This is a genomic window from Chryseobacterium sp. MYb328, from assembly GCF_037572595.1.
Taxonomy (GTDB): domain Bacteria; phylum Bacteroidota; class Bacteroidia; order Flavobacteriales; family Weeksellaceae; genus Chryseobacterium; species Chryseobacterium pennae.
This window is the reverse complement of record NZ_JBBGZQ010000001.1, coordinates 1-57,671: the sequence shown is the minus strand read 5'-3', so window position 1 is coordinate 57,671 and position 57,671 is coordinate 1. Positions and strand designations below refer to the sequence as shown.

General features: G+C 36.7%; 56 protein-coding genes and 1 riboswitch. Of the genes, 17 read left to right on the top strand and 39 right to left on the bottom strand.

All coding sequences use genetic code 11. The features are described from left to right. Positions 1-58: 58 nt before the first annotated feature. From WH267_RS00280 to WH267_RS00270, 3 genes are all read right to left on the bottom strand, one after another. Positions 59-1,501 (bottom strand): aminoacyl-histidine dipeptidase, encoded by a 1,443-nt coding sequence (locus WH267_RS00280; protein ID WP_123321353.1) that lies wholly within the window; start codon positions 1,499-1,501, stop codon positions 59-61. A 122-nt stretch (positions 1,502-1,623) separates the two neighbouring features. Next, the gene (locus WH267_RS00275; protein ID WP_115972808.1) at positions 1,624-2,115 is read right to left on the bottom strand and encodes a hypothetical protein; all 492 of its coding nucleotides are present in this window, start codon (positions 2,113-2,115) and stop codon (positions 1,624-1,626) included. A gap of 20 nt (positions 2,116-2,135) precedes the next feature. Beyond that, positions 2,136-2,741 carry a hypothetical protein gene (locus WH267_RS00270; RefSeq protein WP_115972807.1) on the bottom strand — a complete coding sequence of 202 codons (606 nt, stop codon included), beginning with the start codon at positions 2,739-2,741 and terminating at the stop codon, positions 2,136-2,138. Between the two features lie 372 nt (positions 2,742-3,113). Here WH267_RS00270 and recR point away from each other — a divergent pair, with 372 nt between their 5' ends. Next, a complete protein-coding gene (gene recR, locus WH267_RS00265) occupies positions 3,114-3,725 on the top strand; it encodes a recombination mediator RecR (RefSeq protein ID WP_115972806.1) in 612 nt (203 codons plus the stop codon). Next, positions 3,721-4,560, top strand: a complete 840-nt coding sequence (locus WH267_RS00260; RefSeq protein ID WP_340005221.1) for a glycosyltransferase family 2 protein — start codon at positions 3,721-3,723, stop codon at positions 4,558-4,560. Before recR ends, WH267_RS00260 begins: the two co-directional genes overlap by 5 nt. A 228-nt stretch (positions 4,561-4,788) precedes the next feature. Here WH267_RS00260 and secG read toward each other — a convergent pair whose 3' ends face one another. From secG to WH267_RS00245, 3 genes are all read right to left on the bottom strand, one after another. After that, positions 4,789-5,142 (bottom strand): preprotein translocase subunit SecG, encoded by a 354-nt coding sequence (secG, locus tag WH267_RS00255; protein WP_115972805.1) that lies wholly within the window; start codon positions 5,140-5,142, stop codon positions 4,789-4,791. Positions 5,143-5,416: 274 nt separating this feature from the next. Further along, on the bottom strand, positions 5,417-7,447 hold the full coding sequence (locus WH267_RS00250; protein ID WP_340004645.1) for a M16 family metallopeptidase: 2,031 nt from the start codon (positions 7,445-7,447) through the stop codon (positions 5,417-5,419). A 7-nt stretch (positions 7,448-7,454) separates the two neighbouring features. After that, positions 7,455-8,768 (bottom strand): M16 family metallopeptidase, encoded by a 1,314-nt coding sequence (locus tag WH267_RS00245; RefSeq protein ID WP_340004643.1) that lies wholly within the window; start codon positions 8,766-8,768, stop codon positions 7,455-7,457. Positions 8,769-8,987: 219 nt separating this feature from the next. Here WH267_RS00245 and WH267_RS00240 point away from each other — a divergent pair, with 219 nt between their 5' ends. Both WH267_RS00240 and WH267_RS00235 read left to right on the top strand, forming a co-directional pair. Beyond that, positions 8,988-11,321, top strand: coding sequence for an ATP-dependent helicase (locus WH267_RS00240; protein ID WP_123321350.1), 2,334 nt, complete (start codon positions 8,988-8,990; stop codon positions 11,319-11,321). Positions 11,322-11,567: 246 nt separating this feature from the next. Further along, a complete protein-coding gene (locus tag WH267_RS00235; RefSeq protein ID WP_340004639.1) occupies positions 11,568-14,342 on the top strand; it encodes a TonB-dependent receptor plug domain-containing protein in 2,775 nt (924 codons plus the stop codon). A gap of 139 nt (positions 14,343-14,481) precedes the next feature. On the opposite strand, the gene tenA is transcribed toward WH267_RS00235, so the two are convergent. The 9 genes from tenA to WH267_RS00190 form a co-directional block, all read right to left on the bottom strand. Continuing rightward, positions 14,482-15,132, bottom strand: coding sequence for a thiaminase II (tenA, locus tag WH267_RS00230; RefSeq protein ID WP_340004637.1), 651 nt, complete (start codon positions 15,130-15,132; stop codon positions 14,482-14,484). After that, on the bottom strand, positions 15,119-15,952 hold the full coding sequence (gene thiD / locus WH267_RS00225; protein ID WP_115972799.1) for a bifunctional hydroxymethylpyrimidine kinase/phosphomethylpyrimidine kinase: 834 nt from the start codon (positions 15,950-15,952) through the stop codon (positions 15,119-15,121). The genes tenA and thiD overlap by 14 nt, the downstream gene beginning before the upstream one ends. Next, entirely contained in the window at positions 15,949-16,584 is a 636-nt protein-coding gene (gene thiE / locus WH267_RS00220) for a thiamine phosphate synthase (protein WP_340004634.1), read from the bottom strand. Before thiE ends, thiD begins: the two co-directional genes overlap by 4 nt. After that, positions 16,581-17,378, bottom strand: a complete 798-nt coding sequence (gene thiM / locus WH267_RS00215; RefSeq protein WP_340004632.1) for a hydroxyethylthiazole kinase — start codon at positions 17,376-17,378, stop codon at positions 16,581-16,583. The genes thiE and thiM overlap by 4 nt, the downstream gene beginning before the upstream one ends. Before the next feature lie 61 nt (positions 17,379-17,439). Further along, a riboswitch (TPP riboswitch) is annotated at positions 17,440-17,532 on the bottom strand. Between the two features lie 59 nt (positions 17,533-17,591). After that, positions 17,592-19,433 (bottom strand): carbon starvation CstA family protein, encoded by a 1,842-nt coding sequence (locus WH267_RS00210; RefSeq protein ID WP_340004630.1) that lies wholly within the window; start codon positions 19,431-19,433, stop codon positions 17,592-17,594. 193 nt (positions 19,434-19,626) lie between these two features. After that, on the bottom strand, positions 19,627-20,664 hold the full coding sequence (locus WH267_RS00205) for an alpha/beta hydrolase (protein ID WP_340004628.1): 1,038 nt from the start codon (positions 20,662-20,664) through the stop codon (positions 19,627-19,629). 22 nt (positions 20,665-20,686) lie between these two features. Next, a complete protein-coding gene (locus WH267_RS00200) occupies positions 20,687-21,070 on the bottom strand; it encodes a DUF3037 domain-containing protein (RefSeq protein ID WP_115972796.1) in 384 nt (127 codons plus the stop codon). Further along, positions 21,057-21,830 (bottom strand): HipA family kinase, encoded by a 774-nt coding sequence (locus WH267_RS00195; protein WP_123321344.1) that lies wholly within the window; start codon positions 21,828-21,830, stop codon positions 21,057-21,059. Before WH267_RS00195 ends, WH267_RS00200 begins: the two co-directional genes overlap by 14 nt. Positions 21,831-21,845: 15 nt before the next feature. Further along, on the bottom strand, positions 21,846-23,099 hold the full coding sequence (locus tag WH267_RS00190) for a PKD domain-containing protein (RefSeq protein WP_340004625.1): 1,254 nt from the start codon (positions 23,097-23,099) through the stop codon (positions 21,846-21,848). A 61-nt stretch (positions 23,100-23,160) separates the two neighbouring features. On the opposite strand from WH267_RS00190, the gene WH267_RS00185 reads away from it, so the two are divergent. Together WH267_RS00185 and WH267_RS00180 are read left to right on the top strand one after the other, a co-directional pair. Then, positions 23,161-24,003, top strand: coding sequence for an alpha/beta hydrolase family protein (locus WH267_RS00185; RefSeq protein WP_340004624.1), 843 nt, complete (start codon positions 23,161-23,163; stop codon positions 24,001-24,003). Positions 24,004-24,186: 183 nt separating this feature from the next. Next, positions 24,187-24,702, top strand: a complete 516-nt coding sequence (locus WH267_RS00180) for a hypothetical protein (protein WP_340004622.1) — start codon at positions 24,187-24,189, stop codon at positions 24,700-24,702. Positions 24,703-24,900: 198 nt separating this feature from the next. On the opposite strand, the gene WH267_RS00175 is transcribed toward WH267_RS00180, so the two are convergent. The 9 genes from WH267_RS00175 to WH267_RS00135 all read right to left on the bottom strand — a co-directional run bounded on the left by WH267_RS00175 (position 24,901) and on the right by WH267_RS00135 (position 34,720). Next, positions 24,901-25,722, bottom strand: a complete 822-nt coding sequence (locus WH267_RS00175; RefSeq protein ID WP_340004620.1) for a flavin reductase family protein — start codon at positions 25,720-25,722, stop codon at positions 24,901-24,903. A 77-nt stretch (positions 25,723-25,799) separates the two neighbouring features. Then, positions 25,800-26,207 (bottom strand): GxxExxY protein, encoded by a 408-nt coding sequence (locus tag WH267_RS00170; RefSeq protein WP_340004618.1) that lies wholly within the window; start codon positions 26,205-26,207, stop codon positions 25,800-25,802. 32 nt (positions 26,208-26,239) lie between these two features. Next, positions 26,240-27,487 (bottom strand): fumarylacetoacetase, encoded by a 1,248-nt coding sequence (fahA, locus tag WH267_RS00165; RefSeq protein WP_340004616.1) that lies wholly within the window; start codon positions 27,485-27,487, stop codon positions 26,240-26,242. Between the two features lie 56 nt (positions 27,488-27,543). Then, positions 27,544-28,005 carry a hypothetical protein gene (locus WH267_RS00160; protein WP_115972789.1) on the bottom strand — a complete coding sequence of 154 codons (462 nt, stop codon included), beginning with the start codon at positions 28,003-28,005 and terminating at the stop codon, positions 27,544-27,546. A gap of 73 nt (positions 28,006-28,078) precedes the next feature. Continuing rightward, positions 28,079-29,209, bottom strand: coding sequence for a 4-hydroxyphenylpyruvate dioxygenase (gene hppD / locus WH267_RS00155; RefSeq protein WP_115972788.1), 1,131 nt, complete (start codon positions 29,207-29,209; stop codon positions 28,079-28,081). A gap of 235 nt (positions 29,210-29,444) precedes the next feature. Beyond that, positions 29,445-30,239: a hypothetical protein gene (locus WH267_RS00150; RefSeq protein WP_115972787.1), complete on the bottom strand. Its 795-nt coding sequence runs from the start codon at positions 30,237-30,239 to the stop codon at positions 29,445-29,447. A gap of 138 nt (positions 30,240-30,377) precedes the next feature. Further along, positions 30,378-31,652, bottom strand: coding sequence for an acetyl-CoA hydrolase/transferase family protein (locus tag WH267_RS00145; protein WP_340004614.1), 1,275 nt, complete (start codon positions 31,650-31,652; stop codon positions 30,378-30,380). Between the two features lie 220 nt (positions 31,653-31,872). Continuing rightward, a complete protein-coding gene (locus WH267_RS00140; RefSeq protein WP_115972785.1) occupies positions 31,873-33,384 on the bottom strand; it encodes a succinate CoA transferase in 1,512 nt (503 codons plus the stop codon). Positions 33,385-33,568: 184 nt separating this feature from the next. Next, positions 33,569-34,720, bottom strand: coding sequence for a homogentisate 1,2-dioxygenase (locus tag WH267_RS00135; protein WP_340004609.1), 1,152 nt, complete (start codon positions 34,718-34,720; stop codon positions 33,569-33,571). Between the two features lie 122 nt (positions 34,721-34,842). Between WH267_RS00135 and WH267_RS00130 the strand changes: the two genes are divergently transcribed. Together WH267_RS00130 and WH267_RS00125 are read left to right on the top strand one after the other, a co-directional pair. After that, positions 34,843-36,912, top strand: coding sequence for a TonB-dependent receptor plug domain-containing protein (locus tag WH267_RS00130; RefSeq protein ID WP_340004607.1), 2,070 nt, complete (start codon positions 34,843-34,845; stop codon positions 36,910-36,912). 50 nt (positions 36,913-36,962) lie between these two features. Further along, positions 36,963-37,370, top strand: coding sequence for a thioredoxin family protein (locus WH267_RS00125; protein WP_340004605.1), 408 nt, complete (start codon positions 36,963-36,965; stop codon positions 37,368-37,370). 356 nt (positions 37,371-37,726) lie between these two features. Here WH267_RS00125 and WH267_RS00120 read toward each other — a convergent pair whose 3' ends face one another. Together WH267_RS00120 and WH267_RS00115 are read right to left on the bottom strand one after the other, a co-directional pair. Further along, positions 37,727-38,203 carry a cupin domain-containing protein gene (locus WH267_RS00120; protein ID WP_340004603.1) on the bottom strand — a complete coding sequence of 159 codons (477 nt, stop codon included), beginning with the start codon at positions 38,201-38,203 and terminating at the stop codon, positions 37,727-37,729. A 3-nt stretch (positions 38,204-38,206) separates the two neighbouring features. Next, positions 38,207-39,199: an NADP-dependent oxidoreductase gene (locus tag WH267_RS00115; protein ID WP_340004602.1), complete on the bottom strand. Its 993-nt coding sequence runs from the start codon at positions 39,197-39,199 to the stop codon at positions 38,207-38,209. Positions 39,200-39,290: 91 nt separating this feature from the next. Between WH267_RS00115 and WH267_RS00110 the strand changes: the two genes are divergently transcribed. After that, positions 39,291-39,680: a winged helix-turn-helix transcriptional regulator gene (locus WH267_RS00110; RefSeq protein ID WP_340004601.1), complete on the top strand. Its 390-nt coding sequence runs from the start codon at positions 39,291-39,293 to the stop codon at positions 39,678-39,680. Positions 39,681-39,750: 70 nt separating this feature from the next. Here WH267_RS00110 and WH267_RS00105 read toward each other — a convergent pair whose 3' ends face one another. The 4 genes from WH267_RS00105 to WH267_RS00090 form a co-directional block, all read right to left on the bottom strand. After that, positions 39,751-40,605, bottom strand: coding sequence for a glycine betaine ABC transporter substrate-binding protein (locus tag WH267_RS00105; protein ID WP_340004599.1), 855 nt, complete (start codon positions 40,603-40,605; stop codon positions 39,751-39,753). 1 nt (position 40,606) lies between these two features. Beyond that, the gene (locus WH267_RS00100) at positions 40,607-41,434 is read right to left on the bottom strand and encodes an ABC transporter permease (protein WP_340004597.1); all 828 of its coding nucleotides are present in this window, start codon (positions 41,432-41,434) and stop codon (positions 40,607-40,609) included. A 1-nt stretch (position 41,435) separates the two neighbouring features. Further along, the gene (locus tag WH267_RS00095) at positions 41,436-42,686 is read right to left on the bottom strand and encodes a quaternary amine ABC transporter ATP-binding protein (RefSeq protein WP_340004595.1); all 1,251 of its coding nucleotides are present in this window, start codon (positions 42,684-42,686) and stop codon (positions 41,436-41,438) included. 545 nt (positions 42,687-43,231) lie between these two features. Further along, complete coding sequence (locus WH267_RS00090) at positions 43,232-43,597, bottom strand: DUF1304 domain-containing protein (RefSeq protein ID WP_115973893.1); 366 nt, start codon at positions 43,595-43,597, stop codon at positions 43,232-43,234. A 65-nt stretch (positions 43,598-43,662) separates the two neighbouring features. On the opposite strand from WH267_RS00090, the gene WH267_RS00085 reads away from it, so the two are divergent. The 3 genes from WH267_RS00085 (at position 43,663) to WH267_RS00075 (ending at position 45,179) form a co-directional block, all read left to right on the top strand. Continuing rightward, entirely contained in the window at positions 43,663-44,235 is a 573-nt protein-coding gene (locus WH267_RS00085; RefSeq protein WP_340004594.1) for a Crp/Fnr family transcriptional regulator, read from the top strand. Positions 44,236-44,298: 63 nt separating this feature from the next. Next, complete coding sequence (locus WH267_RS00080) at positions 44,299-44,730, top strand: DoxX family protein (RefSeq protein ID WP_165852327.1); 432 nt, start codon at positions 44,299-44,301, stop codon at positions 44,728-44,730. 5 nt (positions 44,731-44,735) lie between these two features. Further along, entirely contained in the window at positions 44,736-45,179 is a 444-nt protein-coding gene (locus WH267_RS00075) for a carboxymuconolactone decarboxylase family protein (protein WP_340004592.1), read from the top strand. A gap of 265 nt (positions 45,180-45,444) precedes the next feature. Here WH267_RS00075 and WH267_RS00070 read toward each other — a convergent pair whose 3' ends face one another. The 6 genes from WH267_RS00070 to WH267_RS00045 all read right to left on the bottom strand — a co-directional run bounded on the left by WH267_RS00070 (position 45,445) and on the right by WH267_RS00045 (position 50,314). Then, the gene (locus WH267_RS00070) at positions 45,445-46,413 is read right to left on the bottom strand and encodes a cyclase family protein (protein ID WP_340004590.1); all 969 of its coding nucleotides are present in this window, start codon (positions 46,411-46,413) and stop codon (positions 45,445-45,447) included. Between the two features lie 361 nt (positions 46,414-46,774). Then, entirely contained in the window at positions 46,775-47,758 is a 984-nt protein-coding gene (locus WH267_RS00065; RefSeq protein WP_340004588.1) for an aldo/keto reductase, read from the bottom strand. A gap of 9 nt (positions 47,759-47,767) precedes the next feature. Then, complete coding sequence (locus tag WH267_RS00060; RefSeq protein WP_340004587.1) at positions 47,768-48,523, bottom strand: type 1 glutamine amidotransferase domain-containing protein; 756 nt, start codon at positions 48,521-48,523, stop codon at positions 47,768-47,770. 2 nt (positions 48,524-48,525) lie between these two features. Beyond that, the gene (locus WH267_RS00055; protein ID WP_123321327.1) at positions 48,526-48,813 is read right to left on the bottom strand and encodes a putative quinol monooxygenase; all 288 of its coding nucleotides are present in this window, start codon (positions 48,811-48,813) and stop codon (positions 48,526-48,528) included. A 2-nt stretch (positions 48,814-48,815) separates the two neighbouring features. Further along, positions 48,816-49,700: an NAD-dependent epimerase/dehydratase family protein gene (locus WH267_RS00050; protein ID WP_340004586.1), complete on the bottom strand. Its 885-nt coding sequence runs from the start codon at positions 49,698-49,700 to the stop codon at positions 48,816-48,818. After that, positions 49,697-50,314, bottom strand: a complete 618-nt coding sequence (locus tag WH267_RS00045; RefSeq protein ID WP_340004584.1) for an NAD(P)H-dependent oxidoreductase — start codon at positions 50,312-50,314, stop codon at positions 49,697-49,699. Before WH267_RS00045 ends, WH267_RS00050 begins: the two co-directional genes overlap by 4 nt. A gap of 287 nt (positions 50,315-50,601) precedes the next feature. Between WH267_RS00045 and WH267_RS00040 the strand changes: the two genes are divergently transcribed. Further along, positions 50,602-51,348, top strand: a complete 747-nt coding sequence (locus tag WH267_RS00040; RefSeq protein WP_340004582.1) for a metallophosphoesterase family protein — start codon at positions 50,602-50,604, stop codon at positions 51,346-51,348. A 40-nt stretch (positions 51,349-51,388) separates the two neighbouring features. Beyond that, the gene (locus WH267_RS00035) at positions 51,389-52,288 is read left to right on the top strand and encodes a LysR family transcriptional regulator (RefSeq protein WP_340004580.1); all 900 of its coding nucleotides are present in this window, start codon (positions 51,389-51,391) and stop codon (positions 52,286-52,288) included. Here WH267_RS00035 and WH267_RS00030 read toward each other — a convergent pair. Further along, positions 52,262-52,741: a GNAT family N-acetyltransferase gene (locus tag WH267_RS00030; RefSeq protein ID WP_340004579.1), complete on the bottom strand. Its 480-nt coding sequence runs from the start codon at positions 52,739-52,741 to the stop codon at positions 52,262-52,264. The two genes, WH267_RS00035 and WH267_RS00030, sit on opposite strands and share 27 nt — an antisense overlap. Before the next feature lie 538 nt (positions 52,742-53,279). On the opposite strand from WH267_RS00030, the gene WH267_RS00025 reads away from it, so the two are divergent. The 3 genes from WH267_RS00025 (at position 53,280) to WH267_RS00015 (ending at position 55,876) form a co-directional block, all read left to right on the top strand. After that, entirely contained in the window at positions 53,280-54,155 is an 876-nt protein-coding gene (locus WH267_RS00025) for an aldo/keto reductase (protein ID WP_340004577.1), read from the top strand. A gap of 173 nt (positions 54,156-54,328) precedes the next feature. Further along, positions 54,329-55,390, top strand: coding sequence for an NAD(P)H-dependent flavin oxidoreductase (locus WH267_RS00020; RefSeq protein ID WP_340004575.1), 1,062 nt, complete (start codon positions 54,329-54,331; stop codon positions 55,388-55,390). A 48-nt stretch (positions 55,391-55,438) separates the two neighbouring features. Next, the gene (locus WH267_RS00015; RefSeq protein ID WP_123321320.1) at positions 55,439-55,876 is read left to right on the top strand and encodes a lipocalin family protein; all 438 of its coding nucleotides are present in this window, start codon (positions 55,439-55,441) and stop codon (positions 55,874-55,876) included. A 53-nt stretch (positions 55,877-55,929) separates the two neighbouring features. Here WH267_RS00015 and WH267_RS00010 read toward each other — a convergent pair whose 3' ends face one another. Both WH267_RS00010 and WH267_RS00005 read right to left on the bottom strand, forming a co-directional pair. Continuing rightward, complete coding sequence (locus WH267_RS00010; RefSeq protein ID WP_340004573.1) at positions 55,930-56,721, bottom strand: C-type lectin domain-containing protein; 792 nt, start codon at positions 56,719-56,721, stop codon at positions 55,930-55,932. A 12-nt stretch (positions 56,722-56,733) separates the two neighbouring features. Further along, positions 56,734-57,525, bottom strand: coding sequence for a C-type lectin domain-containing protein (locus WH267_RS00005; RefSeq protein ID WP_340004571.1), 792 nt, complete (start codon positions 57,523-57,525; stop codon positions 56,734-56,736). Positions 57,526-57,671 lie beyond the last annotated feature (146 nt).

Here is a 57,671-nt window from a genome sequence, read left to right as displayed (position 1 = left end):
AATTAAAAATATCCAAAGTCAAGAGACTTTGGATATTCAATATAGTTATTTTACTATTCTATTTCTGAGGAATATTCGCTAAAATATCTTTCAAGAAGCTCCAGAATTTCTGAGCAGATGGAATGTTTGCTTTCTCATCAGGAGAGTGTGCTCCTCTGATCGTAGGTCCGAAACTTACCATTTCCATTTCAGGATAATTAGCTCCAATGATACCGCATTCTAAACCTGCATGGCAAGCTACAACATGAGGCTTCTCATTGAACTTCTCTGTATAGATCTTTTCCATGATCTGTACGATTTCAGATCCTGGTCTTGGTTTCCATCCTGGATATGAGCCGCTGAATACAACATTCATTCCAGCTAATTCTGCTACAGATTTCAATTGTTCTGCTGTAGAATATTTAGAAGAGTCTACTGAAGATCTGGTAAGGTTAAGAATCTTTAATTCTCCACCTTTCAATTCAACTCTTGCTACGTTATTGGAAGCTTCTACAAGATCAGCTACATCCGGGCTCATTCTGTATACTCCGTTATGAAGAGCTTTTAAAGTAAGAATCACTTTTTTAGAATCACCTTCTGAAATCGCTTTGTCTGAAGAAGTAGAATTTTCAATATTGATCTGAAGAGCTGGTTCTACAGACGCAAATTCCTCTAAAATTTCTGTTTTAAGAACTGTAACTTCCTGGATGAACTCCTGAGCATTTCTTACGGAGATCATAGCAACTCCTTCTCTTGGAATGGCATTTCTTAATCCACCACCATCAATAGAGATCAGTTCAATATTTTGATTTTCTATTCCTTTGTAAAGAAGTCTTCCAAGGATAATGTTTGCGTTTCCGAAACCTTTATGGATATCCATTCCTGAGTGACCTCCCTGTAATCCTTTTACTTCAATTCTTACAGTCTGTCCTTTCGGAGCTTCTGTTGCATAGTTTTGAGTGATAGTAACATCAACACCTCCGGCACAGCCGATGTCAATTTCATCGTCTTCTTCCGTATCAAGGTTTAATAGGATCTCTCCGGTAAGCTGTCCTGGTTTTAAACCGATAGCACCTGTCATTCCTGTTTCCTCATCAATAGTGAATAAAGCTTCCAATGCAGGGTGAGGAATATCTGAACTTTCAAGGATAGACATAATGGTAGCCACTCCTAAACCGTTATCAGCTCCTAAAGTGGTTCCTTTTGCCTTTACCCAATCTCCGTCAATTTCCATTTTGATTCCTTCTGTTTCAAAATCGAAATTAACATCATTGTTTTTCTGGCAAACCATATCCAAATGTGACTGAAGTACAATAGATTTACGGTCTTCCATTCCTGCAGTAGCAGGCTTTTTAATAATTACATTCCCTACTTCATCTACAGTAGTTTCCAATCCTAAGTTTTCACCAAATCCCTTGATAAAAGCAATTACTTTTTCTTCTTTTTTTGATGGTCTTGGAACAGCATTTAATTTGGAGAAGTTTTTCCAGATTATCTGCGGTTCTATATTAGATAATTCCATTGAAATTTATTTTTCTCAAATTTACAAAATAAAAAATGCTTCCGTAGAATACAGAAGCATTTTTATGAGTTATAAAAGAATGAATAAGCAAATTTGAGAATGAACTTATTCACCTTTTGCTATTAACAGCCACATTCTCCGTAGATCGGTGTTGTAATAACACTGCCATCTGGTTTTTCAATGGTTAGGGTACCTTCAAAGAGTAAGGCTTCTTCACCTTTTATCTTTTTACCTTTTACAGAGATTTTGTAATCATTATTTTCTATTTCTTTGGTCAATTCCTCATCCACTTCCATATCACTTGAAGAGATAAGGTTCATGGCGAGTCTTTTACCATCAAGGTTCATATAAGCAGTTTTTCCGGCATCATCAGCGTAAATATATTTTTCAGCTTCAAAATCAGCCTTGTTTCTTGCAAAATAGCATGAGCATTCTTTGATTTCTTCAGGAAATGAGATATTTTCAATCTGAATTTTCCCGGAAGGAATACTTGCAGTGGCAGAATCTTTAACCATGTTTGAAGAATCGGCTGTAGTACTTGCAGAAACTGTTTCTTTGTCCTTTTTACAGGCAACTAAAAGAAATGCAGAAAGTAAAATGATTAGGTATTTCATGTGTTTGTGGTTTTAAAATGTTAGCCTCTTGCTCTTTCAAGAAGGGTCATCATTAATAATGAAAGAATCACCAAACTTTCTTCCTCATCATCAATATCGATTAATCTGTCTAATTGGAATCTTCTTCCAAAGAATGAAGGCATTTTTTTAAGTTTGAAGTATGCTTTTCCGTCAATACCGGTAACAGTATAAGATGGGTTAAGGAAGTATCCTGTAAACATTCCAATGATAGGAAGTTCTCCTACAAAGCTGTCCCAGAATCTTACCCATGCGTTGTCTTCCTGTACTTTGAATTTGGGCTGGTCGTTAGCATCCAGGATATCATAGCTTGATTTCCAAAGAGAACGCATCCCTTTTCTTGCTAATCTACCGTAGTTTTTGTTGTCAACAATATCATTTAACGAATAAGACGCGTTGAAGTCAATCCATTTATTGGCTCTGATTCTGAAAAGTTCTTTTGATTTGCTTTCATCATTGAAAACAATAACGTCTTCTTTCAGTTTGAACATTTTCTGACGTACGTAAGCTACGTAATTCCCATTTTTGTCAGTAATGTTGAAGTCACTGGCTAGTGTCGAAATTTTAAACTTGAAATCCAGTGGATAATTTAGGTTGTTAAGTACCATGTGTTAGTTTATTTTTTTCATATTTAATTAAGCCGCAAATATAACTGTTTTTTTAGAGTTATGGAGTATGGGGATAGAATAGGGAATTAAAATATCGAAATGAGACATTGTGGAAATTGGGAAGAGGAGATGTAAAAATGATGATAATAGATGATAGACGAATAGAATAGATGGAAACCGTAAAAACAACAGGAATTATCTTGGGTTTTACATATCAATAGAGAATTTTGCCTTGCGGGTGAATAGTGGGTGATCATGGGTTACTAAGATTGACAAGCGTAGCGAATTGATATTGAACACTCCTTTTCAATACATCAAAAACTCCTCTTTAGGATAGATAATTTTCCTCAAATAATCCTTATTTTTGTAGCTATGGATTACCCAAGTAAAGTATTGGCAAAGGCAGTTGATGAAATTTCAGGTTTGCCTGGAATCGGAAGAAAAACGGCTTTAAGATTAGCATTACATTTATTAAAGCAGCCCAGCTCCAGAGCGGTGAGCCTTGGGAATTCCCTGATTAATCTTGTCAATGAAATAAAATACTGTAAAGAATGTCATAATTTTTCTGATTTTGACATCTGTGAGATCTGCAGTAATGAAAAAAGAAGCGGTGAGCTAATTTGTATTGTTGAAGATGTACGGGATGTTATTGCTATTGAAAATACAGGTAAATATGGAGGGAAATACCTTATTTTGGGTGGGAAAATCTCCCCGATGGAAGGAGTAGGCCCAAGCCAGCTGAATATTCCAAGTATTGAAAGAAAGCTGAATGAGGGGAATGTAAAGGAATTTATCTTTGCGCTGAGTGCTACCATGGAAGGGGATACTACTGCCTATTATATTTATAAAAAGTTTAAAAATTTCAATGTGAACTTTTCAAGTATTGCTAGAGGGATTTCAGTAGGAGATGAACTGGAATATGCAGATGAAATTTCACTTGGAAGATCTATTATCAACCGATTACCTTATAACGAAAAGGATTAATATGAAGCTGTCTATTATTATTGTTAATTACAATGTTACCCAATTACTCAGAAACTGCCTTTTATCTATTCAGAAATATGTAAAAGAGGTAGAGTATGAGGTAATGGTGATAGACAATGCTTCCACAGACAGGTCCTGGCAGGATCTTATTCCTGAATTTCCTGAAGTGCACTTTATCTCTTCAAAAATTAACGGTGGTTTTTCAAAAGCAAACAATGAGGCAATACAGGCGGCAAAAGGAGAATATTTACTGCTTTTAAACCCTGATACTGAGTTGGAAGATTTTTATATAAAGGATCTTTTAGATTTTTCAGATACGCAGCAGGCTTTCGGGTGTCTTGGAATCCGGATGCATGATGCCGAAGGAAATTTCCTGCCGGAGAGCAAACGATCAGTACCGGATATGTTCAATTCCTTTGAAAAATTATTTACCAGTTTTAAGAAGAATAATTCCAAATCCTATTACAGGAATGATATAGCAGAAACGGCTGTGGCTGAAGTGGAAGTTATTACAGGAGCCTTTTTATTGGTAAAAAGAGAGGTTTACGAAAAGGTAGGCGGATTGGATGAGGCTTATTTTATGTATGGTGAAGATATTGATCTCTGCTACACTTTATTGAACAAAGGCTATAGGAATTATTATTATGGAAAAGCGTCCCTTCTTCATCACAAGGGAGAAAGTACAGTAAAGGATGATGTTTATCTGAACCGGTTCTATGGGGCCATGCAGATCTTTATTGACAAATATTATAAAGAATCGAAGCCGATGCAGTACTCTTTTCTGAAAGCTGGTCTAAAGCTGCGTCATAAGATTGAGAAGATTAAGCTGAAGTAGGCAGGAGAGAAGTTGGAAGCTGTAGGTCTTTGGTGAAAAAATATCTATAATTTACTTTATAACTTCTATGAAAATAAGATAAGTATATACGATTTATACAGTTTGGGTTATCTGATGAAATGAAGGATCTAAGGATAACATCCCCCAAAAATTAAATTTTGAAAAAGTATAAAAATAAAAAAGCAACTCAATCTGAGTTGCTTTTGTTCTATGTAGAAAATAATCTTCTTATTTAGCCGGTGCAACTGGTGCTGATGCCGGAGTAGTGGTTGTAGAAGAAGCCGGAGCAGATTGTTTTGCCGGAGCTTCTTTCTTAGCAGGTTGCTGAGCTGGAGCCACTTGTGACGGTTTACCAGTAATAACAACGCTTAAAAGGATAAGAACGATGATAGTTCCGCCTAGAGTCCATGTTGCTTTTTCCATGAAATCATTGGTTCTCTGTACTCCAAACTGAGCAGATGATGCCCCTCCGAAAGTACTGGAAAGACCTCCTCCTTTTGGGTTTTGAGCCATAACAACAATCACTAATAAAATACTAGCAATCATAATAAGAACCATCAATAGTGTAAATATAGTATCCATTAATTCTGATATCTTTTTGAATGGGCAAATTTAATCTTTTTTTACTGAATGACAAAAAAAGATATCGGTAAATATGGCACAACAACAAAAAAATTAAAAATCAAACAATGATTTTATGCTTAGAATAGAGGAAGAAACAAATGAGAAGATAAGAATCGCCATATTTAAATGTATGAGTTGTTAATTTTTCTCACAGCTTTAATGTCCGGTGAAATCAACTACAAAAAAAGCTGTCCCAATATTGAGACAGCCTTTTCTATAAATTCTTTGTATATTATTTAAAGTCAGAATCTTTAGCCTGGTTAAGCTGATAAGACTGTACAGCCAGGTTGATTTCCATTCCACCCATATTCTGGATAATAGTGAATGGAAGCTTTACTCCTGAAACTTCTTTATAATCAGCAAAGTTTGTAGGCATAGAACCTCCTTCTCCAACTTTTATCTCACCCGTTTTTAAACCGGTTTTTACGCTGTAGTAATAAGTCTGTTTTGGACCTTTTACGACATAAGAATCTTCATTGTTATATTTTTCGATTCCTGCTAACTTTAGTTCCGTTGATTTTGTAAAAGTAAGTTCCGGGAAAATTTCCGGTTCTGCCATAGAAGCTTTTTGTTTGTCATTCAGAGGCATTTTTTTACCCTGTACTTCAGCATATCCGTCTTTGCCGTCAAAAGCGATCTTCTGAAGGGTGTTGCCCATCATTTTCATTTCCATCATCATCTTTCCTCCTTTCCCCTGGATCAGTTTCATATTCATATCCATTCCCTGAACTTTGGTTGTGGCATCCAGAGTAACGGAAGAAATTTTTTGAACAGCAGCTAGACCTCCGATTGCACTGATGTATTTATCTGCTACAGAACCAATAGTTACGTTGGCATCAATTTTCTGTGCTGTAGGTTTGGTTACCGGATTAGCTTCTTTATCGAAATATTTTACAGGATATCCTAATTTTTCAAGTCCTTCAGAAATATCAGAGGCTTTACCTGCGATGAAGATTCTACTCTGGTTTGGAAGAATTGTTGCTTTTACAGCATTAGATACATCAGCAGAAGTAACCTTATCAATTGATTTCAAATAATTGGTATAGAAGTCAGCAGGAAGATCCTGAACTTTTTGATTCAGAGCAAACTTGGCAATAGTTTCAGGTTTTTCCAAAGACATAATGAATGAACCTTTCAGTTTTGCTTTTGCATTTTCTAATTCTTCAGGTTTAACGGTAGAAATGGCGTTTAGTTCGTTCATCATTTCCTTAACAGCCTTATCCGTAACCTCATTTCTGACACTTGTTTCTGCTGAAAAATCAGGTGAATACTTGCTTGCATTCATACTGGAATAAGCTCCGTAAGTAAATCCGTTCTTTTCTCTAAGGTTCATGAAAAGTCTTGCTTCACCACCACCGCCAAGAATATAGTTGGCCATAGTAGCAGGAAAGTAGTTAGGATCTTTCATTTTAAGATTGTTCAGGTTGTTTACAGACAGTACAGATTGCACAGCAGACGGAACATCTACCACATTGATCTCTGTCTTGGTAACATTCGAGGCTTGTTCTAAAGCTGCAAACTTAGTATTTGACTTTTTCCAGGTTCCGAATGCTTTTTCAACCAAAGGTTTGATCTGGTCAAATTTTACATCTCCAACAATGACTAAGTAAGCATTATCCGGAGCGTAGTATTTATTGTAAATATTTTGAATATCTGCTAGTTGAACCTTGTTGATAGACTCAATAGTTGCAAACTCTCCTCTTGAAGTGTTTTTTCCATACATCAAAGCATTAGATACTTTTTCAGCAATAGAGGAAGCATTTTTTTCATCTGCTTTTAATCCTTCAATAATTCTTTCTTTTGCATTTTTAAGCTCTTCTGCAGAGAATTTTGGATTTACAATAGCATCAGCCATCAACCCCAATACTTCAGGGAAGTACTTTGAAAGGGAATTAGAAGAAGCTCCATTGGAAGAGAAGTTGATATTAGCTCCTAAGAAGTCAACTTTTTTATTGTATTCATCCTTGCTAAGGTTAGTTGTTCCGTTATCAAGCTGTTCCGCCATAATCATGCTTACTCCCGTAATATTTCCCTCGTTATAAGGAGGTCTGTCCATCGAAAGTGTAGTATTTACTCTTGGCAGTTTGTTGTTTTCAACGACCATTACAGTTAATCCGTTGCTAAGCTGAAACGTTTTTGGTTTGGCAATGTTGATCGCAGGAGTAGGTCCTGGCTTTGGCATTGCATTAAGATCAATTTTTTGGGCAGAAAGCATTCCTGCAAATAAAAATGCTGCTGCTATATAAGTGAATTGCTTTTTCATGGGTAAATTATTTTTTCTCAGGAACGTAATTGATAATGATTCTTTGGTTGGGATTCAGATACTTTTTAGCTGCATTCTGAATATCTTGTTTGGTAATGGATCTGTAGATATCAATCTCGTTATTAATGAGATTGGTATTCCCCATTAACACATGGTTTGTTGCTAAAGAAGCAGCAATTCCCTGAATGCTTGAGTTCTGATTGACAAACTGGTTTTCAAACTGATTTTGAATTTTTTGATAATCTTCATCAGAAATTAAAGTAGTCTGAAGTTTTTTAATCTCTGCATCAATATCAGTCTGCAATGTCTGTTTAGACGTTTGCCCCATTGGGATAGCAAAGAAGGCAAAAATACTGTAATCTTCAAGCCCCTGGTTGAAAGCAGCTACCTGAAGCGCTTTTTTATCCTGATCTACTAATTTTTTATATAGAACAGAAGATTTACCATTGCTTAAATAAGAAGAAAGCATGTCTAAAACATAAGCGTCTTTTTCTTTATTGGCAGGTGTTCTGTAAGCAAAAACATAAGCAGGAAGCTGGATGTTCGGGTCTGTTGCAGTAACTTCTTTTTCCTGAGTGATCGGAGCATCTTTAGGGAAATCTTTTGGATACAATGTTCCTTTTGCAATGCCCCCATAATATTCTTCAATCCATTTTTTAGTCTGCTCAGGCTTAATATCTCCTGCAACGACTAAAGTAGCATTGTTCGGGATATAGAATTTCTTATAAAAAGCCTGAAATTCTTCAAGCTTAGCAGCGTTAAGATCTTCCATAGAGCCAATCGTTGGCCAGTTGTATGGGTGGTTGGTAAACAGGTTCTTTTGAATTGTAGAGAAAAGATTTCCATAAGGCTGATTATCCATTCTTAATCTCTTTTCTTCCTTTACCACTTCTCTCTGGGTATCTACTCCCACCTGATTGATAACGGCATGGCGCATTCTTTCAGCTTCCATCCAAAGTCCGAGTTGTTCGTTATTGGAAGGGAAAGTTTCGTAGTAATAGGTTCTGTCGTTAGTTGTATTTGCATTGTTCTGTCCTCCGTTTGAAGAGACGATCTTAAACCAGTCTCCTCTCTTAATATTTGGAGTTCCTTCAAATAAAAGATGTTCGAAGAAGTGGGCAAAACCGGTTCTTCCCTTTACTTCATCTTTTGCTCCTACATGATACATCACACCTGTAGTGACTACCGGAGCCGAATTATCCTGATGAAGAATTACATGAAGGCCATTGGGAAGGTCATACTCTTCGAATTTAATTTGCTGTGCATTCAGCATGAACCCGAAGAAAGCTACGGCAGCAGCCGAAAGAAGTCGCTTTTTCATAAAGTTAGAAATTGTTTATCAATGAGTAGGAAAAGTGAATTAAATGTTACACTTTTGATTGGTTGTGAATGGTGAATCGTCAATTTGCCCCACGTGTCAATTTCTATATTCAGGTATCATTTACTATTCATTTTCAAAGCAAAACAGACTATTGACATTTCATAATTTGAATTCTCCTCTGAATACATTAATTTTGTGGTTCCAAAATTTTTTTGCAGTATGGACTATTTGAAAGGACTCAATGAATCACAATATGAAGCCGTTACTTCTCTACAGGGCCCCCTGATGGTACTTGCCGGAGCAGGTTCGGGTAAAACACGTGTGCTTACGATGCGTATTGCCCACCTTATCCATAACGGAATAGACCCTTTCAATATTCTCGCGCTTACCTTTACCAATAAAGCAGCCCGTGAAATGAAAGAACGTATCGCAAAGGTTGTAGGAGACAGCAATGCAAGAAGTCTTTGGATGGGAACTTTTCACTCTGTTTTTGCCAGGATTCTAAGAATTGAAGGGCATAATCTTGGATATCCTTCCAATTTTACCATTTATGATCAGCAGGATGCATTGAATGTGATTAGAAAAGTACTGAAGGATATGAATATCGATGCTGACCTTTATAAACCCAAAAAAGTTCAGGCAAGAATTTCAACCTATAAAAACAATCTGATTACCGTTAAAGCTTATTTCAACAATCCGGAATTGATGGAAGCTGATGAAAAAGCAAATATGAAATTTATCGGTCAGATTTATCAAAAATATGTAGAGGCATGTTTCAGAAACGGTTCTATGGATTTTGATGACCTTTTGTTGAAAACCAATGAACTTTTAACCCGTTTTCCGGAAGTACTAGCTAAATATCAGGACAGATTCAGATATATCATGGTAGATGAGTACCAGGATACCAACCATTCCCAGTATCTTATCGTAAAAGCGCTGGCTTCAAAGTTTGAAAATATCTGTGTGGTAGGAGATGATGCCCAGTCTATTTACTCTTTCCGTGGAGCCAATATCTATAATATCCTGAATTTTAAAAAGGATTATCCGGATGCCATCACAGTATCTCTGGAACAGAATTACCGCTCTACACAAAACATTGTGAATGCAGCGAATGTTGTTATTGCTAAAAACTTACAGCAGTTTAAGAAAAACGTTTTCAGTGATAACGAAGAAGGAGATAAAATTAAAATATACCGTTCCCTTTCTGATGCTGATGAAGCCAACTTTGTAGCCGGAAATATCTGGGAACTTCGTAACCGTGATCAGAGGAAGTATAGCGATTTTGCTATTTTATACAGAACCAATTCTCAGACAAGAGCATTTGAAGATGCCCTGAGACGTAAAAATATTCCGTACAAGGTATATGGCGGGCTTTCTTTCTATCAGAGAAAAGAAGTTAAAGATTTAATCGGTTATCTGCGTCTTTTAATCAATGAAAATGATTCAGAAGCATTGATGAGAATCATAAACTATCCGACCAGAGGAATTGGAGACACTACACAGAATAAACTGGTCGTTTTTGCAGATGCTCAAAATATTGCTGTATCAAAAGTTCTGGATAATTTACCGATGTATGCTCCTCAACTAGGATTAAATAACGGTGTTTTAAACAAACTGAATGATTTCTGGTCGATGATTAAAGCATTTCAGGTATTATTAAAAACAGAAACGGCTTATAGCGTAGCGATGGAAGTGGCTAAGCGAAGCGGTTTGATCAAATTCTTGAAAGATGACCAGACGCCTGAAGGTATTTCCAGAGTAGAAAACGTTCAGGAATTAATGAACTCCATGCAAGGGTTTATTGAAGAACAGATGCAGCTGGAAGACGGTGACCCAAGTCTTTCCAACTTCCTTGAAAATATTGCACTTTCTGCAGATACACAGGATAAAGAACTGGAAGATGATATGGTTTCATTAATGACGATTCACCTATCCAAAGGTCTTGAATTTCCGGTTGTTCATTTGGTAGGTCTTGAAGAAAATCTTTTCCCGAGTTTCATGAGTTCGGCTACCAGAGAAGATCTTGAAGAAGAAAGACGTCTGTTTTATGTGGCGTTAACCAGAGCAGAGAAGCAGGTGTTCTTCTCATATGCTGTTTCCCGTTTCCAATGGGGAAAAATCACTGATGCGGAACCATCAAGATTCCTGAGCGAAATTGATGATGAATATATAGAATTCCTTAATCCTGCACTGGAAAAGAGGTTTATCAATAATTCAGGAGTAAAATCCAATATTTTTGATGAACATCCTTCTGAAGTGAAAGCTTTTAAAAAGGTAGAGAAAAAGTCGATTAATAAGGGAGACGATTCCAAACCTGCTCCGGAAGTAAGAAAACTGAAACCGGTAAGTACTGCCAAGATCATTAATCCAAGCGGTGCCTCTTCTCAGGATATTGAAGTGGGTGATAAAGTAAGACACGACCGTTTTGGTATCGGAGAAGTTGCTTTCCTTGATGGGACAGATCCTCAGAATATCAAAGCAAAAGTGGTATTCATACATGAAGGAGAGAAAAACCTGATCCTGAAATATGCTAAGCTTACAAAGATCTCTTAAAGTAGAGTTTCTCAGACAGAGATATATTTTATAAAATTTAAAAACGGATTCAAAAAACATGAATCCGTTTTTTTATGGAGAATTTCCGCCATGTATTTAAAAAAACAGTAATTTTAAATAAGGGATAGAAAGAAACGATGATCATTTTTTACAAAAACAAAGTCTATTGATTTTGTGGACTAATAAATATGCTTTACATTTGCACCTGCAAAAAACATAAATATCTAATCAAATTGACGAAATGATATGAGAAATAAAAAAACTATTCTTTCCGCTTCTGTTCTCTTTTTTCTGGGAGTTTTTACCTACGGACAGGAGAAAGACAGTAATACAAAAAAAGACAGTACTCAAACCAATAAAGTAGAAGAAGTGGTGATCCTGGGATCCAGAGCTGGTGCACGATCAAAAGCAGACAGTCCGGTTCCTGTAGATGTATTTAACCTGAAGGAAGCTTCGGTGGTGCTTCCACAGTCTAGTATCGGACAAATTTTGAATGCCATTGCCCCCTCTTTTACTTCTACGGTTCAAACCAATTCTGACGGAACGGATCATTTGGATCCTGCCCAGCTGAGAGGATTAGGACCTGATCAGGTATTAGTTTTGGTTAACGGAAAAAGAAGACACACTTCTGCGTTGGTCAATGTGAATGGAACACCGGGAAGAGGAACGGTAGGAACCGATTTAAATGCCATTCCTTCCTTTGCCCTGAACAGAATTGAAGTCTTAAGAGATGGAGCTGCTGCACAATATGGTTCTGATGCCATTGCAGGGGTAATGAATCTTGAATTAAAAAGAGATACCGGAAAATTAACCGGCCAGATCAGCTATGGTGGAAATTTAACGCCTGCAGCCAATGATCATACCGGAGATTTTGACGGACAGAATATTCAGCTGGACCTGAATTATGGAAATAAGATCGGAACCAAAGGCGGTTTTTTCAATATTACCTGGTCCTCACAGTTCAGAAATCCTACTTATAGAGCAGGAACAGAATCAGGAGCAATCTATAATGCTTACAACGCTATCGAACAGCGTGCATTGAAAGATGGGGTGAACCTTTCTTCTCTGTTTAGTAATATCAATAATACCCCCAATTCGCAGCAAATTATCGATTATGTGCATCAGTATGCTCAAGGGGTAAATTATTTTACTCCTGGCCAATTGTCTGGTATACAAGGAGCAACTACTATTCAGGATATAAAAGATGGAGCAGGAAATGTTATTCAGAAAGGGCTTCAGTCTTTATTAAACTTTGATGTTACCGATCAGGAACTGGCGTACAGAGGTCTTACCAGAAAAGATTTCAACATGCAGGTAGGCCAGTCTAAGCTTAATAATCATCAGCTTTTTATTAATGCTGAGGTTCCTGTAAGTGATAACTGGAAAGTGTATACTTTTGGTGGATATAGTTTAAGACATGGTGTTTCCGGAGGATTTTACAGAAGACCGAGAGAAAGCAGAACTTTTACAGGTTTATACCCTAATGGTTATCTGCCACAGATCGGAACTGATATTCAGGATATCTCACTAGCAGCAGGTATTAAAGGAAAATGGGAAGGTTGGAATATTGATTTCAGTAATACTTTCGGACAGAACTCTTTTACCTACAATATCAGAAATACGGGGAATACTTCTTTAAGATTTGCTTCTCCTAATGAATTTGATGCTGGGGGATTAAGATTTACCCAAAACACGATCAATTTAGATTTCTCTAAAAAGTATGATGTCCTGGAAGGATTGAATGTGGCATTTGGAGGGGAGCACCGCTTTGAAAACTTTAAAATGACGGCTGGTGAAGAAGCGTCTTATACCACTTATGATGTCTTGGGAAATCCTTGGAACAATGCTACCCAACGACCTACAGATTTCTTTGGAGCTTCTCTTCCGGGAGGTTCACAAGTATTCAGTGGATTCAGACCTGAAAATGCAGTAAACAAAAACAGACAATCACTGGCAGCCTATGCCGATGTAGAATTGAACTTTACGAACTGGTTATTGGTGGATGCAGCGGCGAGGTATGAAAACTATTCAGATTTTGGATCTACATTTAACTATAAATTAGCATCAAGAATCAAGGTTGCTCCTAATTTCAATGTGAGATTTGCAGGATCTACAGGATTCAGGGCTCCATCTATTCACCAGATTTATTATAATGTTACTTCTACATTGTTTACAGGAGGTCAGCTTCTTGAAGTGGGAACATACAGCAATGATTCTCAATTGGCAGCACAGCTGAATATCCCAAAATTGAAGCAGGAAACTTCAAAATCTGCCAGTTTAGGATTTACATATAAAATTCCATCTGTGAATTTGACCTTCACAGCAGACGGATATTTTACTAAAATTGATAACAGAATCATTCTTACTGATCAGTTTTTAAGAAAAGATGTACCTGGTGAAGCTCAGATAGAGTTTGATAAATTAAACGTTAATGCAGCTCAGTTTTTCACCAATGCTATTGATACGGAAACAAAAGGGCTGGATATCGTTATTTCACATAATGCACGATTCTCAGGTATAAAACTGGATAATAGTTTTGGGATCAATTTAAATCAGACTAAGCAGGTAGGAGAGATTCATTCAGCAGGGCTGTTGAAATCTCCAGCTCTTGAAAAAGTTTATTTCTCTGAAAAATCTAGAATTTATCTTGAAGAGGCTGTTCCTAGAGTGAAAGCAAGTCTTTCTCATATGCTTACATGGAAGGGTGCAAGTTTCTATCTTAGAAATACGTATTTTGGAAAAGTGACAGGAGCAGATGTTCTTGATGCTAACGGAGATGGAATTATTGGATTTAATGAACACCAGACGATAGGAGATAAAATCATTACTGATATTTCTGCGGCCTATCAGTTTACTAAAAATATAGGATTGACTGTAGGGGTTAATAACCTGTTTGATATTTATCCTACCAAAAACCTGCCGGCTTCAAGTAACAACGATCAGTTTATTTACTCACGTTCCACTTCACAGTTTGGGCAGAATGGACGGTATGTATTCACAAGACTTAATTTCAATTTTTAATCAAAATTGAAATGTATAAAAAACGGAACCTGGAATGGGTTCCGTTTTTTATTATGGTAACTACTAATATTATGAATCATCTGTAAAAGAATCCCCAGGCAATAGTAGTGATTTCAATAACTTCCATTCTCCAGCTTCCTTACTTCCAGGTCTTCAAATCATAAGCCGCTTCCCAGAATTGATATTCCATTCTTGATGCAGTAATAAAGGCTTCTGTCATTTTATTTTTGGTTTCTTCGGTACTGTTTTTAGCAATTTTATCGCAGATGGCAATAGCTTCATCCACTGCTGCTGAAAATTCTTCTCCTGCATACGTAGCAATCCATTTTTCATACGGGTTGTTCACCGTATTTTGAATCTCATAAATATAATTTCCAACCTCACGATAAATCCAGAAGCAAGGGAGAACTGCAGCAACTGCAATTTCCACAGATTCCAGAGCTGCCGTGCTTCTCAGAAAGTGAATATAATGATGGCAGGCAGGTTCTAAAACCCCTTTGTCACTTAAACCAAAATCTTTGAAGTAAGATTCATGCAGAGCATTTTCTACTACAATGGCATTTTCAGCGAAACGTATAAAAGTAAGTACATCCTGAAGATCAGTAATCTTTGCTGCTATAAGGGAAAGCGTTCTTCCAAAATGTTCCAGATATAAAGAATCCTGAGCCATATAAAAACGGAATTTATCTTGTGGTAGGGTACCATCAGATAGCTCTTTGATAAAAGGCATATCAAGGATAGATTGATAATGTTTTTCTATTGCGTTCCAAGTTTGTTCAGACCATTTCATTTTTGATAAGTTTTTGAGGATTAAAAAAGTGGTTCAACGGTCCGTTTCCATGACCTGTTTGTACATCTATTCCGTTTTCAATGGCTTGGTAAATGTATTGCTGTCCCAGAGAAACTGCCTCGTAAAGGGACTTACCCTGAGCAATATAGGCGGCAATAGCAGATGATAGTGTACAGCCTGAACCGTGGGTATTATTGGTATTAAATTTTATTGTTTCAAAAGAATGAAAATTCTCGTGTTCATCATAGAAGAGGGAAGTAATGGTTGAGGTTTCCTGATGACCACCTTTAAGGAGAATTGTTTTACATCCCAGTTTTTTGATTTTTTTTCCGGCAGTGTATAAATCTTCCAGCGTTTCTACTTTCATATCTGCTAAAATGGAAGCCTCATCCATATTGGGAGTGATCACATCAGCAATGGGAAAAAGTAATGTTGTGAGTGCTGTGATGGTTTCTTCTTCAATTAAACGATGCCCGCTGGTGGCCACCATTACAGGGTCAAAGACAATAGGTATTTTAGGGTATGTTGCCAATGTGGAAACAATGGTCTCTACGAGTTGAGGCGTATGAACCATTCCAATTTTTATAGCATCAGGAACAATGTCGTCCAGAATTGCTTTTATTTGATCGGCAACTGCTTCTACAGGAATAGGATATATTTTTCGTACTCCTTGTGTGTTTTGTACAGGCAAGGCCGTTAATACTGATGTTGAAAAGCAGCCTAAAGCAGAAGCTGTTTTAATATCAGCCTGGATACCGGCACCGCCGCTTCCATCGAAACCTGCAATAGTTAATACTGAAGGGTATTTGTATTTTTTCATTTTACAATTTCATTTTTTAATTCATACGCTGCTTTTTGGGGATCAGCAGCACTGCATATTGCAGAAACTACGGCAAGACAATCTGCTCCGGCGCTGATGACAGCTCTAGCGTTTTCAAGATGAATATTTCCTATTGCGACCAAAGGTTTTTTCGTAATCTGTCTGATTTGAGTAATGCCTTCCAGTCCCCATTCTATAACAGTATCTGTTTTGGTTTTTGTTTTAAAAACAGGACTTATTCCCAGATAGTCGGCTGCAGCAGTTTGTTCATTGTCAAGCTGAGCCAGATGTTCTATAGAATATCCAATTATTTTATTGTTGATCAAAGGTCGTTGTCTTAGATCCTGAGGAGTTGCATCACTGTTGCCAACATGTATTCCAGCTGAATTTACTTTTTCAGTAACGGTGATATTATCGTTGATGATAAGAGGAACACCATATTTATCTGTAATTTCAATAAGCTGCAGAGCTTTTTGAAGGAAGACTTCAGTGCTGTCATTTTTTTCACGAAGCTGTATCATATCCACACCCCCTAAGATTGCCTGTTCTGCGACTTTCAGAAAATTTTTCCCCATACAATCTGCTTCAGAAATCACAAGGTATAATGAGTAAGGAAAAGTATTGATACTCATGATATTTCAATTTCTAAATGGTTGGTAAATTCCTTTTCGGTAATGTTGTATAGCTTATCTATCAAGTTGACTTGAAGACTGCCCGGACCTTTGCTTTCACAAACAGCCAGTTCGCCTGCTATTCCCAATAACGACATTGCAGCGGCGGTACCTGATACTTTATCTTCCGCAATACCTATGAATGCGCCGATTAAAGCTGTTGCAGAACATCCCAGACCCGTTACTTTGGTCATGAGAGCATGTCCGTTTTTGATCTGTATAGATTGATCTCGGCTCAGGATAATATCCGTTTCACCCGAAATACATACAATAGTGTTGTATTGATTAACCAGGATTTGGGCGGCTTCAACAGCATCATTACTTGCTGCGGTGCTGTCTACACCTTTGGTTGCTGTTGTATTGGTTTTAGCGAGTGCAATAATCTCAGAAGCATTACCTCTGATCACTGTAGGATGGAATTGTAACAGCTGATGCAATATCTGATCACGAAAAGAAGTCGCTCCTGCACCTACCGGATCCAATACCCATGGTTTATGGAGGGTATCAGCAGTTTCAGCAGCTATAAGCATAGATTCAGCCCAGTATTCATCAAGGGTGCCAATATTAATAACCACCGAATGGGCTATATTGATCATGTCTTTGATTTCAGAGTGGGCGTGTGCCATAATCGGAGAAGCTCCTGCAGCCAAAAGAGCATTGGCCGTATTGTTCATCACTACATAGTTGGTTATATTATGAACAAGAGGAGACTTTTGTCGTACAAGTTGAACTTGTTCCCAAAGATTTTTTTCCATTGTTATGATTAAGAATAAAAATAGCTTTAGGAAAAAATCCGGAACAAAAGACATCAAGAAATCATGTCATTTTGCTTTTCCCTACGTCGGTGTAAGCCGTATCAGGTTCAAAGGGACTCTCTCAATTCTTTTCAGAATACCCCTAAAGCAAAACAAATGTATAAAAATTATCAGAGGAAGCAAAAACCTTTAATGGATTTTGTAGAAAGCCTATTATCTCTCTACCAGTTCTTTCACCGGTTCTCCATAATGATCAATCTCTGTTTTGTTAATTTGCAGTAACTGATACCACTTTCTGAAAGCACCTATAAATACAATCAGCATAAGAACCATTGCTGTTGCTGCCAATGCGGCAAGTAAATACTGCCCTTTGGGAATATAAATAGAGGTTACCTGAATATAACCGGCCCAGAATGTAATGATGGCCATAAACACGCCGGGAATAGCTGAACACAATGCATACTTTCCCCTGTTCATTCTTATCAGCATCGTTGTACAGACAATAAGTCCACAGGCCGCCAATAACTGATTACTGATTCCGAATAACGGCCAGATACTGTTTACATTCCCTGTATACACCAGATATCCCCAGGCAAAAGTGAAAAGAAGACTGCTGATGATGATTCCGGGAATCCAGTTTTTATCATTAAATTTTGGAACTACAGATCCCAGCATTTCCTGCAAAAAGAAACGGCCCACCCTTGTTCCTGCATCAATAGCAGTAAGGATAAAAACAGCCTCAAACATAATCGCAAAATTATACCAATAAGCAGTCAGCTGATCCATATATGGGATTTTATTGAAGATATGAGCCATCCCAACGGCAAGGGATACGGCACCTCCTGTTCTGCCATAGAGGTCAATTCCAATTTTCTGTGAATAGTAATCAATATCTACACCGTGTAGAGAAGGATGAGTGGCAAGGAATGAATCATAAGCCTCTTTTGGGGTATTGATGGCAAAATAATCCCCAGGCATTAATGTACAGGCGGCAATAAGGGCCATTAATGCTACAAAACCTTCTACAAGCATAGCTCCGTAGCCTACGAAAAGAATTTCTCTTTCTTTATTCAGCATTTTGGGCGTGGTCCCCGTAGCAATTACAGCATGGAATCCGGAAATTGCTCCACAGGCAATAACAATAAAAATAAAAGGAAGTACCGGGCCTCCTATAATGGGGCCTCCACCGTTTACAAAAGCTGTGATAGCAGGCATCTGCACCGTAGGATGTATAACAATTACCCCGATAGCCAGCATAATAATAGTTCCTATTTTTAAATAAGTGGAAAGGTAATCCCTTGGAACTAAAAGAAGCCATACCGGTAATACGGAAGCAATAAAACCATACAACGGAATGGCAATGGAAATTGTTTTAATATTCCATGAAAATAAATTATTCATGGTTGGATTCTGCATCAGTCCATGACCTCCGATAATTCCGGCAATCAATAGAATACCTCCTAAGATACTTGCAAACAGAACACTGTTTTTTTTATAGCGCATGATCAATCCCATAATGATGGCAATAGGCATGGTAATCACTACGGTAAAAAGAGACCACGAAGCTTCATGCATTGCATTGATGCATGCCAAAGATAAACCTGCCAGTGTAAGAACCAGGATAAAGAGGATCGCAAAACCTGCTACTGTTCCTGTTGCTTTTCCAATTTCTTTTGAAGCAATAGTCGCAAGGCTTTGGCCTTTATGCCTCACGGAGGCAAAGAGGACAACCATATCATGAACTCCACCTCCCAGTACGCAGCCTATTAAGATCCATAGTGCGCCGGGAAGATATCCGAACTGTGCAGCGAGAACAGGTCCTACTAGTGGTCCGGCTGCTGCGATAGCAGCAAAATGATGCCCAAAGAGTACATTTTTATTCGTTGCTACATAATCTTTACCATCTGCAAATTCTACAGCGGGAGTCATATTTTCATCATTAAGTCTAAGAACTTTATTGGCGATAAAAATACCATAAAAGCGGTAAGCTATCGCGAAAATAAGAACAGAAACAAATATGAGGGTAAGCGCATTGATATTGTTTAAAGAATCCATATTTCTTATTTTTTTTAATGAATAAATAATTAGAATATTGTTTTATTGTAAATAATGTAAACAATAGCCAAGGTAATTATTTTCAGGTAAAAAATATGAATATGTATATCAATCTAGCATATTTGTTGTTTGGTATTAATTTAAATATTTTATTTACAGGTGTTTGTGTATGTTTTATCTTAGAAGATGTATATTATTTCTTTTGGGAGATAATAAAATCAACCATCTGATGGGTCATTTTATCCAGAGTCTCTTTATCTGTGGTTGAAAAGCTATGAACCCCGTTTTCAATAATAAGTAAAGAAGTCTGTATTTTTTCTCTTTTTAATTTCCTGTGTAGTTTTTTGGCCTGGCTTAAAGGAACCACTTTATCTTTATTTCCCTGTACAATTAAAGTAGGAACACCTTCTGAAGCATAATTAACAGGAGAAACTGTTTTTAAATAATCTATAGCTCTTTGCTGGTCTTTATTCAGATCATAGCCGGAAATTCCTTTTACGAGTCCCTGCTGCAGACTAACAATCTTTTTGGACATCATTTTTATCATAGAAACAGGAATTGTACCCAGCCCGGTATGGAAAAGCTTATTCAGATCTGCGGGACCATAATGATCAATCACATAATTTACTTTTGGAGAATAACAAGAAAGTTCCTGACTTCCAATAAAAGTATTGTCGGGCGTATAGGCTGCCAACAGTGAAAGATGTGCTCCGGCAGAAGCTCCGAAAAGACCAATATTATTAGTGTCAAAATTATACTTCTCCGCATTTTTTCTAACCCATCTTACGGCATCTTTAGTGTCTTCCAAAGGGAGTGGGAAATGGGTATTGTCGTTAAGAAGTGTGTAATTGATGCTGATAATGGCATATTGCTTTGGGGTGAGTTTTTTTATGGTTGTTTCCACATAATCATCTGCATGAATCACTTTATCACCTTCTATCCAGCCACCACCATGTACATAGATTAATACGGGGATTTTTTCAGCAGAAATATTTTTCGGCATATAAAGATCCAATGCAATGGGATTTCCTTTTTTATTGGTTTTGTATACAATATTTTCGGTAAGCGCTGTGATTTCCGGAAGTAGGATACTTTTTACACGAGGAGTTTTAGGAGGCGGTCCTTGTGAAAAAGATTGTGAAAAAAATGAACTGGAAAAGCTTAAAAATAAAACAAAAAACAGGTTTGTAAAAAACCTGTTGATTGATATGTTGTTTATAGATGATTTCATAAGAACTTTTTTAAGAAGTATGTTATTTTACTAACTCCTCAAAAAGTTTACCAAAAGTAGTATTTAAGTCTTTAGATTTCCCCGGATGAGGTCTTGAAGTTTGTACAACAGCACTTCTTACAGCAGTCAGCCATCGGAAACGTTCAGGAATATCAAACAGAGCAATAGGTCCGCCCTCTTTATCGCCATTAGCTATTTTCTGAAAACTTTCAAGGTTTTGGATGACATCATCATAATCCAGTTTGCTGTGCATTAGCTTGAATTTATCAGGACATAAATAGAATTCTACCCGTATGAATTTTTCCTTTTTAGAAAACATCACAAGTCCGATATTGAAAAACTCTTCTCTTTCAACCTTTGGTACCAAGCGTATTACCGCGTATTCATATATTTTATCCTCTTGCATTTTTAGCTTCGTTTAAAAAGATTTGAGAATTTTCCAGTCGGGTTTTCATGAACTGAAAATAAATTTCACGGATCTCATCAGGAGTTTCATCGGCATCATTCCAATGTAGCCAGTCCTCAGGAATAGCATTGACAATATCCCTGAAAAGTATTTCATTCAGTACCTCATGTGCAAACTGATCCGCTTCATCCAGCATTTTGGCCTTGGTAAGAAGAACATGGTCTTTCACATATTTGAACGGAGTCTTTGCTGCCGCGTCAAAATTCTGCCATGAATGGTGGAAATAGAACGAAGCTCCGTTATCAATGATCCAGAGTTCCTTATGCCACATCAGCATATTTGCGTTCTTATAGGTACGGTCGATATTGGTAATAAATGCATCCAGCCAAACGATTTTTGAGGCCAGAAGCGGGTCAACACTTACTCCGGGATCATAGGTGATAGAGCCGGAGAGATAATGTAAACCGAGATTAAGCCCCTCAGAAAACTTGAGCAGATCCTGTATCTCTTCATCAGCTTCCGTCCTGCCGAAGTCTGCATCAAGATTTACAAAAACCAGCTCAGGAATCTTTAATCCTAAAGCCTCTGTAATCCTTCCTCCTATAAATTCGGAGATGAGCATTTTAACTCCATGACCGGCGCCACGGAATTTTAAGACATATTTAAAATCATCATCAGCTTCTGCCAGAGCAGGAAGTGAACCTCCCTCTCTTAATGGCAGAATGTAACGCATTACAGTTACTGTTCTTAAATTCTGCATGAAGCAAAAATAAGGTTATTTTTTAATAATTTTTTTAGTGAATTCTTTTTCTCCTGTTTTATACTTTAAAAAATAAACTCCGGCAGATAAATGATGGAGCTGTACAGTATATCCTGAATCTGTTGTATTCAGAAGATAAGATACCATTCTTCCGCTGGCATCAGTAAGAGAAAGGATCTCTGCTTTCTTTCTGGTGATAATAGTAATAAAGTTTTGTGTTGGATTAGGATAGATCTGAGCAGGATCTTCTATGTCTGTTTCTTTTGTACTAAGGCTGCCGAGGGTTAATAGTTTGGTTTTGGTACTATTGCCTCCACAGGCATTGGTTGTAAGCTGTACATTGTAATTTCCTTGAGCAGAATATGTGTGCTCAGGATTCTCCAGGGTAGAAGTTGTTCCGTCTCCAAAATCCCATAAATAGGTTGTTGCATTTTTAGATTTGTTGGTAAACTTTACTGTAAAGCCTCCTGTGAATTCATATTTGAATCTGCTGTATACATCATTGGAAGGGATATTCCAGGTATCCATTGAATCATAAACAACATCCTTTACCGTATTTTTGATGAACTGTGCTTCTGCTGCAGTAAGGTTTCCGTTATAAGGAGCAAGGGTAGGATCTTTTTTAAATATAACTGCATAAAATGTATATGCTGCTGCCATTGAGCCTATATAGCTGGGATGTGATTTGTCCTGATCATAAAGCTCCATTGCCGGATCCAGCTGTCTGATTGTCCGCCAAACCTTACCTACGGGAGACAATAAGGCTTCATTCATTTTTGCCATTTCAATATAATGTTGAGAAATCAAATCATCCATTCCCTCATAAGTACAAACTGAAGGCTGTACATTACAACGGGAATCATCTCCGTTTTTACGTCCCCATGTCAGATAGAAAATAACATTGCCACACCCGTTTGTACTTTTAATAAGGTCTGAAAGCTGGGCTGCATAAGGATACACTAAGTTTTGCACCTGCTGATCTGTAAAAGAAGGAAGCTGGCTTTGTTCCTGTAATACCACATAGTCCCAATTTCCCTGCATGAGAGTTGTTACTGTAGTACTGTTAACATGCTGTTGAAGAGTTGAACCTCCGGGAGTCTGGCTTTGGTGTTCCAGAATATCCCCTGTAGATTGGGCAATATCTTGGATTAAAGTGGGTAAGTCGTTAAAATAGGTATAACTATTCCCAATAAAGAAGACTTTTTTGCTGGTCTGACTAAAGATGTCAGAAAACGCAATTAAAAATAAAAAGAGTAGAGTTTTTTTCATAAATTTCAATTAAAATTAGTATTCTAAATATAAAGAATATTGAATAAAAGCCAATTATTTTATGAATTTGATTAGTGAAAAGAATATTTATTTAGAAAATAAGGAAACAAAAGGTTTTCTTGCTGATGCTTTTTATAATGACACTCAAAAAAAACTGCCTTTAGTCGTTTTTGTGCATGGGTATAAAGGCTATAAAGACTGGGGAGCATGGGATTTAATGGCTGAAATGTTTGCCAAGGCCGGTTTTTTCTTTGTGAAATTTAATTTTTCCCATAACGGAACAACGGTAGATGCCCCTCATGATTTTGCTGATCTTGAGGCTTTTGGAAATAATAATTATACAAAAGAACTGTCTGATTTGGGGGTTGTTATCGACCATTTTATCCAGGACCCGCATGTAGATCATGAAAAAGTAATCCTGATAGGACACAGCAGGGGAGGAGGCATCTCTATTATCAAAACTTTTGAAGACGAAAGGATCAACGGATTGATTACGCTGGCTAGTGTAGATACGCTAGACCGCTTTCCAACAGGTGATTCTTTTGAAAACTGGAAAAAGGAAGGCGTTTATTATGCCCTGAATGGCCGTACAAATCAGGAAATGCCCCATTACTATCAGTTTTATGAAGATTATGAACAGAATATACACCGCTTTGATGTAGAACGGGCTGCGGAAATGGCTAAGGCTTATATGCTGATTATCCATGGAACAGAAGACGAAGCTGTAAATGCAAAGCATGCAGAACATCTTCATATTCTTAATCCGAATTCAGAGCTTTTTCTTATTGAAAACGGAAATCATACCTTTGGAGCAAAAGAACCCTGGACAGATCCCGATTTGCCAAAGGATCTGGATACGGTAACAGAAAAGTGCATTGATTTTTTAAATAAAAACATAAAATAGAGGTCTGATGAAAAGATTGATATTTTTCGGCACAGTTCTTTGTGCTGATTGAGGATGGAAAGATCAATGAGTTTATAGAAAAAGGAAAATTACCGTTTTGTAAGTGCTGAATACAGGAAAGAATCTAAAATAAAACGGCTGAAATTACGTTGTATTATATTAACCACCATACTAAATATTATTATGAAAAAAGTTATTACAGGCAGTATTGCATTGTTATTATTGGGAGCTGTTGTTTCCTGTAAAAAAGAAACTCCAATCCAGTCTTCTGTAAGTACAGACACACTGGCTACAGTAATGACAAAAGATTCTACTGTGGCTCCAAAGACAGATTCAGTAGCTGCTGCAGCTCCTTCTACAGCTGCTACCATTGAAGCAATTACCAAAAATGAAGGAAAGTACCCTCATGATATTAAATTATTTGAAGATAAAAGCTTTGCTGAAAGAGTGAAAAAGCTCGTTGGAAAAGAATATGATGAAATGGTGAAAAACTTCGATGTAGAAGGACCTATCGTATCTGATAACGGGATTTATAAACTTCACGGATGTAAACAACACGATTGCCCGGGATATGCTACCTACATGTATTATGATTCTAAAAATGATAACCTGAACGTTTCCATTGATAAAAACAGTAAAGTAACAGACTTTGCAGAAAAGGGAAAAATCACAGTAACAGATGCTTTAAAATCAAAATAAAAATTAAGGCTATTAACCTATTAAAAATACAAAATAGGCTGTCTCAAAAGTGAGGCAGCCTATTTTATATTGCATTATTTTCTTACTAATTTTAAAAGGCTTCTGAAGTTTTTTATTGTTATCATTTCACTTGTTGGAGTGAGAATGGTAGCCTTTTTATCTTTGTCTAGCGGACATTCAGAATACGCTGCATTCATATTATCTTATTAAAATCTTCCAGGCTTCTTCAATTTTACTTTCCAGTAATAATTTTTGAGCATCCTGATGAACATTCTCATCCGAATGATATTCTCCTAAAGGCAATACCTCAACATTAGCAAGCATTCCCAGATCGTTTCCTGTAAATACTTTGCTGTATTTGATATCATCCGGCAAAAGATCAAATCCAATTCCTTTTGTTACCAATGGTTTTGGAACTTCAAAAAGACTGTTTTCATTACTTCTGGAATACCAGTTGCTTCCTAAACGGGCTACCATATCAAGCTTTTGCTGATCCAGATTTCCCGCTTCATTCAGGTATTCTTCTCTGATATGAATTTTCTGAACCTCACAGATGACAAGATTTCCTGCTCCACCTTGGTCTCCTAAAGATTTCACCTCTAAAACTTTACATTCAAAGTTTACAGGACATTCCTCAATCAGTTTGGGTTTCACCAGATCAGCATCTTTCATGGTAAGTCCAGACTTTACAAACTCATTAATTCCTGTTTCATATTCTGTAGAAGCTAAAGATATCTGCTGTACAATCGGGAAATTGACTGTTCCAATCACTACTTCCGATACTTCCAATACATTTTCAAGAGTATGTTTTGTTGTATTGTCACGCACCCTCCTCGATGGTGAAAAGATCAGAATCGGAGGAACCGTACTGAACATATTGAAAAAACTGAATGGAGATAAATTATTGTTTCCGTCTTTATCCACCGTAGAAGCCAATGCAATAGGACGCGGTGAAACGGCAGTCTGCATAATGGTCTGAAGTTGTACGGAAGTTAGTTCGGAGGGAATTACTGTTTTCATATTTTAGTTAACTGTAAAAATGATAAAACCACAAAAGTCACAAAAGTTTTTAGGTGAGTAGTTTTAATCTTTAAAGATCAAAAAAGCATATCGTAATATTTATTGACGAAAGTTTCCTGTCCGTCATGATAAAGATTCTTTACGTTAAAATTCACTAGGATGCCTTTGGGTTTCTTCATTAAGTTGATATAGTTTAGAAGTTGGGTTCTATGAATATCATTTAATTGTGTAACTGATTTGAGTTCAATCACAATTAAATCTTCAACTAAAAAGTCACAAAAGAAATCACAATTAATTTCTTTTCCTTTATAATGTACAGGAACTTTAAGTTCAGATTTAAAATTTATATTTCTTAATCTGAATTCTTCTTCCAAACATTTATGGTATACGCTTTCTGATAAACCGGGGCCCAGAATTTTGTGAATTTCTATGCAGGCGCCGTTTATCTTATAGGTTAAATCAGTTAAATAGGACTGTGTAACCATAAATTCTTTTGTGACTTTTGTGGTTAAATTATTTAAAGTGTTGGAATAATTTTACCGGTAACTTCACCGAAACCTATTCTCACACCCTCTTTTTCAGCCCATGCCTTCATGGTAACCGTATCATTATCTTCAATGAATTTTCTTTCTTCCCCATTGCTTAATGATAAAGGATTCTGCCCTCTCCAGGTTAATTCCATCATAGAACCGAAAGATTTTGGATCACTTCCTGAGATGGTTCCACTTGCATACATATCACCTACTTCTACATTACAACCGTTTACGGTGTGGTGAGCCAGTTGCTGGGCCATATTCCAGTACATGTGCTTATAGTTGCTTTCACAGATTAAGTTTTCTTCCCCATTTTCAGGTTGGATATACACCTCAAGGTTGATATCATAGTTTTTGTCACCTTCAAATTTTAAATATTCTAAAACTTCAGGATCCTGTGTAGGAGAACCAGTTCTGAATGGTTCTAAAGCTTCAAGGGTAACGACCCATGGAGAAATAGATGAACCGAAGTTTTTCGCAAGGAATGGCCCTAGAGGAACATATTCCCATGCCTGGATATCTCTTGCAGACCAGTCATTGAAGATCACCATTCCGAAGATTGCTTCTTCAGCATCCTGAGTAGAAATACTTTCTCCCATCTCCGTATTTCTGTTGATGATGAAAGCCATTTCCAGTTCAAAATCCAATTGCTTGCAAGGTCCGAAAACAGGTTTGTCTGCATCAGCAGGTTTCGTCTGACCTTTCGGACGGTTGATTTCCGTTTCGGAAACAACGATTGAGGATGCTCTTCCATGGTAACCTACCGGTAAGTGTTTCCAGTTAGGGAATAATGCATTCGCAGGATCACGGAGCATTTTTCCTACATTGGTAGCATGTTCAATGCTACTGTAGAAATCTGTATAGTTTGGAATGTGAACCGGCATCATCATTTTTACCTTATCAAGGTCATAGAAAGCCTCTTCAATTGTTTTCTGGTCTTTTGATAATGCAGAACCTTCCTGTAATAAAGATTGAATTTTGATACGAACCGCGTTGGTAACTGGTTTACCTAATTCAATAAATTCATTGATGGTGTAGGCTTCAAAAACATTGTCATTTAAGCCTTCAATATCTTCAAAATAGCCAAGGTCGTAAAGGGTAGCAAGATCAATAACCTGATCTCCGATTCTTGTGCAGCATCCGATGTATTCCTTGTTGAATACTGCCACTCCGAAAGGAATATTATGTATAGAAAAATCCGAATTTGAGGAATAGTCTACAAATGATTTCATAAGTTTAGATTTTAGTTAGATTAAAATATCATCCTGAGAAACGTTCCCCAAGATGTTTATTTTGCCTTTTTTGAGTAAGAGGCTTCATCAATCCATCGGTCTCTGGTATTGACATCGATAAGATAGAGGATATTGTCCTGTTGAGTAAGCAATAACGTTTTTGTAACAGGCATCGGGATTTTTTTACCTTCAAGTACATCTGCCCGCAAAGAAACGATGTTCTTTTTTCTGACAATATCGCCGGTAAAGACATTAGAACTGCTTTCACCAGTGGCTTTATCATCAAAAACCTCTACATAGGTTGCACTGTTTCCTTTAATAACAATAAAATCTCTTTCTGTGTGGTCTGCTTCATCTTTAATGAAAACAAACTTTTTGTTGTTGATATCTACCTTTTCAAGATTCTGATTGATACCTCTTCTTGCTTCAAGTCTGTCCAGAATTGCATTCAGTGATCCGTATTGTGCTTTTACGCCTAAGGTTCCAAAGAATAAAATTCCAATTAAAAGTTTTCTCATTATGCTGTGTTTTATAAAAAAGTTTTGTCAGAACCTTGCATCCTGACAAAACTTACTATTTCTGATTGTAAAATTAAAGATTTCCTCTTCTTTCCTGCTCTCTTTCTAATGCTTCGAACAATGCTTTGAAGTTTCCGGCACCAAAACTCTGTGCACCATGTCTTTCAATGATTTCGAAGAATAGAGTAGGACGGTCTTCTACAGGCTTGGTAAAGATCTGTAATAGATACCCTTCTTCATCATGATCAATAAGTATACCTAAGTCCTGAAGTTTTTTAAGATCTTCATCAATATGGCCAACTCTTTGAGGAACCATGTCGTAATAAGCTTCTGGTGGAGCAGAGAGGAATTCTACACCACGCTTTTTAAGCTCGGTTACAGTATGGATAATGTCTTTTGTTGCTACAGCAATGTGCTGTACTCCTTCACCTTCATAGAAATCAAGATATTCTTCTACCTGAGATTTCTTTTTGCCTTCTGCAGGTTCGTTGATAGGGAATTTTGCATATCCGTTTCCGTTTGACATTACTTTAGACATCAATGCAGAATATTCTGTGTTGATCTGTTTGTCGTCAAAAGAAAGGATGTTCACAAATCCCATTACTTTTTCATACCATTCTACAGTAGGGACCATTCTGTTCCAGTCTACATTTCCTACGCAGTGATCTACATACAGTAAACCAGCTTCTTCAGGTTGGTAGGCACTTTCCCATTTCTCATACCCTGGCATGAAAGCACCATTGTAATTCTTTCTTTCTATAAACATGTGAACAGTTTCTCCGTACGTATAGATACCGGACATTCTTACCTCACCATGCTCATCAGTTAAAGTTACAGGCTCTAAATAAGGCTTACCACCTCTTTTAGTTGTTTCTTCGAATGCTGCATACGCGTCATCTACCCAAAGTGCCAAAATTTTTACTCCGTCACCATGTTTTTTTACGTGTTCGCTGATAGAAGAGTCAGATTTAAGCCCTGTGGTAAGTACCAATCTGATTTTTCCCTGTTGAAGCACATAAGATGCGCGGTCTCTTACTCCTGTTTCAGGACCCGCATATGCTACAGACTGAAAACCAAAAGCGGTTTTGTAATAGTGGGCCGCCTGTTTTGCATTTCCTACATAAAACTCAATGTAATCTGTACCGTTGATCGGTAAGAAATTCTCTGCTTGAGCAATCTTCTCGGCAAATGTAAGTGTTGACATATTTTTTCTTTTACTTTTATTTTATTGGTATGCAAATTACAAAATTCTTGGATATAGCGAAAATATTACCGTTGATTCATTGAATATATTTAACATAAAGTTCAAGAAGTGTTCACTTAAGTATATTTAAGTTTCTTATGTTTGAAATAAGCTGACTACATTTGTAGAACAAAAAACAAGTGAGAAAAAAATATTTCGAACATGAAAGCCGCAGATTATCTCTGCGGCTTTCTTATTATGATACGGTTTCTATCTTTCGGTTGAGCATTCCTGCATCCGGATTGTAATTGTCCCAGATTTTCCAGGTGTTGTCTATTTTTTTGAAAAAATAGATTTGTGTACTGAGTTGGTTCACAAAATGCTCCTCTCCAGTTCCACCTGTTTTAAATAAAAGATTCCAGAATTCCTGGGATTCCAGTATTTTTTTATCCGGTTCATCAGTCACTACGTGAATGTCAAAAACTTCATAGTTGGAACGGTTATTTTTTGTTACCAACTGAAAATCTTTGTCACATAGTTCTTTACTGAATTGTGAAACCCTTTCCAGAAAAGGAGAATCATTAAATACCAGATCTTTAAAAACTTCGGTATTATGATTGGGAAACTGTTTATAGAATTCAAAGGCTCTCGCACAATAATCATATACCAACCTGGTCAATAATGACAAATCACCTGTTTCCAGCTGGTTTGGTTTCTTATGCCTTACAGAAAGGATATAGTCATTAAGATCTTTGTGCCCCAGAAAAATGCATATTTTATCCAGTGTTTTTAAGAATCTTAAATCACTGTGGGTTTTATCCTGATAGTCATTTTCAAAAAAACGCTGTAGGGTAACATGAGAAATAGTGTTCCCGATCTCAAATTTTTTACCTCCTTTAAGTTCTTCTGCATCAGAAAGTTCATCTTTAATAATTTCGGAAAGAATAATATAATGGCTTCTCTTCCATTCATTCACATTCCCCAAAACTGAATTCCTTACTTTTGAATGCTTTACCACTTCTTCTCTTATCGAATTATATATAGTCTTCAATTTCCTTGTTTTAGAAAGATTTTTATCAAAAACATTGCCAAAATATTAAGGCTTTTTTATGTTTTGCTGGTATAAGTTAAATATATATTTTTAAATTCTAAACAAAAATTAAAGTTAAAAAGTATTAATGTTTGATTATCAGTGTTTAAACCTTTCAAAAGCAGCTCTTTCAAGCATTTCTCTGTCATCAGGGTGGGCAATACTAATGAGCTCCTGCGCTCTCTGACGAAGATTCTTTCCATACAGATAAGCGGTACCGTATTCTGTAACCACATAATGGATATGCCCTCTTGTGGTAACTACACCTGCCCCCTGTTTCAGGAAAGGAACAATCCTTGAAATTCCTTTTTTAGTTCTTGCTGTGATGGCAATAATAGGTTTTCCATCTTCACTTAAAGCAGCCCCACGCATGAAGTCCATTTGCCCGCCAATGCCACTATATTGTAAAGTTCCGATAGAATCGGCACATACCTGTCCGGTAAGGTCAATTTCAATGGCAGAGTTGATAGCTACCAGTTTTTTGTTCTTCATGATATTGATCGGGAAGTTCACTTCACTTACATCTCTGAATGCAAAGACGGTGTTATCATCCACATAATCATAGAGCTTTCTGGTTCCGAAGCAGAAGCTGGTAATGGTTTTATTATCGTTGTAGCCTTTATATTTATTATTGATTACATCATCCTGAATAAGGTCTATCACTCCGTCACTCAGCATTTCGGTATGAATGCCAAGGTCCTTATGGTTATGTAAACATTGTAAAACAGCATCAGGAATAGTCCCGATACCCATTTGAAGGGTAGATCGGTCTTCAATAAGTTCCGCTACATTTTTTCCAACCAGCATTTCTTCAGGGCCTACTTTAGAACTGTAATCTACAGTATGTAGCTCTTCTTCATGCCAAACCAGCTTATGGATTCTGCTGATGTGGATCATTCCATCCCCATGAGTTCTTGGCATTCTTGGGTTTACCATTGCCACAATAGTTTTCGCTGTATCTACGGCAGCCCTTGCAATATCTACTGAGGTTCCCAATGTACAGAACCCATGTTTGTCAGGTGGAGAAACAGTGATCAGAGCAACATCCAGCGGAAGGATATTCTTTCTGAATAAGATTGGGATTTCACTTAAAAATACAGGAACAAAGTCTCCTCTGTCTGAATTTACAGCATCACGAACCGGTGTAGATACGAATAGGGAATTGACAAAGAATTTGTCTTTATACTCCGGTTTTGCAATTTCTATATTTCCCTGTTGGGTAATAGAAACCATTTCTACATTATCCAGTCTGTGAGCCTGTCTTGCCAGTTCATCAATAAGGTAATTGGGAGTACATGCGCTGCCGTGGAAAAATACACGGTTACCGCTTTTTATCGTATATATCGCTTCTTCTGCGCTGATGTAATTATTCATATTTTATCTTTTTATTATAAAATTCCTGACTAATTTCTATTTCATAAAATGCCTAACCTCTCTCTCAAAGATAACCTTTATATCCTTATTTATTTTAAATATTTTCAATGATTTTCGAAGATTTTTATCATATTAATTCATATTATTCTAATAAAAAAGTAAAGGATCAAATGATTAACATCTGATCCTTTTATAGATTTTAGTAAGCTTGTGAAAGTTTCTAATTGGAAACTTCGGCTGCCATGGTTTGCTTCATGCTTCCTGTTTCAGAGAAACGTAAATGCCAGCTGAAAGCTTCTTCCAGTAAGTGAGGAGTATGCCCTCCACGTTCACAGGCTCTGTCAAAATAAGACTGTAATTCTTCCCTGTAATCCGGATGAACACAGTTGTCAATAATTTTCTGAGCTCTTTCTCTAGGAGCAAGGCCTCTTAAATCAGCCAATCCGACATCTGTTACCAAGATATCAACATCATGTTCAGTATGATCTGTATGAGAAACCATTGGAAGGACGTGTGAAATATTATTCCCTTTGGAAGCTGCCTGCGTTACAAAAATACTTAAGTACGCATTTCTTGCAAAGTCTCCCGAGCCTCCGATTCCGTTCATAATTTTTGTTCCGCCAATATGCGTAGAGTTTACATTTCCGTAGATATCAAATTCAATCGCTGTATTGATTGCGATTACTCCAAGTCTTCTGATTAATCCTGGTGTATTGGAAATATTCTGGGGTCTTAGAACAAACTTGTCTTTATATTTTGAAAGGTTTCCAAGTACGCGCTCATAGCATTCTTTAGAAACGGTAATAGATGATGCAGATGCAAAACTTAATTTACCGGAATCTATCAGATCAAAGGTACTGTCCTGAAGCACTTCAGAAAACATAGTTAAATCGTAGAAATTACTGTCTTTAAAACCTGTAAGTACAGCATTAGCGACTTTTCCGATTCCTGCCTGAAGAGGGAGCAGTCTGTCTGTAAGACGTCCTAGCTGTACTTCATTCTCAAAGAATCCGAGAAGGTGTTTGGCGATAGCTGTTGTTTTCTCGTCAGGTTCTGCAATATCTGCGGGACTGTCTTTAAGATTGGTGAAAACAATGGCTTCAATTTTATTGGGATCAACAGGAATACTTTTTCTTCCGATTTTATTCCATGGAGCTACGATAGGTATAACGTTTCTGTAGGGATAATCTTCAGCCTGATAAATATCGTGGATACCATATACTTCTTCAGGAACTTCCGTATTGATTTCAATGATGATTTTTTTAGCCAGAGCCGCAAAAGTCACTGAATTTCCTACTGAAGTGGTAGGAACAATACTTCCGTCTCTTTCGATATAAGCAGCTTCTATAACGGCTACGTCAATGCTCTGAAGATTTTTGGTGTGAAGAAGTTCGGCACTTTCACTTAAATGCTGATCGATAAAGAGAATTTCACCTTTATTGATTTTGTTTCTTAAAGTAGGATCTACCTGAAAGGGCATTCTTTTTTTTAAGACATTGGCTTCCGCCAGTTTCCCGTCTGTACCGTGTCCCAAGGATGCTCCGGTCATTAAAGTGACTTTAAGATCTTCTGTTTTTCCTCTTTCTGCAAGTGCCGGCAAAATGGCTTTGCTGTCACCTGCTTTGGTAAAGCCGCTGGACCCTATGGTCATACCGTCTTTAATCATTTTTACAGCGTTTTCAGCTGTTGTTACCTTTTCGTGTAGACTTTCTAATCTGATTCTTTCTAACATGTAATATTGATTTTTATTAAACCACCATTACTTAGGATGCGTTATGAAAAATAATGATGGTAATATATGTGAACCATACCTTACAAATTTACAAAAAAAGCTGCTTTAAATAAAGGATTTAAAGCAGCTTTTATATGTATTCAGTAATAGTTTTTTCTTATTTTATGAAAACACTATTACAATTTTATTCCAACCATGAAGTTTTGTAAGACGGATCTTCCACTTTTAAAGCTTCTTCCGTAATTTTTAAGGGACGGAAAGGGTCTACCATTACGGCATATTCTTCCGTGAATTTTTTCCCGATACTTCTTTCCATAGCTCCTGGATGAGGTCCGTGAACAATTCCTCCCGGGTGAAGGGTAAAATCCATTAAATCGATGTGATTACGGCTCATAAAATCACCTTCTGTGTAGAATAATACCTCATCAGAATCAATATTGGAGTGATTGTATGGGGCAGGAACAGCAAGCGGGTGGTAGTCATACATTCTTGCACAGAATGAACACACTACAAAGTTATGTGCTTCAAAATTCTGGTGAACCGGTGGCGGTTGGTGAATTCTTCCCGTAATGGGTTCAAAGTTTTTGATATTAAATTTATAAGGGTAGAAATACCCGTCCCAGCCTACAACATCAAAAGGATGTGTTGCATAGATGAAGTCTGTGATCTGGTTTTCTTTCTTTACTTTAATTAAGAATTCTCCTTTTTCATCTTTAGGTTCTGTGAAAACAGGAGCAATAATGTCTCTTTCGCAGAAGGGAGAATGTTCCAAAAGCTGTCCGAATTCATTTCTGTATCTTTTCGGAGTGTAAATAGGAGAGTGGCTTTCCAGTACGAAGAATACTGTATTTTCAGATTGTAATTCCACTTGGTAAATGGTTCCTCTCGGAATAATAAGATAATCGCCGGTTACAAATTCAAGATCTCCTACAAACGTTTTCAAAATCCCGGTGCCTTCATGTACAAATAAAAGTTCGTCGCATTCTGCATTTTTGTAGAAATAATCCATCGATTTCCTTGGCTTGGCCAATCCCATTTTAAGGTCATTGTTCATCAAAAGAATCTTACGGCTGTCCATGAAATCATCCTCAGGAGTTACATTCATTCCTTTGAACATTCTTGGCGTAATATTTTTATCCACTGCAATTTTCGGCGTTACATCTTTCGGTTCCCCGATTGATTTGATCTGCGTAGGACGGTGAATATGATACAATAGAGAAGAGATTCCATGAAAACCCTCGGTTCCGAAAAGCTGTTCATAGTAAAATTTATCTTCCGGAGATTTAAAGACTGTATGCCTTTTTTGTGGGATGTTTCCCGATAGATGATATCTCATTTTACTTTGATATGTAGTTTCTCAAATTTAATCATTTTTCATGAATTGGCTCAATCAAATATTTATGAACAAGTTTTGTATTTCAAAAATAATTGTTAGATTTGTCTAACAATTTTAATTTCATGAAGCGAATATTATTTTCTATTACTTTTTTATCCTCTTATTGTTTTGCCCAGGAGACAGACAGTTTAAGTTTAAATCAACATAAAAGCATGGATTCTGTAAAGGTTTCCAAGAAGGAGTTCAAGACAAGTAATATTGATGATGTAGTGGTTACCGGAACCATAAAACCGATGAGCAGATCTAAAAGCCCGGTGGCGGTAGAGATCTACAGTCAGAAATTTTTCCAGAAAAATCCTACTCCAAGTATTTTTGAAGCCATCAGTATGGTAAATGGAGTAAAACCACAACTGAATTGTTCCGTCTGTAACACCGGAGATATTCACATCAATGGTCTTGAAGGGCCATACACAATGATTTTGATTGATGGAATGCCTATTGTAAGCTCTCTTTCCACAGTATATGGATTGAGTGGAATTCCAAACAGTCTGGTGGATAGAATAGAAGTGGTAAAAGGTCCGGCATCTTCTATTTATGGTTCTGAGGCAATGGGGGGAGTGATTAATATTATCACTAAAAATGCTTTAACAGCTCCAAAGCTGAGTATAGATATGATGACCAGCTCATGGGCTGAGAATAACCTGGATCTTTCCACAAAGTTTAATATTGGAAAGAATGCAGCTTCATTATTAAGTTTAAATTATTTCAGCTTTCAGGAGAAGATAGATCAGAACAAGGATAATTTTACAGATACTACTCTGCAAAGCCGAATTTCAGTGTTTAATAAATGGAATTTTAAAAGAAAGGAAAACAGACAGGCGAGTTTTGCGATGAGATATCTATATGAAGACCGTTTTGGAGGCGAAATGCAGTGGAATAAATCTTTCCGCGGAAGTGATGAAGTGTATGGAGAAAGTATTTATACCAACAGAGCGGAAGTTTTCGGGTTGTATGAATGGCCAATGAAAGAGCATATTGTAACTCAGTTTTCCTATAATTATCACGATCAGAATTCTTTTTACGGAGCTAACCCGTTCAATGCGCTTCAGAAGGTAGCTTTTGTGCAAACCTATTGGGACAGAAGTTTTGGAAAGCATGATATTACAGCAGGGGTAACTTTTAAAAGAACTTTTTACGATGACAATACTCCGGGAACGCTGGCTTCTGATGGCGTAACCAATGCTCCAATGAAATCTCCTATCTGGGGGATGTTTGTGCAGGATCAATGGGAGATTAATGATAAGAACACTTTGCTATTAGGCTACCGTTATGATTATGATAAGGTGCATCATTCTGTGCATTCTCCAAGATTCGCCTGGAAATTCTCACCGAATCCGTATCATACGTTAAGATTCAATTTTGGAACAGGATTCAGAGTAGTGAACCTTTTTACAGAAGATCATGCAGCATTAACAGGCTCCAGAGAAGTGTTGGTGAAATCCGATCTTCAGCCTGAGCGATCTGTCAACGGAAATGTAAACTATATCTGGAAAATTCCGGTAGGAACAAGAATGATGAATCTTGATGCATCTGCATTCTATACCTATTTCAGTAATAAAATTGTAGGTGATTTTGATTCCGACCCGAATAAAATTATTTATGATAATCTCAACGGATACGGAATTTCCAGAGGAGCTTCATTGAATGTAGATTTCAGTTTTGCCTTCCCATTAAGTGTTAATTTGGGAGTAACATATCTTGACGTCTACCAGAAATACGATGATGCCAATGAAAAAACCCAGCAGCTTCATGCTCCAAAGTGGAGTGGAACCTATAATTTAACCTATAAATTTCCTAGTAATCTGACGATAGATTTTACAGGCCAGTTTTATGGGCCAATGAGACTTCCGGTTTTACCGAATGACTTCCGTCCTGAGTATTCACCATTCTATTCTTTAGCGAATATCCAGGTTTCAAAGAGCTTCAAATCCGGATTTGAAGTCTATTGCGGAGTGAAAAATTTATTCAACTTTACTCCTAAAGATCCTTTGATGAGGCCTTTTGACCCGTTTGATAAACATGCTGATGATCCCATCAGCAATCCCAACCATTATACTTTCGATACAGCATATGGCTATGCTCCAATGCAACGTATCAGAGGATTCCTGGGGGTAAAATATACACTGAAATGAGACCTTTTGCTTTATTTTTAATGTTTGTGCCCTGTCTTTATTTGTCTCAGATGAAGACAGGGACTTTTTCTGAGCTGGAGTATCTGCAAAAAGAATCTCCCAAGCCCGTTGTGATCCATCTTTATACAGATTGGTGCTCAGTTTGTAAAATAGAATCTTATCGTTTGAATAAAGATAAAGATCTGGTGGAAATAATGAACGATCACTTTTACCTGATTCATTTTGAGGCTGAAAAGACCAGGGAAAAAATCAGTTTTCAAGGAAAAGAATTTAAATATTTATCCAATGGAAATTCGGGAATTCATGAATTAGCCTTGGCTTTGTCTAAAAATAAAGAACAGCCTGTGTATCCGTTGTGGATTTTTCTGGATAAGAATCAGAATTTAGTATACTACCAGGAGGGATTGCTTACTCCGGAAAAAATGAAACAGAAATTGTTGGAGATTTCTGCTTTGTAATATGTTGGAATACGCTAAGGCGCGAAGTTTTTTCTTTTTTAATATGTTTTTAAGGCGCTAGGATTTTATCTCCGATAAAATTGAATGCTGCTTATTTTAATGCCACGAATGCACGAATAATTTATATACAGTTCAGAAACTATGTGCCTATTTGGTAAAGATTATTAAACCACATAGACATTATTCATAAGGTTCTGCAAGTATCATTTTATTCGTGCATTCGTAGCAAAATATTAGCAGCTTTGTCTTCGCTGAAAAATCTTAAATTTTCTTGCGTCTTTGAGATTTCTGACAAAAATTAAATTTCCACAGGTTTTACCAATCTTTTTCATCTGTGTAATTTGTGGGAAAGCTTTTTATTCTTGAATTTCTGCGTCTATTAAAACAGCTAATTGTATACAGGGCTGATCGGATCTGTTGCTCCATGCGTGGTTGGTGCTTCGCTGGATTACGATGTCTCCAGGTTTGAGAAGAGTTTCTCCTTCTTCCATAATGAGATGAAGTTCACCCGAAAGAATGATGATATAATCCAATGTTGGGGTCTGGTGCATCATTGGGTGAGGTTCTCCTTTTTTGAATTCAACGCCTAAATCTTTATCCGGTTGGACAACCACATATCGGAAATAGGTTCCGTTTTTAGGAGTTTGCGGAAATCCTGTGTTGGGAATTCGGCTTTCAAAGTCTAAACTAGCTGGCATTGTTTGAGTATTCCAGATGTCTGATATAATTAATCCCGGAAAATGTTCTACTGCATTTTCAACCTGCTGATCTTCTACAATAATAGATTTTCCATCTTTAATTCCTGTTACGATACGTCTTGGTATTTTGTTCATTAGTTATGAATTTTGCATGATGAGTTTGTGACCTTGAGTCTGGTTGTTTTTAAGTATGGAATGTGCCTGAAGAACTGTTTCCAATGATAGATTACCTATGATTTTATGTTGAGATGGAACGATGGAGCCATTTTCAATAAGTTCCGTAATTTCTTCCAGACTGTTTTTGTAATAATCATACTGTTTTACCATGCCGTAGGTGTAATTGGAGATATTCATAATCAAGGTTCCTTTGTTGAAAAGAAGTTCATGAGCTTCGTGGGTAACCAGGGCGGTTACATCTACATAGGTTCCATTGATTTTTAAAACTTCAGCCGTCACTTCAGCCATATAATTTCCAACCAGATCAATTCCGATGTCAAAAAGTTGCTGTTGATTGGCCTTTAAAATATTGTTTACAAGATTTTCTTCTTTGTAATTAATAATCTGATGATCTTTTAGACCCAGGTTGAGAAGCATTTGTTTATTTTGTTCACTGCCTACTGTAACAACGAAGTTTTCAATTTGGTGAGCCAATAAGATTTTAATTAAAAAAGAACCTACTCCTCCGGCAGCACCGGTGATAAGAATAGTTTGCTCCGGCTGTAATTTCAGTCTTTTAAAAATTTGTAAAGAAGTCAATCCTGCTGATGGAATAGAAGCGGCCTGTTCAAAGGAAATATTTTTAGGTTTGAGTGAAACAATGGCTTCCGGAACTGAAATGTATTCTGCATAAGTACCATTGCTTCCCATAGAACCGCTGCCACAGAATACTTCATCTCCAATGTTGAACTGAGTGACATTATTACCTTTTTCTACAACAATTCCCGATAATTCGCGTCCTAATATCGGTGAACTGACTAATTTTCTTTCCAGTTCATTTTCCAGCATTTGGTAATCGATGGGATTGAAGCCACTGGCTTTGATATGAATTAATACTTCATGAGCTTTGGGCTGAGGTTTTTCAGTAAAACCATCTTCAAGCTTAAAATCTTTATTTAAAATAACTGCTTTCATATTGTTAATTTGATGTACAAATGTAAAACGGGAATAGTTTATATTTGCTACTAGTTAACAAATGGTTACTAGTTACCTTGATGAAACTATTATGGCAAAAATTGTTGAAAACGGAACCGAAAGAGAAGCAACCTGTATAGAAGAATTATTCGCCATGCGCGACAGTTTGGATGTTCTGGGTGGAAAATGGAAATTGATGATCCTTCGTTATCTGACTAACAGAACGGATCAGCAGATTCATTTTAAAAAGCTGGAGCGCGGTATTGAAGGAATTTCTGCTAAAATGTTGAGTAAGGAACTGAAGGAATTAGAAACCAACCTTCTGATTACAAGAACAATTCAGGATACAAAACCTATTACCGTTACTTATGCTGTGACAGAATATGGAAAATCTGTATTTCCGGTAACAGAGACACTGGTAAACTGGGGAATACTTCACAGAGAGAAAATTAAGGAGTCGATGAACTCTTCTGAATCTTAAAAAGAGTAATAAAAAATCCCCAGACTCGATAGAGTTGAGGATTTTTAGTTGTTCTAAATAATTGACTCAATTACTTTTTATCTAACCATGCATTGACCAGTTCAGCATGTTCTTCCACCCATTTTTGGGCAGTGGCTTCTTTATTTTTACTGTGTTCCATTTGGATTAGGAGATCAGACATTGTTTCATCATCAAAATGGAGTTTAGAAAAGAATGTTGCCAGTTCCGGATGATCTGTACTAAAGCTTTTTCTTGCATAGGTTTTAATCTGTTCTGCTTCACCATATATTTTTTTTGGATCATCAAGAAACTTAAGTTTCATTTTACCAAACATCCAGTGGGGCTGCCATCCCGTTACAACAATCCATTCTTTACGTTGTATGGCATTCTGTAATTCAGTGATCATGGCAATGGTGGATGAATTGATTTGCTTGTAATTCAGTTTATAATCTACAATAGCTTTATCAGTTCCTGTTGTCAATCCTGCCCCTTTTTCAATCCCAATGATTCTGTGACTAAACTGTTCCTGATGCTGGTTAAGGTCTTCAATAGATTTAATGGGAACATATTCCGGAACTACCAGTCCTATACGGCCATTGTCATAATTGGTTCCAATATGCATTAATCCGGGAAATTTGGCCAGCTTTTTAGCATGAGTATAAGGAAGCCAGATTCCCATAAAAAGGTCTGTATCTTCATTGTTCATTGAAGCCAGAATCATATCGGTAGAGGCTTTCTGAATAATAACATGATAACCCTGTTGGTCCAGAATGGCTTTGGCAACATGAGTCATAGCTACATCTTCAGCCCAGCCATCTACCATTCCTATGGTAATATATTTAGAGTTTTTTATGTTTCCACATGAATTTAATGCAGCCAATGCGATCATTAAAATGGGAAAAAATAGATATTTTAATTGTTTCATCTTATTGTTTTTTCTTTACAAATCCCTGAGTAATCCTGTCGAGGATAATAGCCAGAATAACAACGGATAATCCACTTTCAAATCCCAGTCCGATATCCAGATTATTAATCCCTTCCAATACTTTTTCACCCAGACCACCTGCAGCAATCATTCCTGCAATCACAACCATAGATAAGGATAAAAGGATGGTTTGATTGATCCCTGTTAAAATAGTTTTCATTGCTAAAGGAAGTTCCACCTTAAACAGGATCTGACGGCTGGTTGCTCCAAAAGCACGTGCGGCTTCTACAATATCTTTGGGTACAGATTCTATTCCCAATGTTGTTAAACGCACCGCTGGTGGCATTGCAAAAATGATTGTTGCAAAAGCACCAGGTACTTTTCCGATGCTGAAAAATAATACAGCAGGAATCAGGTAAACGAAAGCGGGCATGGTTTGCATTAAATCCAGTAAAGGTCGAATGATTTTTGCTGCAATTTTGTTTTTGGCGGCTAAAATTCCCAGAGGGATAGAAAGGACAAGTGCGGTAATGGTTGCTACGAAAATAAGTGCCAGGGTTTCCATGGTTTCTTTCCATAATCCCATCAAAAATATCAAACTCAATCCTGCTGCTGTAACAATGGCAATACCTTTTCCGGCTTTCCATAATGCTAAGAGGGTAATGAAGAGGATGATGACATAAAAAGGAGTATTGATCAATACCCATTCAATCCCCATGATCGAGGCGTTTCCTACATGTTTTATGACATCAAATACTGGTTTTCCATTTTCAGTGAGCCAATTGATTGCCGTTTCTACATATTGGCCTATATCTATAATTTTATTCATCTTATTGGTTGTTTGCGATTTCTTTTAATTCAATGATTTCTTCTTCGTTAAATTTGGTAGCTTCTATGACAAGAGATAATTGGGTAACAAGACCTAAAAATTTATTGTTTTCATCTACAACAGCAATGGCAGATTTACTTCCTGAAATTAACGGCAGCATTTCTTCTACGGTCACTTCGGGATATACTGAAGGGACATTACTATTGATAATGGATTCCACCGTAGGTTCTTTCTTTTTGGCAATTCTGACAACATCATTAAGCGTTACAAAACCAAGGAAATTATTTTGGAAATCTACAACAGGTAAGTTTTCCAATCCTGTTGCTCTCATTTTTCTTAAAGCTCCTTCAGGACCGTCTTTCTTAAAGCGAACTACTGTAGCTTTATCGAACATCAAAGATCTGGCGGTGATAATTGTCTTACGGTCTACTTTCTCTACAAATGCTTTTACATAGTCACTTGCAGGGTTGGTCAAAATATCCTCAGCAGTTCCTATCTGTTCTATAACCCCATCTTTCATGATGACGATACGGTCACCGATTTTAATGGCTTCATCCAAATCGTGGGTAATGAAAACAATAGTTTTTTGTAATGTGTTTTGCAGTTCCAGCATCTGATCCTGCATTTCAGATTTTATTAAAGGATCCAGTGCAGAGAAAGCTTCATCCATAAGTAATACTTCCGGATCATTGGCCAAAGCCCTTGCTAATCCAACTCTTTGCTGCATTCCCCCCGAAAGTTGGGAGGGATATTGGTTTTCGAAACCATTCAATCCTACAATATCCAGGGCTTTCTGTGCTTTTTCATCACGGGAGGCTTTGCTTTCGCCTCTGATTTCAAGCCCAAAGCCTGCATTGTCCAAGATGTTGTGATGAGGCAGTAATCCAAATTTTTGAAATACCATGCTCATCTCTGTTCTTCTTACTTCCAGAAGTTCTTTATTGTTTTTACCGGTAATATCATCGTCATTGATATATACTTTTCCCGAAGTAGGCTCATTCAGCCTGTTAAGACAGCGGAGTAAGGTAGATTTTCCACTTCCGGATAATCCCATAATCACAAAGAATTCTCCTTCATAGATTTCAAAACTTGCTTTGTTGATTCCTACCGTGCAGCCTGTTTTTTCAAGAATTTCCTTTTTGGAAAAACCTTTGTCTAAAAGTTCCTGTGCTTTTTCTTTGTTTTTACCAAAAATAATAGTCAGATCTTCAACTTTAAGTTTTACTTTTCTACTGTTTTCATTTTTTTCCATATTCAGAATTTTTAATTAATAATTGATATACAATGTGGGGTATATCATTACATGATTAAACATTTAATCTTTTTGGTGTTGTTCTTTTGGTGACGAGTATAAAAAATAATTTGCCAAGCTTATAATGATAAAAGCTTATAACAAAAAAATAAAAGCATAAAGCACTTTGCCTTATGTTTATTTTAAATATTTCAATAGATTTTACTCTAGAAAAAAGAGTGTCTTATGTAAAAAGAAATTAATCTTTTACATGAATTCTACAATTAAATTACTGATGAGGTAATAAAAGATATGTGTACAGAACAACTTGAATTCCTACATTTCATCATAATGAAGGCTTTGTAAAAAACCTGTATATCAGATTTTTACGACGGTGCAAATTTACGGATTTTATTTTAAATGGATTTTTTGGGACCTAAGAAGCTGGTTTTAAGTCAGGTTATGAAGTGATATACTCATGGTGAATTTCCCCTTATCATTAAAGATAAAAGTGGTTCGATAATCCTGAATTTTTGGAAAAGATCCCTACGAAATAATCAATGAAATTACTTCAATAAAACAGCAATGATTGCCAATATTGCAGGGAGTGCCTGAACAAAAAAGATCTTCTTAGTAGCAGAAACAGCACCATAAATACCCGCTACCGCCACGCATCCTAAAAAGAATAAAGCTATATTATCCTGCCATTGCGGATCTTTAATCAGAAAAGACCAGATCAGCCCGGCAGCCAGAAAACCATTATACAATCCCTGATTGGCAGCCAGTCCCTTCGTTGGTTTGAACATTTCTGCAGGCAGGGCAGCTTTGAAAACTTCTTTTCCTTTGGTTTCCCATGCAAACATTTCCATCCAAAGAATATAGAGATGTTCCAGTGCAACAATTGCGATAAGGATTTTAGCAACGACTTCCATGATTTCATATTTTGTCATTGTAAAACTAAAAAAATAAAGTTAAGTTTGGGTATTCAATTCTAAAGATGGATAATTTCAAGGTACATTTAAATAAATTTATTACTGTAACAGACGAAGAGTATATTTCAATTTTTTCATTCTTTGAAGTATTAAAGGTGAAGAAAAAGCAAAGTCTGATGCTGGAAGGTGAGATTTGCAGAAATATGTATTTTGTGGTGGAGGGCTGCCTGAGAAAATATTTTATTAATGAAAAAGGAGTAGAACATACCACTCAGTTTGCTATTGAAAACTGGTGGATTACTGATACTTTTGCTTATGAAAGACAATTGCAGACAGATTTCAATATTCAGTCTGTGGAAAAGTCTACGATTCTTGTCATTGATTTTAAAAATCAGGAATTATTATTGGAGAAGCATCCGGTGATGGAAAAATATTTCAGAATTATTTACCAAAGGGCTTATGCTGCCTCTGAAAGAAAACTCCGTTATCTGGCTGAATATTCGAGGGAAGAATTGTATGTGCATTTCAGTACACTGTATCCTTGGTTTATTCAAAGAATTCCTCAATATCTTATTGCTTCATTTCTTGGTTTTACTCCCGAATATTTAAGTGAAATTAAAGCAAAATTACGTTCTTAAACCAGTTTAAGTTTTTTACGGATCAGATATCGGAAATTTGTCATGTGATTAAAAGCTAATGCAATGACAAATACACAAAATCAATTTCCTCAACTATTTTTAAGACTGGCTCTTTCGGTAACCATGCTTTCTGCAATAGCCGACCGATTTGGGTTATGGAGTGCAGAAAACTCATCATGGGGAAACATGACGAAGTTTGAAGAGTATACACGATCGCTGACCTTTTTTCTTCCGGAAGCGTTGAGTACCTTTTCAGCGTATGCCGCCACATGTTTAGAAATTCTATTTCCATTGATGCTGATTATAGGTTTTAAAACCAGGATTGCAGCCTATGGAAGCAGTATCTTATTATTGATTTTTGCAGTATCAATGGCTATAGCACTGGGACCTAAGGCACCTTTCGATTATTCAGTCTGGGTGGGAAGTGCAGCAGCTCTTTTATTGGCTGTTCAGCAACAATATTCTTTTAGTATAGATCAATTAACCAAAAAATAAGTATAATGAGCGCAAGATTAAACATTGCAACAGTAGATTCAGCAGCTTATAAAGCAATGCTAGGATTAGAGGGGTATTTACAGACAACTTCTTTAACCCATATTCAAAAGGAATTAATTAAAATCAGAGCATCACAGATTAATAAATGTGCTTTCTGCCTTGATATGCATACAAAAGATGCCATCAAATATGGTGAAACGCCTCAAAGAATTTTTATCCTGAACGGATGGACAGAAGCAAAAGAATTCTTTACAGAGGAAGAGCAGGTACTTTTGTCTATGACAGAGGAAATCACCCTGATCAGCCATAAAGGACTAACTGAGGAGACCTACCAAAAAGCGAAGACATTCTTTGATGAAGCTCAGATTGCACAGATTATTATGGCCATTGTGACCATCAATGCATGGAACAGAATTGCAGTGAGTACGCATCTTCCAGTTGCAAAATAATGGCAAAGTAAGGATGTTGGAAGTTAGGAATGGGATATTAATGAAGCCTGCATCATTTACAGACATTTACTTTATTTAACAAAATGGCCTTTCAAAACTGAAGGGCCATTTTAATGCAAGAAGCAGAGTGACAATGTAACACTGTTTTAAGTATTAATTCTAAAAATAAATTCTAAAGGTTAGTTTTATTTTTTTCAAAACCGGAATTACGTTGTCTCTCTTTTCTTTTATAGTAGGTTATAGGTTTTAAATGAGACCTCCATGTCTAGTAAATAGCGACAGGATTCACATTCACTTGAGTAGATCCTACATACAGAGGCTGTCCCAGTACGAATAAAAATTCCCAAACTTTTTGTTTAACCAAAGGGCGGCTGTCAATCAGCTCCAAGTTATAGATTCCTTTTTTAGCCAGCATAAATTGATTGATGGGGAATTCTTCTTTACTTTTTGGATTTGGATATACTTCAGAAGCCCAGGTATCACCACCAAAAGCAACAATCCCCTGATCAGCTAACCACTTGGCTGCATCCATTCCAATCCCCGGTTCCGTTTCTAAGAACTGTTTATTGTCTTTGCCTATCAATTCAAGCCATCCTGTATTGAAAAGAATAACATCTCCTTTTCTTAGCGTAAGATTCTGTTTCTTTAAAACAGCTTTGATATCCTCAACGGTAAATTCTGTTCCGCCTGGTACAATTGCTTTTCCATAATGGGCGACCATATCAAGAACTACACCTCTGGTAACAAAAGGGGGTACTTTTTCAATACCTAGTTTTTTTACGCCTTCTACAGTTACAAAATCAGTTGCTTTATTTCCGTTATAGTAAATATTGTCAATACCAATATGCCCGATCCCGTTAAGCTGAGTTCCTACACCGGTCCATCCATTCACCAATTCGTCATTGAATGTAAATTTGTTGGGACCTATGCTTTTTCCGCCCTGTTCTCCGGGTTGGATGTTGTATAGGTTGAAACTTCTGTGTCTGAAAGCGGGTAAGTTTTTATCAATAGGAACAGCAAGTGCTAATGTTTTACCTTGTTTTACCAATCCAAGTGCTTGTTTTACTACTTCGGGTGTTAATAAATTAGCTGCTCCTATCTCATCCTGAGCTCCGTAAGCAGAAGGATACCATGATTGATCTTCAGGATTAACAAGGGTTTGAGCGTTTAATAAAATACTGTTTATAGTCAACAGGGTGACCAGTCCGAACATTTTGATCAGATTCTTTTTCATTTTTAATGATGTATAGGGTGAATTAAGAAGGGAAGTTGGAAGCTGGAAGAGGGGAGTTATTGAAGCCTATGAACAACTGGCATTCCGTTTATTGAAATATGCTTCCTATTTTGCTTTCCTTGGTTAAATGAGAAGGGAAGTTGGAAGAGGGAAGTTTTTGAAGCCCGTAAGCAAGTGATATTTTATTGATCAGGTTGTTGTAATTATTCAAATTACAGACTGTAAGTTAACAATACACGCTAGTGTTTTCAATTTCATATTTCCATCTTACAGTCTGATAATAATTGGGTTCAAAGGACTGAAAGTTATTAATAATCTGACAGCACTTTCAACCTCCCTCTTCCAGCTCCCAGCTTATATATTAAATCTCGCTTAAAGCAGAATTGATGAAGTTTAATTCTTCCTGAGAAAGAGTGATATCCATCGCTTTAGCATTTTCAACAGCTTGCTGGGCATTTCTGGCTCCTGCCAATACTACTGCAATTGCTGGCTGCAGGGTAGTCCATCTTAATACCAATTGAGAAAGACTGGCTCCTTTTTCCTGAGCGATCGGTTCAATTTTTTCTAAGAAAGTTTTTACTTTATTTAAATCAAACTGAGAGAAATATCCGTTTCTGTGGTCGTTGTCTTTTAATTTGTTATCCTTGAAATATTTACCTGTCAAAAGACCTCTTTCCATTGGGCTGTATACGATGATTCCTGAGTTATTTTCTAAAGAATAAGGAACAAGGTCACTCTCGATAGCCCGGTTGAGCATACTGTAAGAAACCTGGTTGCTGGCTAATTTCAACGTTCTGTTAGCTTCCTCCATTTGGGCTACACTATAGTTACTTACTCCGGCAGCACGAACTTTTCCTTGTTGGATCAGTAGTTCCATAGCTTCCATCGTTTCACTGATTGCTGTTGTGCTATCTGGCCAATGAAGCTGTAAAAGGTCAATATAATCTGTTTCCAGTCTTTTTAAACTTTCTTCAACTTCTTTGATGATGTTTTCTTTAGAAGCGAATTTATAAACAGGAATTGTTTTTCCTTCCTCTTCAGCATCAAAGAAAAATTCTCCTTTTCCGTTGTTGCTTCCATCCCAAACTAAACCGAATTTAGTTAACAGCTGGATCTTTGAGCGGTCTTTCCCTTTGATGGCTTCACCAATCATTTCTTCACTTAATCCGAAACCGTAAAAAGGAGCCGTGTCAATAGAAGTTACTCCGTGATCCAATGAAGCGTGAATAGAGTCAATAGAATCCTGTTTTTCATTACCACCCCACATATTTCCACCGATGGCAAAGGCTCCGTGCGTAATTGCAGATAGCTCAAGATCAGTGTTTCCTAATTTTCTGTATTCCATTTTTTTGTTTTATTTATTATTGAGTTCTTTTAAAATTGCTTCTCCAACACTCTTGGCAGACTGTGGATTTTGTCCTGTAATCACTCTTTGATCAGTTACCACATGGTTTTGCCAAAGCCCGGATTTTTCAAACTTTGCGCCTCTTTCTTTTAATTTGTTTTCCAGCAAGAAAGGAACAACATCTGTTAATTGTACTGCAGATTCCTCTTCATTGGTAAAAGCATTGATCTTTTTTCCATCTACCAGGTATTTTCCATTATTCTGTTTGATATTAACCAAACCTGCCGGGCCGTGGCATACGCCTGCTACAATACCTCCGTTTTCATAAATGGTTGAAGCCATGTTTGCCAGTTCTTTATCATCTGCGAAGTCCCACATCGCTCCATGTCCCCCTGCATAAAAAATGACCGAATAATCTTTTGGATTGACCTGTGATGGCGTTAAAGAATGATCTATTTTGTTTTTATATTCTTTATTTTCCCAAAACTCTTTATTTACAGGGTCTTTTAAATCGAATCCGTCTACTGGTGGAGTTCCGCCTTTCGGACTTACAAAATCAATTTCATAGCCCGCTTTGTGAAGAACCTCCCATGGGTGAGAAACTTCTCCTAAGTAATATCCTGTGTTTTCTCCGGTACTGCCTTTTTTGTCATGGCTGGTGACAACAAACAATATTTTCTTTTTCATATCAATAGATTTTTGATGTTGTGCCTGGATATATCCTATTGTAAAAAGGGTAAGGAATAATAGTGTTAATTTTTTCATGATTAAATAAGATATGTGGTATAAATTTCAGGTTTTTCCTGAAGTTTTTCATCTATCAAAGCTCCGAAAGCTTTAATATAAGGCTGTTCATTATGCTTTGCTAATCCTTCCTCACTTTTCCAGATTTCGTAGAATACAAAATGATTTTTGTCTTCAATCCCCTGATGAAGATTGTACAATTCACAAGCTTCTTCTTTTCTTGTTTCTTTTACCATATTCTGAAGAACTGCCAATACTTCTGCCTGGTGTTCTTCTTTGGCTTTTATAATTGCCGTAAGATGAATTTTCATAACTAAATAAAATTTTCAATTGAGTTGTAAGCTGGTTTCCATTGCAGTTCTGTTCTTGCTTTGTCTGCGCTGCAGATACTATTGGATGCAAAACCGAAATAACCGCCAGCTGGTCCAAAATGATCAACAGCATCCTGTACATTTAAAGATCTGGCGGGCTCCAGGTTATATTTTTTACTAATCACTTCCGCAATATTCCTTAAAGATGATGCTCCGTTTTCAGCATAATACATAGAACCTCCTTTTGCTTTTTCCAGAGCCAGTACATATAGGTCTGCCAAATCTTCAATGTGTAAGTTGGACCATACATTTTCACCCTCTCCAAAATAAACACCATGCCCTTTTTTCTTAGAAAAATTGATCAGAGCAGGGATCTGGATACTGTCTTTTTTTAATCCCAGACCTTCCCCGTAAACCATTGTAGGGACAATAACTATACTTCTAATATCTTTTTGAGCAGACTGAAGAACATAATTATTGATAAGTACCCTTGATGCCATTTCCAGTCTTGGTGTTAAAGGAAAATCTTCCTTATAAACGAAATCACTTCTTTTACCGTTTTCTTTACCTCCGAAAATAGCAGATCCTGAAGTAAATATAAATGTTTTATGGCTGCCTTCCAGTGCTTTAATAAAATTATCTACGACATAGGCATCATCTGCAGAGTCAGCGTTATGGATGACAGCATCGGCATTGTCAACGGCTGTTTTTATAAGATCTTCGTTATGGATATTTCCAATAATAGTCTTTATTCCTAATGATTCCAGTTTCTGTACATGGGCTTCGTTACGGACCAGTCCTGTCACTTCATAATTCCTGTCGAGAAGCTTTTTAGCAACAGTCCCGCCTATATAGCCGGTAATACCTGTTATGAGTATTTTTTTCATGATACTAATTCTGCTTTTAATTCTTTTTCAAAAACGCTTTTCACATGTTCTCTGTAAAGTTTCATATCGCGCTCTATATTGGCGTTTTTTTCTACATCATGGAAATGAAAGCTTTCCATTTTTTGTAAGGATACAAAGGCATTCATTCTATGGAACCCAAATAAAGGACCTTCATCTACACTTTTCTCATCAAAGAATTCTCCTGGAAGTGTAAAAGCTGTTTTAGGGGCATTCCAGCTTGTAGTCAGCATGTATTTTCTTCCGCCAAGCATTCCGCCAGTACCATAATTGATCTCCGGATTGGCAGCATTTCTGCCATCACTCATATAAATCCCTTTGGCATGGCCAGCGGTGAATACTTCATCAATATATTTTTTGAATCCGTTCGGAAGCTGGAACCACCAGATTGGAGTATGGTAAATGATATAATCTGCCCAAACGAATTTTTCTACCTCTTCATGCTTGTCATAACCTTCACTTACGTTGGTGATTTTTACTTCTATATTATCAAATTCTTTAAGAACTGATACCGTATTTTCTGCGATAGTCTGATTATATTTTCCTCCGGAATGTCCGAAATTTTGTCCTCCGTTAATGATTAGTACTTTTTTCATTTTTTTATGATTGTTTAAATTTTACTCTGCAAAGTTAGGAGGGTTGTTTGTATAATAAAAATAATATAAATTATAGTAAAGTATCAGAATATTTATAATTTAATTTATAGGAATGATCAATAGTGAATTCGCTTTGCTTATCAATTTTGATGGCAAACCTCTATTCACTATTCATTTGAAAACAAAAATTGCTTGTCAACAAACACTGTTTTATGGTAAAAAGTCATGTCATATCTGAACAGGATTTCCTTTTCGTCTTGTAAATTTGATTAACAAATTGATAGACAATGATACAGATAGCAGTTTTCAGTGATGTACATGGGAATCTTCCGGCATTGGAAGTGGTGTTGAAGGATATTGAACAGAGAGGAATTCATCAGAAGTTCTGCCTGGGAGATCTGGTGGACTTTGCGCCTTGGGGCAATGAAGTTATAGAAAGAATTAAGAGTTTAAATATTCCCTGTCTGCTTGGAAATCATGATGAAAGAATTGCCTTTGATTTGCCTATTTTTCCTTTGTCTAAACATTCTGAAGAAGAAACGGCTGCAAGATTCATTGCGATAGATCATTCTAAAAAATATATTACAGAAGAAAATAAAAAGTTTCTTTCTGAGCTCCCTTTTCATTTAAAACTAAATTATAAAACAGGAAAAACACATTGGAATATCCAATTGGTACATTCTAGCCTTACAAGTAATGATACTTATTTGTATGAATCTGAGAACGATGAGGTCTTTATGGATATACTGGAAGATTCAAATGCTGATATGGTCATTATGGGACACACTCATTTATCATTTACAAAACAGTTTGAAAATAAGAAATGGGCAGTCAATTGTGGTTCAGTAGGGCGTTCCAAAGAAAAAAACAGACTGGCTTCTTATCTTGTGCTGACTTTAGATGAAGAAAAGATCATTCCTGAAATTGTACAATTGAACTATCCTCTTGAAGAAACAGCCCGTCAGATCGAGGAAAGCGGGATTCCAGATTATTATGCCTCATTTTTAAGAAATGAAAATATATTAATATTATAATTATTATGTAATTTTGTATCAGAATATTAATAATTAAGTCATGGTCAATTTAGAATGGTATCGTACTTTTAAGGCGATCTATAAAACCGGAACATTGACAGGTGCAGCTGATTCTTTATTCATTTCGCAGCCTGGTGTGAGCTTACATTTAAGTTCATTGGAAGCTTATGTGGGATATAAATTATTCGACAGAACCGGAAGGAAAATGATTCCAACGGAGAGAGGGAAAGTATTATTCAATGCCGTAGCAGAACCGCTGACCAAGCTGGAAGATGTAGAGAAAAATTTTCAAAAATCTACGGAAAAACATACTCCGACTATCAGTGTGGGAATGTGTTTTGAAACGTTTCAGACCACTTTGGAGCAATATGTTTCTTCATTACCTTTCAATCTGATTATCAGCTTTGGAGAATATCCGGAAATGCTGGATCAGCTTGATAAAGGTATTTTGGACCTCATCATCACTCCCAAAAAAGGGTCTTCACCTAATATACACCATGAAGCATTTTCTTCTGAGCAGATCATTTTGGTTGGCGGAAAAGAAGTAGATACAGAAGCGTTCAAAAAAGTTTTAAAAACAAAAGACGGAGAGCAAATCGAGGCGTGGCTGAAGAATGAAAAATGGTATGGAACCACCGGAGATATGGAGCACCTTTTTCAGTTCTGGACTTTGAATTTTGGTCACAAACCAAATTTCCGACCGAATTATATTGTTCCTAATTTAAATTCAATCATCCGTTGTCTTAAAGGAGGTACAGGATTAGCAGTTGTTCCTGATTTCTTATGCAAGAATGCAATTGAAAACGGAGAGGTAAAGCTGATCTGGGAAGGGAAGAAAAAACTGGAAAATACATTATATTTTGGATGTAGAAAAAAGACCAATTATCAAACAGAGATAGAACATATTAAAGGGTTATTTCGTAAGGTGATGGGTAAGTAGGACCATATCACGTATCTGCAAGCCGTTTTCATAAATTGGCGATGGATAGTTTTCAATAAAAAAATCTTTACGTATTCCTGTTTTTATGAAACCGTTTCTCTCATAAAACCTGATCTGTTGAAATCCCGTATCTGAAGTTCCGACACTCAGAATTTCATAATGATTGTCAATAGCAATTTCTTTGGCTTTGTTTATTAAAATACTTCCGATTCCTTTGCTTCTGTAACTTTCAATTACTGCAATATTTTTAATCTCAAGTTCAGTATCACTGTTTTGATGTAAAGCCATAACAGCAATATTTTGAGTTCCATCATGCAAAAGATAGACATCACATTTGAAAATGTATTGATCGATGGCTTCAGTGGTTTCATCGGCCAGCAATAACAATTCATAAGGTGTCTCCGATTCTTTGGCTATTTTATTAAAAGTATACTGTTCCATCTTCAGGTTCATGTAAATGATTTGGTAACCATTATTTTCACAAAAATAAAGAAAATAGAGACTTGAATCCAGTCATAGATAGAATTGTAAATGGTTTTGAGATTGGAAATAGCAATGACTCAAAGAATTTTAAATAATATGTTGTTTTCAAGGAGCAAGAAAACCGAAGATTTTCAGCAAGGATAAGGCTTCTAATATTTTGCCACGAATGCACGAATTTCTTTTACATTTCCACAAGATCCTTGTGTATATGATTATAATTTTTGAACCACATACATATATACTTTAACGTGAAGCTATGTACAATTTTATTCGTGCATCCGTGGCCATTATTTAACAGCATTCAATTTTATCGAAGATAAAATCCTTGCGTCTTAAAAGCATGTTGAAAAGAAAAAACGTCTTCGCGCCTTAGCGTTTTCTAACCTGTCATAAACACTCATTAAATAACATTTTTTTAACAAAAACAGTAAAATTGGTAGGCAAAATTTCCGTTTTTTTGTCGCAAATTTGTTTAATCACTTAATTTTAATGATTAAAATAAAAATTTATGCAAAAGAAAACCTACACAGGACAACCTGTAGTAACTTTAAATAACGGAGTGGATATTCCTGCTTTAGGCTTTGGAGTATGGCAGATGGAAGACCCAAAAGAATGTGAAAATGCTGTCATCAAAGCTATTCATACAGGATACAGAATGATTGATACAGCTGCCATTTATCAGAACGAAACTGCTGTAGGAGCAGCGGTAAAAAACAGTGGAGTAGACAGAGATGAATTATTTATCACTTCTAAAGTCTGGGTTCAGGACCATGGGTATGAAAAAGCAAAACTTGCATTTCAGAGAACCTTAGACAGACTGCAGATGGATTATCTGGATATGTACCTTATTCATTGGCCATACGGAGACTTTATCGGAACGTGGAAAGCTTTGGAGGAATTATATAATGAAGGAAAGATTAAAGCTATCGGGGTTTGTAATTTTACCATCGAAAAGCTTGAAGAGTTAAAAGCAAACTCTACCATTCTTCCTGTCATCAACCAGATTGAGCTGCATCCGGTTTTCCAGCAAAAGGAATTGCAGGTGTATGACAGAGAAAATAATATTATTACCCAGCCCTGGAGCCCGCTTGGGAATGGAAATGCAAATCTTCTGAGCAATACTGATCTGAAATCAATTGCTGAAAAATATGGAAAAACAGTGGCTCAGATCATTCTGAGATGGCATTTACAGGAAGGTTTTGTGGTAATTCCGAAGTCTGTAACTCCATCAAGAATTGAAGAGAACTTTAATGTTTTTGATTTTGAGCTTACAGAAGATGAAATGAATGTTGTACGTTCTTTAGATACAGGAAAGAGACTGTTCTTTGATCCTAAAGACCAGGAATGGGAGCAGAAAATGCTGAATTCTGTAGCGGATATTTAAAAATAAAAGATTAAAATATTCCCACAGATCCCACAAATTTCACGGATTTAGAATCTGCGTTATCTGTGAGATCTGTGGGAACTTTATTTTCTGTTCAGGAGTGAGGAATGTCATATCTTATTGAGATTGAAGCATTCTTATTTTTTGTACCTTTTTAATTAAAATAAATTCTTATGGTTTGGCCGGATACAATCAGTAAAAGATTAGGAGTGAAATATCCTATTGTTCAGGCTCCGATGTTTGGGGTGAGTACCATACAGATGGTTGCGGCAGCAGCTCGTGCAGATTGTCTGGGATCTTTGGCATTAGCTGATCTTTCAGCAGATGAATCCATTGAACTGATTAGAGAGACAAGAAAATTAACAGATAAACCTTTTGCTGCTAATATTTTTGTACATCATATTCCTGAAGTAACTGATGCTTTAAAAGATGAATTTATCAGAACCAGACAGTTTTTGGAACAGCTGGCAAAAGAAAATAATATTGATGTAAGGCTTCCTGATCTGGAAGACCTTAAAGTGAGATCTTACCATGAACTGGTGGATGCCGTTATTGAGGAAAACTGTAAGATCTTAAGTTTCACTTTTGGCAATCTGGATGATCATAGTATTCAGAAATTGAAGGAAAATGGAGTAACGCTGATTGGTACCTGTACTTCTGTAAGTGAAGCATTGGTTTTAGAAAAGTCGGGAATTGATATGATTTGTGTGCAAGGCACAGAAGCGGGAGGACATAGAGGAACTTTTGATACAGAGCATGTTCCTCAGATTGGAGGTTTATCTCTATTGTCGCAGGTATATGATCATGTAAAAATTCCGTTGATCTATGCGGGTGGAATTTATAATGGAAAAACTTTACAGGCAGTAAAAGAGCTGGGAGCGCAGGGATTTCAGGTCGGCAATCTTTTATTGGCTTCTCAGGAAAGTGCTTTAGAGCCTTTTGAAAAAGAAAAACTTAAAAAGGTACAGGAGGATGAGATTATGTTAACGAAAAGTTTTTCAGGAAGATATGCGCGAGGAGTTAAAAATAAATTCATCGAAGCTGTTGAAAATACTGAGTATATTTTACCATATCCTTATCAGAATAAACTGACAAACGGACTGCGTAAAGCCGCGAAATCTAAACAAAATGTTGACTTTGTGGGAATTTGGGTAGGACAGTCAATCCATAATTACAGTGAACTGTCAACAGAACAGATTCTGAGAAATCTCATATTTCAAATAGATGAGAATTAAATGAGATTGTATTATCTTAGGGCTTTAAATACAATTTAAACTTTAATCATGAAAAAGATATTTCTAGCATTGGCTGTATTTTCAGCAATGGTATCATGCAGCAGCGATGATGACAGTCCTAAAAAAGAAGAAGTTTCTTTAATCGGAACCTGGAATCAGTATAAAGGTGATTTTTATACTACTTATGATAACAAAACACAAACTCTTTATCCTAAGGGCTGTGAATCCCAGAACACTGTTGAGTATAATGAAACTGAAGTGAATGTTGTGAACTATGACAGCAATAATGAAGGCACATGTGTACCGGCTGTACATAAAAATGGAAAATACACTTATGATAAGGAGACTAAAAAGCTAACGCACGGTAAAGTTTATATTGTAACTAAAATAACTCCTACTGAGCTGGTTACAGAAGACCATAATACTGACTGGGATGGAGACGGAAAGTATGATGTGACAATAAGGTATTTCAGAAAAATCAAATAAAAATCAAAAATTCCTTTCAGCTTTTGAAAGGAATTTTATTTTGTAGCAAATATTTATTCATTGAACTCTATGATCAGTTGATTCATTGCTGAGCCGGTGAAAGTTGTTGTTGTTCCATTTAAATCATTCCACCTTCTTTCTGTGTTTCCGGCAGTATTATATATGTGAGTAGATCCTTCAGTTCCTCCGGAATTATTAGGTTCTCCTGTTGCAAACCAATTTTCTGTGGTTGCGGGGTTGGTAGACCAATTCATTCTGAACTCTTCTCCGGTAATCCACTGAAGTCTGTCTGGGTTACCAGGTCTTTGAATTTTATTAAAACCAATCCATATATTATTGGCTAAATTATAGCCTGTTCCTGAAGCTACTATATTAGTTGCAACCCAGATTCTTTCCGCATCATTAGGCATGGTAACCAGATATCCTCCCATTTGCTTTCCAAAACTGTATGCATTGAACCAGTTGACTCCTTGTGACAACTGATAAGCACAATAGATATGGTTGTTTCCTGTCCATTTCTTGCAACCGATTTCTGTAGCAGTTCCTCCACCCGGCACAGGTCCAGGTGGTTGTGGTCTTGTGGCTAAGGGTTTGGGATCATATCCCAATATAGAATTATTAAATCCTGATGATGTTCCGCCACCAAGGTCACTTCTGGAAATCTTTCTTACATTTCCATTGGTATCAGTAGAGAGTATATCATCAGTTGCTGCACCCTGGGGCAAAGTACGGGTTCTTAATTCCCCATTGATATCTAGTGTTTTTGTAGGATCAGCTGTGCTAATTCCGACTTGGGCGCTTAAGAAATAAGGTAAGATAATGAATAGTAAAATTGATTTTTTCATAAGTAGTTTTTATTATTCATTAAATTCAATAATAAGCTGGTTCATGGAAATGCTTGAATTTGTAGTTAATGTACCGTTTAAATCATTCCATTTTCTTTCGGCATTTGCGCTGCCTGCAAATATGTGTGTGGCTCCTTCCACACCTCCTGAATTGTTAGGCTCTCCGGGATTAAACCAGTTTTCTGTAGTGGCAGGGTTGGTAGACCAATTGATTCTGAATTCTTCTCCTGTAATCCACTGAAGCTGATCCGGATTTCCCGGTCTCTGAATTTTATTAAAGCCAATCCATACATTGTTGGCTAAGTTATAACCTGTTCCTGAAGCGACTATATTAGTATTAACCCATATCCTCTCAGCATCATTAGGCAGGGTAACCAGATATCCTCCCAATTGTTTTCCAAAACTGAATGCATTGAACCAGTTGATTGCTTGTGAAAGCTGATAGGCACAATAAGTATGATTATTACCTGACCATTTTTTGCAGCCCAATTCTGTGGCAGTACCTCCTCCAGGTACAGATCCTGGTGGTTGTGGCCTTGTAGCGACCGGTTTAGGATCATATCCAAGGATAGAGTTATTAAATCCTGATGAAGATCCTCCGTTTAGATCACTTCGGGAAATTTTTCTCACATTTCCGTTGGCATCAGCAGAAAGAATATCATCGGTTGAGGTGCCAGGATTTAAAGTCCGGATTCTTAATTCTCCGTTGATGTCAAGTGATTTTGTAGGTGCTGAAGTATTTATACCTACCTGTGCATATACAGAATATGGCAAGATAATTAAAAAGAAGAGTGCTTTTTTCATTAATTGTGTTTTTTGTTTTGCCAAATCTATAATTTTTTTTTAAAATATCGCTTATTTAAATGTTTGATTTTTATTATGTTATGGGTTTTGTTTAAGTGTTTTTTTTATTAATAAACTATGAATTTTAATTAAATATTGACTAAATA

What these genes read in the sequence shown, in the direction of transcription:
- WH267_RS00280 (WP_123321353.1), bottom strand. Translation starts at nt 1,501, where the DNA reads ATGGAATTATCTAATATAGAACCGCAGATAATCTGGAAAAACTTCTCC.
- WH267_RS00275 (WP_115972808.1), bottom strand. Translation starts at nt 2,115, where the DNA reads ATGAAATACCTAATCATTTTACTTTCTGCATTTCTTTTAGTTGCCTGT.
- WH267_RS00270 (WP_115972807.1), bottom strand. Translation starts at nt 2,741, where the DNA reads ATGGTACTTAACAACCTAAATTATCCACTGGATTTCAAGTTTAAAATT.
- recR (WP_115972806.1), top strand. Translation starts at nt 3,114, where the DNA reads ATGGATTACCCAAGTAAAGTATTGGCAAAGGCAGTTGATGAAATTTCA.
- secG (WP_115972805.1), bottom strand. Translation starts at nt 5,142, where the DNA reads ATGGATACTATATTTACACTATTGATGGTTCTTATTATGATTGCTAGT.
- WH267_RS00250 (WP_340004645.1), bottom strand. Translation starts at nt 7,447, where the DNA reads ATGAAAAAGCAATTCACTTATATAGCAGCAGCATTTTTATTTGCAGGA.
- WH267_RS00245 (WP_340004643.1), bottom strand. Translation starts at nt 8,768, where the DNA reads ATGAAAAAGCGACTTCTTTCGGCTGCTGCCGTAGCTTTCTTCGGGTTC.
- WH267_RS00240 (WP_123321350.1), top strand. Translation starts at nt 8,988, where the DNA reads ATGGACTATTTGAAAGGACTCAATGAATCACAATATGAAGCCGTTACT.
- WH267_RS00235 (WP_340004639.1), top strand. Translation starts at nt 11,568, where the DNA reads ATGAGAAATAAAAAAACTATTCTTTCCGCTTCTGTTCTCTTTTTTCTG.
- tenA (WP_340004637.1), bottom strand. Translation starts at nt 15,132, where the DNA reads ATGAAATGGTCTGAACAAACTTGGAACGCAATAGAAAAACATTATCAA.
- thiD (WP_115972799.1), bottom strand. Translation starts at nt 15,952, where the DNA reads ATGAAAAAATACAAATACCCTTCAGTATTAACTATTGCAGGTTTCGAT.
- thiE (WP_340004634.1), bottom strand. Translation starts at nt 16,584, where the DNA reads ATGAGTATCAATACTTTTCCTTACTCATTATACCTTGTGATTTCTGAA.
- thiM (WP_340004632.1), bottom strand. Translation starts at nt 17,378, where the DNA reads ATGGAAAAAAATCTTTGGGAACAAGTTCAACTTGTACGACAAAAGTCT.
- WH267_RS00210 (WP_340004630.1), bottom strand. Translation starts at nt 19,433, where the DNA reads ATGGATTCTTTAAACAATATCAATGCGCTTACCCTCATATTTGTTTCT.
- WH267_RS00205 (WP_340004628.1), bottom strand. Translation starts at nt 20,664, where the DNA reads ATGAAATCATCTATAAACAACATATCAATCAACAGGTTTTTTACAAAC.
- WH267_RS00200 (WP_115972796.1), bottom strand. Translation starts at nt 21,070, where the DNA reads ATGCAAGAGGATAAAATATATGAATACGCGGTAATACGCTTGGTACCA.
- WH267_RS00195 (WP_123321344.1), bottom strand. Translation starts at nt 21,830, where the DNA reads ATGCAGAATTTAAGAACAGTAACTGTAATGCGTTACATTCTGCCATTA.
- WH267_RS00190 (WP_340004625.1), bottom strand. Translation starts at nt 23,099, where the DNA reads ATGAAAAAAACTCTACTCTTTTTATTTTTAATTGCGTTTTCTGACATC.
- WH267_RS00185 (WP_340004624.1), top strand. Translation starts at nt 23,161, where the DNA reads ATGAATTTGATTAGTGAAAAGAATATTTATTTAGAAAATAAGGAAACA.
- WH267_RS00180 (WP_340004622.1), top strand. Translation starts at nt 24,187, where the DNA reads ATGAAAAAAGTTATTACAGGCAGTATTGCATTGTTATTATTGGGAGCT.
- WH267_RS00175 (WP_340004620.1), bottom strand. Translation starts at nt 25,722, where the DNA reads ATGAAAACAGTAATTCCCTCCGAACTAACTTCCGTACAACTTCAGACC.
- WH267_RS00170 (WP_340004618.1), bottom strand. Translation starts at nt 26,207, where the DNA reads ATGGTTACACAGTCCTATTTAACTGATTTAACCTATAAGATAAACGGC.
- fahA (WP_340004616.1), bottom strand. Translation starts at nt 27,487, where the DNA reads ATGAAATCATTTGTAGACTATTCCTCAAATTCGGATTTTTCTATACAT.
- WH267_RS00160 (WP_115972789.1), bottom strand. Translation starts at nt 28,005, where the DNA reads ATGAGAAAACTTTTAATTGGAATTTTATTCTTTGGAACCTTAGGCGTA.
- hppD (WP_115972788.1), bottom strand. Translation starts at nt 29,209, where the DNA reads ATGTCAACACTTACATTTGCCGAGAAGATTGCTCAAGCAGAGAATTTC.
- WH267_RS00145 (WP_340004614.1), bottom strand. Translation starts at nt 31,652, where the DNA reads ATGAATAATTACATCAGCGCAGAAGAAGCGATATATACGATAAAAAGC.
- WH267_RS00140 (WP_115972785.1), bottom strand. Translation starts at nt 33,384, where the DNA reads ATGTTAGAAAGAATCAGATTAGAAAGTCTACACGAAAAGGTAACAACA.
- WH267_RS00135 (WP_340004609.1), bottom strand. Translation starts at nt 34,720, where the DNA reads ATGAGATATCATCTATCGGGAAACATCCCACAAAAAAGGCATACAGTC.
- WH267_RS00130 (WP_340004607.1), top strand. Translation starts at nt 34,843, where the DNA reads ATGAAGCGAATATTATTTTCTATTACTTTTTTATCCTCTTATTGTTTT.
- WH267_RS00125 (WP_340004605.1), top strand. Translation starts at nt 36,963, where the DNA reads ATGAAGACAGGGACTTTTTCTGAGCTGGAGTATCTGCAAAAAGAATCT.
- WH267_RS00120 (WP_340004603.1), bottom strand. Translation starts at nt 38,203, where the DNA reads ATGAACAAAATACCAAGACGTATCGTAACAGGAATTAAAGATGGAAAA.
- WH267_RS00115 (WP_340004602.1), bottom strand. Translation starts at nt 39,199, where the DNA reads ATGAAAGCAGTTATTTTAAATAAAGATTTTAAGCTTGAAGATGGTTTT.
- WH267_RS00110 (WP_340004601.1), top strand. Translation starts at nt 39,291, where the DNA reads ATGGCAAAAATTGTTGAAAACGGAACCGAAAGAGAAGCAACCTGTATA.
- WH267_RS00105 (WP_340004599.1), bottom strand. Translation starts at nt 40,605, where the DNA reads ATGAAACAATTAAAATATCTATTTTTTCCCATTTTAATGATCGCATTG.
- WH267_RS00100 (WP_340004597.1), bottom strand. Translation starts at nt 41,434, where the DNA reads ATGAATAAAATTATAGATATAGGCCAATATGTAGAAACGGCAATCAAT.
- WH267_RS00095 (WP_340004595.1), bottom strand. Translation starts at nt 42,686, where the DNA reads ATGGAAAAAAATGAAAACAGTAGAAAAGTAAAACTTAAAGTTGAAGAT.
- WH267_RS00090 (WP_115973893.1), bottom strand. Translation starts at nt 43,597, where the DNA reads ATGGAAGTCGTTGCTAAAATCCTTATCGCAATTGTTGCACTGGAACAT.
- WH267_RS00085 (WP_340004594.1), top strand. Translation starts at nt 43,663, where the DNA reads ATGGATAATTTCAAGGTACATTTAAATAAATTTATTACTGTAACAGAC.
- WH267_RS00080 (WP_165852327.1), top strand. Translation starts at nt 44,299, where the DNA reads ATGACAAATACACAAAATCAATTTCCTCAACTATTTTTAAGACTGGCT.
- WH267_RS00075 (WP_340004592.1), top strand. Translation starts at nt 44,736, where the DNA reads ATGAGCGCAAGATTAAACATTGCAACAGTAGATTCAGCAGCTTATAAA.
- WH267_RS00070 (WP_340004590.1), bottom strand. Translation starts at nt 46,413, where the DNA reads ATGAAAAAGAATCTGATCAAAATGTTCGGACTGGTCACCCTGTTGACT.
- WH267_RS00065 (WP_340004588.1), bottom strand. Translation starts at nt 47,758, where the DNA reads ATGGAATACAGAAAATTAGGAAACACTGATCTTGAGCTATCTGCAATT.
- WH267_RS00060 (WP_340004587.1), bottom strand. Translation starts at nt 48,523, where the DNA reads ATGAAAAAATTAACACTATTATTCCTTACCCTTTTTACAATAGGATAT.
- WH267_RS00055 (WP_123321327.1), bottom strand. Translation starts at nt 48,813, where the DNA reads ATGAAAATTCATCTTACGGCAATTATAAAAGCCAAAGAAGAACACCAG.
- WH267_RS00050 (WP_340004586.1), bottom strand. Translation starts at nt 49,700, where the DNA reads ATGAAAAAAATACTCATAACAGGTATTACCGGCTATATAGGCGGGACT.
- WH267_RS00045 (WP_340004584.1), bottom strand. Translation starts at nt 50,314, where the DNA reads ATGAAAAAAGTACTAATCATTAACGGAGGACAAAATTTCGGACATTCC.
- WH267_RS00040 (WP_340004582.1), top strand. Translation starts at nt 50,602, where the DNA reads ATGATACAGATAGCAGTTTTCAGTGATGTACATGGGAATCTTCCGGCA.
- WH267_RS00035 (WP_340004580.1), top strand. Translation starts at nt 51,389, where the DNA reads ATGGTCAATTTAGAATGGTATCGTACTTTTAAGGCGATCTATAAAACC.
- WH267_RS00030 (WP_340004579.1), bottom strand. Translation starts at nt 52,741, where the DNA reads ATGAACCTGAAGATGGAACAGTATACTTTTAATAAAATAGCCAAAGAA.
- WH267_RS00025 (WP_340004577.1), top strand. Translation starts at nt 53,280, where the DNA reads ATGCAAAAGAAAACCTACACAGGACAACCTGTAGTAACTTTAAATAAC.
- WH267_RS00020 (WP_340004575.1), top strand. Translation starts at nt 54,329, where the DNA reads ATGGTTTGGCCGGATACAATCAGTAAAAGATTAGGAGTGAAATATCCT.
- WH267_RS00015 (WP_123321320.1), top strand. Translation starts at nt 55,439, where the DNA reads ATGAAAAAGATATTTCTAGCATTGGCTGTATTTTCAGCAATGGTATCA.
- WH267_RS00010 (WP_340004573.1), bottom strand. Translation starts at nt 56,721, where the DNA reads ATGAAAAAATCAATTTTACTATTCATTATCTTACCTTATTTCTTAAGC.
- WH267_RS00005 (WP_340004571.1), bottom strand. Translation starts at nt 57,525, where the DNA reads ATGAAAAAAGCACTCTTCTTTTTAATTATCTTGCCATATTCTGTATAT.